Origin of the sequence: Arenibacter algicola, from assembly GCF_000733925.1 — a bacterium.
Classification (GTDB): domain Bacteria; phylum Bacteroidota; class Bacteroidia; order Flavobacteriales; family Flavobacteriaceae; genus Arenibacter; species Arenibacter algicola.
In genome coordinates, this window is the sequence record NZ_JPOO01000003.1 from 1,268,770 (window position 1) to 1,326,440 (window position 57,671).

General features: G+C 41.4%; 40 protein-coding genes and 1 pseudogene (1 of these 41 running past the window's edge). 14 read left to right on the plus strand and 27 right to left on the minus strand.

The window, feature by feature from the left end; translation table 11 throughout:
- The 4 genes from U735_RS0115920 to U735_RS0115935 form a co-directional block, all read right to left on the minus strand.
- Positions 1-899, minus strand: partial view of an aconitate hydratase gene (locus U735_RS0115920; RefSeq protein ID WP_031444779.1) — the 5' portion only. It extends 1,369 nt beyond the left edge of the window; the window shows 899 of its 2,268 coding nt (coding positions 1-899); it begins with the start codon at positions 897-899; the stop codon falls past the left edge of the window.
- Positions 900-1,101: 202 nt separating this feature from the next.
- A complete protein-coding gene (locus U735_RS0115925) occupies positions 1,102-2,055 on the minus strand; it encodes an AAA family ATPase (RefSeq protein ID WP_031444780.1) in 954 nt (317 codons plus the stop codon).
- A 4-nt stretch (positions 2,056-2,059) separates the two neighbouring features.
- Positions 2,060-3,511: a peptidylprolyl isomerase gene (locus tag U735_RS0115930; protein ID WP_031444781.1), complete on the minus strand. Its 1,452-nt coding sequence runs from the start codon at positions 3,509-3,511 to the stop codon at positions 2,060-2,062.
- A complete protein-coding gene (locus U735_RS0115935) occupies positions 3,495-4,388 on the minus strand; it encodes a hypothetical protein (RefSeq protein ID WP_031444782.1) in 894 nt (297 codons plus the stop codon). The genes U735_RS0115930 and U735_RS0115935 overlap by 17 nt, the downstream gene beginning before the upstream one ends.
- 117 nt (positions 4,389-4,505) lie before the next feature.
- On the opposite strand from U735_RS0115935, the gene U735_RS0115940 reads away from it, so the two are divergent.
- From U735_RS0115940 to U735_RS24655, 4 genes and pseudogenes are all read left to right on the plus strand, one after another.
- Positions 4,506-4,754: a hypothetical protein gene (locus U735_RS0115940; protein ID WP_031444783.1), complete on the plus strand. Its 249-nt coding sequence runs from the start codon at positions 4,506-4,508 to the stop codon at positions 4,752-4,754.
- 22 nt (positions 4,755-4,776) lie between these two features.
- Complete coding sequence (locus U735_RS0115945; RefSeq protein ID WP_031444784.1) at positions 4,777-5,925, plus strand: serine hydrolase; 1,149 nt, start codon at positions 4,777-4,779, stop codon at positions 5,923-5,925.
- Complete coding sequence (locus tag U735_RS0115950; protein WP_051892183.1) at positions 5,922-6,437, plus strand: SRPBCC family protein; 516 nt, start codon at positions 5,922-5,924, stop codon at positions 6,435-6,437. The genes U735_RS0115945 and U735_RS0115950 overlap by 4 nt, the downstream gene beginning before the upstream one ends.
- An 84-nt stretch (positions 6,438-6,521) precedes the next feature.
- Positions 6,522-7,418, plus strand: a pseudogene (locus tag U735_RS24655) (DMT family transporter).
- On the opposite strand, the gene U735_RS0115960 reads toward U735_RS24655, so the two are convergent.
- Together U735_RS0115960 and rimO are read right to left on the minus strand one after the other, a co-directional pair.
- Entirely contained in the window at positions 7,399-8,343 is a 945-nt protein-coding gene (locus tag U735_RS0115960; RefSeq protein WP_031444786.1) for a sugar phosphate isomerase/epimerase family protein, read from the minus strand. The pseudogene U735_RS24655 and the gene U735_RS0115960 overlap by 20 nt on opposite strands.
- A gap of 168 nt (positions 8,344-8,511) precedes the next feature.
- Complete coding sequence (gene rimO, locus U735_RS0115965) at positions 8,512-9,819, minus strand: 30S ribosomal protein S12 methylthiotransferase RimO (RefSeq protein WP_031444787.1); 1,308 nt, start codon at positions 9,817-9,819, stop codon at positions 8,512-8,514.
- A 118-nt stretch (positions 9,820-9,937) separates the two neighbouring features.
- On the opposite strand from rimO, the gene U735_RS0115970 reads away from it, so the two are divergent.
- Positions 9,938-11,026, plus strand: a complete 1,089-nt coding sequence (locus U735_RS0115970; protein WP_031444788.1) for a serine hydrolase domain-containing protein — start codon at positions 9,938-9,940, stop codon at positions 11,024-11,026.
- Positions 11,027-11,048: 22 nt separating this feature from the next.
- Here U735_RS0115970 and U735_RS0115975 read toward each other — a convergent pair whose 3' ends face one another.
- The 12 genes from U735_RS0115975 to U735_RS0116035 form a co-directional block, all read right to left on the minus strand.
- Positions 11,049-12,056, minus strand: coding sequence for an alpha/beta hydrolase (locus tag U735_RS0115975; protein ID WP_031444789.1), 1,008 nt, complete (start codon positions 12,054-12,056; stop codon positions 11,049-11,051).
- Positions 12,053-13,015, minus strand: a complete 963-nt coding sequence (gene ftsY / locus U735_RS0115980) for a signal recognition particle-docking protein FtsY (RefSeq protein ID WP_031444790.1) — start codon at positions 13,013-13,015, stop codon at positions 12,053-12,055. The genes U735_RS0115975 and ftsY overlap by 4 nt, the downstream gene beginning before the upstream one ends.
- Positions 13,016-13,105: 90 nt before the next feature.
- Positions 13,106-13,258, minus strand: a complete 153-nt coding sequence (locus tag U735_RS25350; protein ID WP_069859169.1) for a DUF4295 domain-containing protein — start codon at positions 13,256-13,258, stop codon at positions 13,106-13,108.
- Between the two features lie 6 nt (positions 13,259-13,264).
- A complete protein-coding gene (rpmG, locus tag U735_RS0115990) occupies positions 13,265-13,447 on the minus strand; it encodes a 50S ribosomal protein L33 (RefSeq protein ID WP_031444791.1) in 183 nt (60 codons plus the stop codon).
- A gap of 21 nt (positions 13,448-13,468) precedes the next feature.
- Complete coding sequence (rpmB, locus tag U735_RS0115995) at positions 13,469-13,705, minus strand: 50S ribosomal protein L28 (protein WP_031444792.1); 237 nt, start codon at positions 13,703-13,705, stop codon at positions 13,469-13,471.
- 72 nt (positions 13,706-13,777) lie between these two features.
- Positions 13,778-15,025 (minus strand): competence/damage-inducible protein A, encoded by a 1,248-nt coding sequence (locus tag U735_RS0116000; protein WP_031444793.1) that lies wholly within the window; start codon positions 15,023-15,025, stop codon positions 13,778-13,780.
- Complete coding sequence (locus U735_RS0116005) at positions 15,025-15,363, minus strand: Hpt domain-containing protein (protein WP_031444794.1); 339 nt, start codon at positions 15,361-15,363, stop codon at positions 15,025-15,027. Before U735_RS0116005 ends, U735_RS0116000 begins: the two co-directional genes overlap by 1 nt.
- Positions 15,364-15,975 (minus strand): fumarylacetoacetate hydrolase family protein, encoded by a 612-nt coding sequence (locus U735_RS0116010; RefSeq protein WP_031444795.1) that lies wholly within the window; start codon positions 15,973-15,975, stop codon positions 15,364-15,366.
- A gap of 104 nt (positions 15,976-16,079) precedes the next feature.
- Positions 16,080-16,856 (minus strand): 3'-5' exonuclease, encoded by a 777-nt coding sequence (locus U735_RS0116015; protein WP_031444796.1) that lies wholly within the window; start codon positions 16,854-16,856, stop codon positions 16,080-16,082.
- Between the two features lie 171 nt (positions 16,857-17,027).
- Positions 17,028-18,422: a dihydrolipoamide acetyltransferase family protein gene (locus tag U735_RS0116020; RefSeq protein WP_031444797.1), complete on the minus strand. Its 1,395-nt coding sequence runs from the start codon at positions 18,420-18,422 to the stop codon at positions 17,028-17,030.
- Positions 18,423-18,520: 98 nt separating this feature from the next.
- Entirely contained in the window at positions 18,521-19,138 is a 618-nt protein-coding gene (gene recR / locus U735_RS0116025; RefSeq protein ID WP_031444798.1) for a recombination mediator RecR, read from the minus strand.
- Between the two features lie 833 nt (positions 19,139-19,971).
- A complete protein-coding gene (locus U735_RS0116035) occupies positions 19,972-20,982 on the minus strand; it encodes a 3-oxoacyl-ACP synthase III family protein (RefSeq protein ID WP_031444799.1) in 1,011 nt (336 codons plus the stop codon).
- Between the two features lie 272 nt (positions 20,983-21,254).
- Here U735_RS0116035 and htpG point away from each other — a divergent pair, with 272 nt between their 5' ends.
- The 3 genes from htpG (at position 21,255) to U735_RS0116050 (ending at position 24,394) form a co-directional block, all read left to right on the plus strand.
- The gene (htpG, locus tag U735_RS0116040; protein ID WP_031444800.1) at positions 21,255-23,141 is read left to right on the plus strand and encodes a molecular chaperone HtpG; all 1,887 of its coding nucleotides are present in this window, start codon (positions 21,255-21,257) and stop codon (positions 23,139-23,141) included.
- Positions 23,142-23,215: 74 nt separating this feature from the next.
- A complete protein-coding gene (locus U735_RS0116045; RefSeq protein ID WP_031444801.1) occupies positions 23,216-23,575 on the plus strand; it encodes a DoxX family protein in 360 nt (119 codons plus the stop codon).
- A gap of 171 nt (positions 23,576-23,746) precedes the next feature.
- On the plus strand, positions 23,747-24,394 hold the full coding sequence (locus U735_RS0116050; RefSeq protein WP_031444802.1) for an MOSC domain-containing protein: 648 nt from the start codon (positions 23,747-23,749) through the stop codon (positions 24,392-24,394).
- 52 nt (positions 24,395-24,446) lie between these two features.
- Here the strand turns inward: U735_RS0116050 and U735_RS0116055 are convergent, their stop codons facing one another.
- Entirely contained in the window at positions 24,447-25,034 is a 588-nt protein-coding gene (locus tag U735_RS0116055; protein WP_031444803.1) for a hypothetical protein, read from the minus strand.
- 219 nt (positions 25,035-25,253) lie between these two features.
- On the opposite strand from U735_RS0116055, the gene U735_RS0116060 reads away from it, so the two are divergent.
- Both U735_RS0116060 and U735_RS0116065 read left to right on the plus strand, forming a co-directional pair.
- A complete protein-coding gene (locus tag U735_RS0116060; protein ID WP_031444804.1) occupies positions 25,254-26,126 on the plus strand; it encodes an AraC family transcriptional regulator in 873 nt (290 codons plus the stop codon).
- Entirely contained in the window at positions 26,123-26,722 is a 600-nt protein-coding gene (locus tag U735_RS0116065) for an alpha-ketoglutarate-dependent dioxygenase AlkB family protein (protein ID WP_031444805.1), read from the plus strand. Before U735_RS0116060 ends, U735_RS0116065 begins: the two co-directional genes overlap by 4 nt.
- Before the next feature lie 307 nt (positions 26,723-27,029).
- Here U735_RS0116065 and U735_RS0116075 read toward each other — a convergent pair whose 3' ends face one another.
- On the minus strand, positions 27,030-27,803 hold the full coding sequence (locus U735_RS0116075) for a S1/P1 nuclease (protein ID WP_031444806.1): 774 nt from the start codon (positions 27,801-27,803) through the stop codon (positions 27,030-27,032).
- 219 nt (positions 27,804-28,022) lie between these two features.
- Here U735_RS0116075 and U735_RS0116080 point away from each other — a divergent pair, with 219 nt between their 5' ends.
- From U735_RS0116080 to U735_RS0116095, 4 genes are all read left to right on the plus strand, one after another.
- Entirely contained in the window at positions 28,023-30,278 is a 2,256-nt protein-coding gene (locus U735_RS0116080; protein ID WP_051892186.1) for a penicillin-binding protein 1A, read from the plus strand.
- A 144-nt stretch (positions 30,279-30,422) separates the two neighbouring features.
- Complete coding sequence (locus tag U735_RS0116085; protein ID WP_031444808.1) at positions 30,423-31,226, plus strand: Cof-type HAD-IIB family hydrolase; 804 nt, start codon at positions 30,423-30,425, stop codon at positions 31,224-31,226.
- Between the two features lie 44 nt (positions 31,227-31,270).
- Positions 31,271-32,533, plus strand: a complete 1,263-nt coding sequence (locus tag U735_RS0116090; RefSeq protein ID WP_031444809.1) for a DUF819 family protein — start codon at positions 31,271-31,273, stop codon at positions 32,531-32,533.
- A gap of 44 nt (positions 32,534-32,577) precedes the next feature.
- Positions 32,578-33,294, plus strand: coding sequence for a DUF4369 domain-containing protein (locus U735_RS0116095; RefSeq protein ID WP_031444810.1), 717 nt, complete (start codon positions 32,578-32,580; stop codon positions 33,292-33,294).
- A 142-nt stretch (positions 33,295-33,436) separates the two neighbouring features.
- On the opposite strand, the gene U735_RS0116100 is transcribed toward U735_RS0116095, so the two are convergent.
- The 7 genes from U735_RS0116100 to U735_RS0116130 all read right to left on the minus strand — a co-directional run bounded on the left by U735_RS0116100 (position 33,437) and on the right by U735_RS0116130 (position 56,918).
- Positions 33,437-33,706, minus strand: a complete 270-nt coding sequence (locus U735_RS0116100; RefSeq protein ID WP_031444811.1) for a hypothetical protein — start codon at positions 33,704-33,706, stop codon at positions 33,437-33,439.
- A 31-nt stretch (positions 33,707-33,737) separates the two neighbouring features.
- Complete coding sequence (locus tag U735_RS0116105; protein ID WP_031444812.1) at positions 33,738-34,706, minus strand: type I phosphomannose isomerase catalytic subunit; 969 nt, start codon at positions 34,704-34,706, stop codon at positions 33,738-33,740.
- 106 nt (positions 34,707-34,812) lie between these two features.
- Positions 34,813-35,220, minus strand: coding sequence for a 6-pyruvoyl trahydropterin synthase family protein (locus U735_RS0116110; protein WP_031444813.1), 408 nt, complete (start codon positions 35,218-35,220; stop codon positions 34,813-34,815).
- Positions 35,217-35,750 (minus strand): isopentenyl-diphosphate Delta-isomerase, encoded by a 534-nt coding sequence (gene idi, locus U735_RS0116115; protein WP_031444814.1) that lies wholly within the window; start codon positions 35,748-35,750, stop codon positions 35,217-35,219. The genes U735_RS0116110 and idi overlap by 4 nt, the downstream gene beginning before the upstream one ends.
- 266 nt (positions 35,751-36,016) lie before the next feature.
- A complete protein-coding gene (locus U735_RS0116120) occupies positions 36,017-36,985 on the minus strand; it encodes a PorP/SprF family type IX secretion system membrane protein (protein WP_093980720.1) in 969 nt (322 codons plus the stop codon).
- A gap of 3 nt (positions 36,986-36,988) precedes the next feature.
- Positions 36,989-39,013 carry a T9SS type B sorting domain-containing protein gene (locus U735_RS0116125; RefSeq protein ID WP_031444816.1) on the minus strand — a complete coding sequence of 675 codons (2,025 nt, stop codon included), beginning with the start codon at positions 39,011-39,013 and terminating at the stop codon, positions 36,989-36,991.
- 31 nt (positions 39,014-39,044) lie between these two features.
- Entirely contained in the window at positions 39,045-56,918 is a 17,874-nt protein-coding gene (locus tag U735_RS0116130) for a beta strand repeat-containing protein (RefSeq protein WP_157365028.1), read from the minus strand.
- Positions 56,919-57,671 lie beyond the last annotated feature (753 nt).

Below are 57,671 nucleotides of genomic sequence, written 5' to 3' on the forward strand. Positions count from 1 at the left end.
ACCTCAGGATCTGCCGTTAGGTAATCCTTAACCGCATTTGCTGCATCTGCAACATCATTCCTGTCCGTAGCCCTTAAATATCTTTCCATAGACGCATCATAACCGAAGGTAGAAGTGGTAGCCCCAACTTCAGCACCCATGTTACATATGGTTCCTTTACCCGTACAGGAAAGATTTTTAGCCCCTTCACCAAAATATTCTATTATGGCTCCAGTACCACCTTTTACGGTCAAAATACCAGCCACTTTAAGAATAACATCCTTGGCAGATGTCCAGCCAGAGATATTACCCGTTAATTTTACTCCTATCAATTTTGGAAACTTAAGTTCCCAGGCCATTCCGGCCATAACATCCACAGCATCGGCACCACCAACACCAATGGCAACCATTCCAAGACCCCCGGCATTTACCGTATGGGAATCGGTTCCTATCATCATTCCTCCAGGAAAGGCATAGTTTTCAAGAACTACTTGGTGAATAATACCAGCACCTGGCTTCCAAAAACCAATTCCGTACTTATTGGAAACAGATTCCAAAAAATTAAAGACTTCGGCACTGGAAGTGTTGGCCACTTTCAAATCTGCAACAGCTCCGCTTTTTGCCTGTATCAGGTGATCACAATGAACTGTAGTTGGTACGGCTACTTTGGGTTTTCCAGCCTGCATAAATTGCAGCAATGCCATTTGCGCAGTAGCATCTTGACAAGCGATTCGATCGGGTGCAAAATCAACATAGTCCTTACCTCTTTTAAATGCTTGGGTAGGCGTACCGTCCCACAAGTGGGAATACAAAATTTTCTCTGAAAGGGTTAAAGGTTTTCCAACAATTTCACGTGCCTTATCAACACGTTCGGACATGTTGGCATACACCTTTTTAATCATATCAATATCGAATGCCATTATCTATAAAATTTTAGTTTAAGTTATTCTCCAAAATTAAGAAAATACCTTACGTTTATAAAACTTTTAAACTAAGAATACGGCAAGAATACGCCAATTTTACGTAATTATAAAAAAGATTGCCAATATAGGAATGTAAATGCAATAAATTTCAGCTTTTTGGGCCTATCAAAATCAAACGTTTCCAAGCTGATTTCCCCAACTACAAAAGCTTTCGAATAATATCCTCAACGGAAATTCCTTCGGCTTCCGCCTTATAATTTTTAATAATCCGATGTCTCAGTATTCCCAAGGAAACCGCTTTGACATCTTCAATATCCGGAGAAAATTTGCCGTTCACAGCGGCATGGGCTTTGGCACCCAATATTAAATTCTGGGAAGCTCGTGGTCCCGCCCCCCAATCTATGAACTGCTTTACAAATTCTGAGGCATTGTCTTGATTAGGTCTTGTGCTATTCACTAATTTCACAGCATATTCCACCACATTGTCTGGAACCGGAATTCTACGGACCAAATGTTGAATATCCATTATTTCCCCAGGGGTAAACAAGGGAACAATTTCATGCTTAAAATCGGAGGTGGTTTCCTTTACTACCTTAATCTCTTCTGCGACAGTAGGATACTTCAATTCAATAGCAAACATAAAGCGGTCCAACTGTGCTTCGGGCAACGGGTAAGTACCTTCCTGTTCTATTGGGTTCTGGGTTGCCAAAACATAATAGGGAAGATCCAATTTATACTGATTACCAGCTATGGTCACCGCCCGTTCCTGCATGGCCTCCAACAGCGCCGCTTGGGTTTTGGGAGGAGTACGGTTTATTTCGTCGGCCAGTATTATATTGGAAAAAATGGGCCCTTTTATAAACTTGAAGTTCCTATTTTGATCCAACACTTCACTACCTAATATATCACTGGGCATTAGATCTGGTGTAAATTGAATCCTTTTGAAGCCCAATCCCAAGGCAGAGGCAATTGTATTTACCATGAGGGTCTTGGCCAAACCGGGAACTCCTATAAGCAAGGAGTGTCCACCAGTATAAATAGAGAGTAGTATTTGGTCTACCACTTCCTCCTGCCCAATAATAATTTTGGCTATTTCCTGTTTAAGAACTTTATTTTTTTCTACTAGAGCCTTAATTGCAGCTACGTCCGACATGCATTTATTCCTTTACCCAATTATTTGCAAAATCACAATCTTTATTCGCGGAATTAACGCTCACATAGGTATCTTCAATATGCTCGTCCATCCATTTTTTTATGGCATTATATTGCTTTTCCCTGAGTGCCAATTCCTGAATCTTTATGTAATCTTTTGCAAAATCGGCAACATGTTCATCATACCGATTGGTGATTTTCATGATTTTGTATTTGGGAGCACCTCCCCTGGGATCATTCTCTAGAATAGGCATGGAAATTTCATTGTCCTTTATGTCCCTCACTTGATTATAAAGCGATGGTTCCATTTTGGTAAGCTCAAATCGGGAGCTATAATCCTGTGGATTTCTTAACAAACCTCCATCAAATTTGGTTTCCTTTTCATCGGAAAAATTTAAAGCTGCAGCAGCAAAGGTAAATTTACCATCCAATACCCCTTTTCTAATGCTATCCAATTCCTTCTTTGCATCATCCAATTCCTTTTGGGATATCTCCGGAGATATAAGAATATGTCTTAGATCCAGCTCACGGCCCCTAATTTTTTCGACATATATAATGTGGTAACCAAAATCGGTTTCGAAGGGGTCAGAAATCTCACCTTCCCTTAAACTAAAAGCCACATCCTTAAATTCCTTAACAAATGGGGTCTCTCGGGTCATACTGTAAAATCCACCCTTGGATTTGGATCCAGGATCTTGGGAATACAAAATAGCCTTCACACTAAAGCTAGCATCATTTTCCTCAATATCTGCCTTGATTTCATTTAGTTTATCTATTACCTTTTGCTTTTCTTCATCGGAAGCCTTGGGTTGCTTTACTATTTGGGCAATTTCCAACTCCGCACCAAAAACAGGTCTTTCATCTTCCGGAATCTTATTAAAGAACTGCCTAACTTCCTCTGGGGTAATCTCTATTTCCGAAACAATTTTGTTCTGCATTTTTTCGGAAAGCATTCTTAGCTTGTTGATCTTGTACAGTTCTTCACGAAAACTGGCCTCATCATCCTTTTTATAATAATTCAAGACCTTTTCCATAGAACCTATCTGGGAGACCAGTTGTTGTAACTGCCGATCCCCTTGGGCATTTACCTCATCATCAGAAACCAAAATACTGTCTTGAACAGCCTGATGCGCATACAAACGATCTTCCATTAACTTACCCAAAAGACCGCATCTTGTAACGTCGGCAGTGGAGGCCCCTTGGCTTTTAAGATCTATCAAAGTTTTTTCTATATCTGATTCCAAGATTACATAGTCGCCCACTACGGCAGCTATCCCGTCCAGTTTTATCCTTTTAAAATTGTTTACGGAATCGTTCTTGGAGATCATAGATTCCTCTACAATTACCTCTTGCGGTTCTACCTGGGTATCTGGAAGATTTTCGGATTCCTGTGCACTCATTATCCCTGTCAACAATAAAATAGAAAGGGAAAAACCTGTTTTAATTACCTTGTTCATAAACTTCAAATTCTTTTTCTTTAATAGCTTCATCCATTACCTCTACTTCCAGTTTTTTCATATAATCCAACTTTCTTCTATTTAAAAGCAGCTGTTTAATGGTAGGTTCAATATAGGTTAGGGGAGCAATATCGTTGATTTCCAACATATCGTTTACCCTTGCCAAATATACCCCTAAAGAGTCCTGTAATTCAAAAAATTGTGATTTTTTTAAGTACTTGTCCTGATTTTCAGTAGTTAACGGAGTAATTTCTTCCATGACCCGGTAAACATTTACCCAAATGGAATCGTTAAAATTGACCTTTCTAAATTGCACACTTATAGAATCTAAATAGCGCTTATCAGCCTCCTTAAAATCCCTTAATTTCTTGGCAACCAAATCCTTGTCCAAATACTGTATGGGCAACTCCACAAACCTCAACTGTATTATCCGCTCCTTAAGCTTAAAATTTTCTTTTTCGCGCTCGTAGAACTCAGTTAACTGGGAATGGGTTATAGTAGTATCATGTGATTGTAGGACCAATGCCTCCTTATAGGCCCCTGTGTACAAATCTGTTCTGTAATCGGAAACCAATTGCTCGAAATGCTCCAGCTTCTCCTGGGGTAGATTTATTTTGGACTTGGAAAGCAACAGTTGTTTATAAGCCCAATTATTAATATAATTATTAACCAAAGAGGTACTGTCCTCCTTGGACATATTGTTCAAAAGTAGCTCCTTCAGGTCCTCTTTGTACAAATATGTTTCCCCAACTCTAGCCACCGGGATTTTGTCTTCCTTCTTCTTAAAAAGTGAATCACAGGATATAAAAGTGCACAACAATACTACACTCACCAAAAATAATGAGATTTTTTCCAGCTTTATTTCACAAAAATCCATTCAGCAAATTTAGCAATTAAGCAGCATTATGCAAGTCCTCATTTCCCAATAAAATTCCAGAGCATTAAACGGAAGGTTTACTGCCTATGTTATTCCTTTTATTATTAATTTTATTCCATGGCGGACAGACAAATAAAATTAATTTGGGATTTTAGGGGTGAATCGGCCCAGAATACGGCAAAGCACCATAAAATACATCTGGATGAATATGTATTGGCCCAAAATTTAACCTTTAACATTACAGGAAATAAGGACCTAAATAATATGCACTCCATAGCATATCTAGTTGTAAGCGAATCCGAGATGATTGCCGTTAGGGACGCATTAAAACCGCATAGAGGTGAAGTCTACACCCCAATAGACTAACCAAAATATAAGAAACAAACCCATGGGCAGAAGAATCTTTTTTTTCATTATCGCCATAACCACCCTATTTTTTTCATGCGCCAAACATATTGAAGAGCCTGATTTATTGAAAATGGCCCTAAGCTCCGACAACTCCAAAATACGGAAAGTCATGGATAGCTTGGCCCAACATGAGCTACAAATAAGGTATACCCAAATCGACAGGATAAAAGACAGCATAATTTTTACGGACTACAACTTTCAGGTCAACGATAGCAACTACTTCTACCCAGCCAGCACGGTTAAAATACTAACTGCCGTTCTTGCCATAGAAAAATTGAACGAAATGGATTCCTTGGACCTATACACCCAATTTTATGTAGAAGGTGATTCTTTGGAAACAACATTTGCCAACGAAATCTCCAAGGTTTTCGCGGTAAGTGACAATGATGCCAATAATCGACTTCTGGAATTTTTAGGGCAAGACCGAATAAACCAAAGTTTGAAGGACAAGGACATAGCACCCGTACGAATCTCCCATCGACTTTCAACGGAAAATGCTTTTGAGGTCACTACAAGGCCACTTATTATTTACTTAAACGACACTACTACGGCCTGGCTAAAACCAAGTGTGAACAAACCCCCAGCACCCTTGGCTCTGAAAAGGGTAAAAAAAGGAACGGCCTATTATGAGGACAACACTCTAATTAATGAACCATTCGATTTTAGCTTAAAAAATTATTTTCCCATCAGCGCCCAGAACGAGGTCCTAAAAAGAATAGTTTTCCCGGAACAGTTTCCAAAAAATGAACGATTCCGTCTTAGTCCGGACCAACAAAGTTTTCTTTTGAAGGCCATGAGTGACCTTCCCAAAAACATAGGGTTCGATGAAATGGAGTATTACGATGGTTATTGTAAGTTTTTTATGTACGGAGATACCAGGGATACCATTCCAGAATATATCAAAATATACAATAAGGTGGGCAATGCCTATGGCACAATTACGGATTGTGCCTACATTATAGACCATAAAAATGATGTGGAATTTATGCTTACCGCAACGCTTATAGCCAATAATAATGGGGTTTTCAACGATGACAGCTATGAGTACAAAGAAACTGGACTTCCCTTTTTAGCGCAATTGGGAAGAGAGATCTACAATCTGGAAATAGTAAAAAAACAAAGGAAATGACAGCATTAAGTTTTGATAGCTTTACCAAAAAAATATACATCAAAACCAATATGGAAAAAATTTATTGGGCCTGGTGTACGACTGAAGGAATTACTTCTTGGTTTTTAAGTAAAGCCACTTATATAACACCTGACGGGCAATCCAAGGCATCAAAGGAAATGATTGCCGAAGGGGATACCTACATATGGGAATGGCACAATTGGGACGGTCAGGAAAAAGGAACCATAACCAAGGCGAACGGGAAGAATTCTTTTGAAATCACCTTTGCCAATGTTTGTAAGGTTGCAGTTTCATTTAAGGAATGTGGCGATGACGTGCTATTAATTTTAAAACAATACGATATACCTACGGACGACAGCAGCAAATTAAACATACATTATGGTTGCAGTAATGGATGGACCTTCTGGTTGGCAAATCTCAAGGCCTTTTTGGAACATGGGATTTTATTGAACGAAACAAAAAATGACCTGCGAAACCTACCTCTAGCAGGATTTGAGTTTGTTAATATTTAAAAGGATAACAATATTTAAGACATTAACTTGTAACATTAAAAACGACAAGTCTACTAATTCTTTATTTTTGTCCATTTTTAAAAAATGATAACAAAACCTCGAATCGCCCTAATTATTGGAATAACCTGTATTTCCATATTTCCGATATTGGTGAAACTAAATTATACTCCCGGGCTAATTTCGGCCTTCTATCGAATGACCATTGCCTTGGGCATTATTTTGCCCTATGCCCTATTTACAAAGCAATTAAAAACTCCGGAGCTTAAAACATTTCTTCTTGCCGTTCTTTGTGGAATATGTTTTGGATCTGATGTGGCGGTATGGAATATTGCAATTCAAGAATCCACGGCAACGCAAGCATCATTCTTGACGAACCTGTCCCCTGTTTGGGTAGGAATAGGTACCTTTTTCTTTTTAAAACCCAAACCCTCAATTAATTTTTGGATAGGTACCGTTATTGCCCTCCTAGGAATGATCACCTTGGTAGGATTTAAATTCTTTGCACAACTTTCTTTTGATATTGGTTTTAGTTTTGGACTTCTGTCCGGGGTATTCTATGCCATCTATATTCTAATAAGCAAAGAAGTACTCGCCAAGATATCCATAGTAAACTTTATGACCATAAGCCTAATCTCTTCTTCGATCTTTCTAGGGATCCTATCCTATGCATTGGAAGAACCTTTTAACGGCTTTTCGAATATTGGATGGTTTGTACTTTTTATCCAAGGATTGGTGTGCCAATTACTGGCCTGATTGTCCATCAGCTATTCCACCCAACATATGCGGGCCACAAGAGTTTCCTTAAGCCTTTTGGCACAGGCCATCTTGGCCACAATATTGGCTTGGGTATTTCTCAACGAGATAATTACCCCACAAATGATAATTGGTGGTATTGTCCTGCTCTTGGGAATACGACTTACCTTTTACGACAAGCCCCTTGCCATACCGGTTAGGACAAAGGCTAAACTCCCGCCTCTTTAATTACCTTCAGGGTCTTTTGCAATCCGGTCTTGGCTACCTCCAGCAAATCCCTACTGTGGTACTCCGGATTGTACAATTCCAAGGAAATACAGCCGTTGAAACCTGTGCCTTTAAGGTCTTTTAGAATCTGTGGCAGCGGCAAAATTCCGTCACCGGGAAAAACCCTATGCTTGTCCTCCATATCCCCTATTTCCATGCCTTTGGGCGCATCGTTGAATTGAAAAATAGCAAAGATATCGCCGTTCAAAAGTCTTAAACCCTCAAAACCTCCTTCCGAAATATACATATGATATACATCCGGTATTATCTTGGCTTTAGGGTGATTGGCATCCAAGGCCACAGCTGTTGCCTGGCCCATAGTCTTGAGCGGGAACATCTTGACAAACACCAGTGCAGGAATTACATTATACTCTTTAATACCAATTTCCAATAATCTTCGGTAGCATGAAGCAACAAAGGCCACATCGTAATTTTCCCCAACTTGATTGGGTATGGCCTGTACATAGGTACAACCTATTTCCGATGCCATCCTCATTCTATTTTTGGTGGCTGGCAAGGAATTTTGAAATTCTTCCTCATTTCTGGGAATGCAACCCCATAGCCCTATCATACTTGGCACAAACAATCCGGCTTCCTTTATTTTAGCACCTAATTTCTTCAGATCGCCACCGCTTTTCTCGTATTCTGCCAAATCGCTGTCCCAAGGCTCAATGGCATCATAACCTGCCTCTATGGCAATCTCTACCTTTTTTTCCAAGCCCTTTGCAGGCCTTATGGTCGCCGTATCCAAACAGATTGGCCAAGGACTTTGTCCGTCTTGATATCTTTTTTCTTTCTTTGGATTTTCCATCGGCAAGGTGTTGGCCAATGAGATTGTTGCAACACTAGCTGTGGCTGCACCTGCAATAAAGGATCTGCGATTCATATTTTGGTCTGTTATTCGACTAAAATATAAAAAAAAGTGAAGTATATCCCACTTCCCGGTAAGAACCGACAATTCTAATTTCAATAATATACCCCACTAGTTTCCATATGGGCCAAAGATCTATTACCCACTGGCCTTTGACATGAATTGAAACTAAAATTTAATAGATTAACCTTGAATAGGCTCCCCATAAAGATCAAAATCCGCAGCTTCAAAAATATGAAGATCAACAAATTCCCCTACTTTTAGATAATGCTTTGCTGCATCCACCAAGACTTCATTATCCACATCGGGAGAATCGAACTCTGATCGACCTACAAAATACTTACCTTCCTTACGATCTATAATACAGCGCAAAGTTTTACCCACTTTTTCTTGGTTCAATTCCCAGGAAATCTGTGACTGAAGTTCCATGATCTCCGAAGCCCTTTGCTGCTTTACCTCCTCGGGAACATCGTCTACCAAATTATAGGCGTGCGTATTTTCTTCATGACTATAGGTAAAACATCCCAATCTTTCAAAACGCATATCCTCCACCCAACTTTTCAATGTTTGAAAATCTTCCTCCGTCTCCCCGGGATATCCAACAATCAATGTGGTCCTAATGGTCATTTCGGGGACCGCAGCCCTAAAGTCCTGCAACAGTTTTGTTGTTTTGGCCTGGGTTGTTCCCCTCCGCATGCTTTTTAGAATGGCATCCGAAATGTGCTGCAAGGGAATATCCAAGTAATTACACACTTTAGGCTCACGTTTCATCACTTCCAGGACATCCATCGGAAATCCGGTGGGGAAAGCATAATGCAATCGTATCCATTCAATGCCGTCTACCTTCACCAATTCGTTCAGCAACTCTGCCAAATTCCTTTTCTTATAAAGATCCAATCCATAATAGGTAAGATCTTGGGCTATAAGGATCAATTCTTTGACGCCTTTGGCTGCCAATTTATTGGCTTCGGTCACCAAATCCTCTATAGGAGTACTCTTATGTTTACCGCGCATGATAGGTATGGCACAAAAAGAACAAGGTCTATCACAACCCTCAGCAATTTTTAGATACGCGTAATTTTTTGGAGTGGTTGTTAACCGCTCCCCAATAAGTTCGTGCTTATAATCGGCACCTAGGGCCTTTAATAAATTAGGCAATTCACTGGTACCGAAATACTCATCCACATTGGGGATCTCTTTCTGTAGGTCTGGCTTATATCTCTCACTTAAGCAACCTGTAACAAATACCTTGTCCACATCCCCTGCCTCCTTTTTCTGAACGTATTCCAAAATGGTATTGACACTCTCTTCCTTGGCATTGGCGATAAAACCGCAAGTATTTATCACTACAACATTCCCTTCCTCCTCATGCACGACTTCCTTGTTGTTGGCCCTTAACTGACCCATCAAAACCTCCGAATCGTAAACATTCTTGGAACAACCCAAGGTTACTACATTGATCCTATTCTTCTTAAGTGATTTAGTTCGCATATTTTCAAATAAAGTGCAAAAGTACAACTTGAAAAAAGATTGTAGTCCCAATATATCTTTTTTTATTTTTTTAACGTTAAACCTTTATAACCAATTGAACTCTAATTCATAAAGCCCTATGAAAACCCAATTTCTTATTTCTGGTTTATTCCTTTTTTGTTGTATAATGGGATGCTCCAAAGGGAATGATGATCAAGTACCAATTCCACCTGAGGAAACCCTGTATTTTCCACCATTGAATTCAGAAGAATGGAAAACTATGTCTATTGAGGAGCTAGAGTGGAACTCAAGTGCCGAGCAACCACTTTATGACTTTCTGGAAACAAATAAAACGGAGGCTTTTATCCTTTTAAAGAATGGAAAAATTGTTTTGGAAAAATATTTTGGCAGTTTCAACGCCACAAAAAATCATTCTTGGAACTCGGCTGCCAAAACTTTGACCGCCTTTACCGTAGGAATTGCCCAAAAGGAAGGATTTCTATCCATAGACAATTCCTCGTCCGACTATATGGGAACAGCTTGGTCCTCCCTTAGCCCGGAACAAGAAGCTCAGATTACCGTAAGAAATCATCTTACCATGACAACGGGCCTGGATTTCACTGGTGAAAATAGTTTTTGCACCGATGTGGAATGTTTGATATATAAAGACGAGCCCAATAGCTTTTGGTACTATCATAATGCGGCCTATACCTTATTGGACAATATTATAAGCGGTGCCGTTGGTAAAGAATATAAAGAATACTTTAATGAAAAGATACGTGACAAAATTGGGATGCAGGGATCTTGGATAAAAACAGGGTATCTTAATCTTTATTTTAGCAATGCCCGAAGTATGGCCCGGTTTGGACTGTTGAACCTCAACAAAGGCATATGGGACGAGACCCCTATTCTGAACGACCCCAGCTATTTTACCGACATGACGACGACTTCCCAAGAACTAAACAAGTCCTACGGTTATCTCTGGTGGCTAAATGGAAAAAGTAGTTTTAGAATACCTGGTTCCGAAGAACTGTTCCCCGGCAAACTAATACCCAATGCCCCGGACGACCTAATAGCCGGACTCGGTGCATTTGACCAAAAACTATATGTGGTACCAAGTAAAGGATTGGTAATTATACGCATGGGCGATTCCGCAAATGAAGATGAATTGGGACCAACTAGCTTTGACAACGATTTGTGGGAAAAAATAAATGACTTAATCAACTAAAATCCCAAGGTATCAAAAATCACTAATTCACAGGTCGAAGATGAACCACTTCTTCCAAGAACCCTATGGTTTCCTTTTTAACAGATTCCAAATCCTTTGAAGTAATATAGGAGGTCATTACATGGTTGCCTACTTCAGGAAATGCAACTTTACGTTTTAAGTTGCTCTTTACACCCAGTTGATCGAACATTTCCAACAGGGCAGGAACCGAGACCACCTTATCCTGTTCTTCCTTATTTTTATAGTAATATCCTAAAAAGGTGGGTTGCTCTATTTGCTGAAAGACTTCCGGTTTCATTGTTACATCCAACAAGGCCTGCAGCTGCGTCAATGCCTCTACCCTATATTTTGTAGTCCAATAACTTTGTTTTAAGGAATCCGCTTCAGATTCGTAAAAATCGCTATCCATAATGGTCTTGGCAATCTCCAATCCCCATGGACCCGACAATATTACTGCAGTGGGGTCGTAGATTTTTACATTAGGGGAATACAAAAGTAGGCCTGCAATATCCTCATCGCCTTGGGCCAAATAAAGAGCTAAGGTACCTCCTGTGGAAGTACCCATTACAATAACCTTTTTTCCAATCTGTTTTGCTATTGCCAAAGCTTCTTTGGCCGATTCAAAATAGTCGGTTGCGGTTAATTGGAGCATTGGCTGTTCTTCCTGTAAACCGTGACCTTTCAGACGGGGCAAGTACACATTGGCACCATATCTTTGCCCCAGTTCCCTGTGCAGTGGTGCACCTTCCTCATGACTGGCGGACCAACCGTGAAGATAAAGAATAGAATATTCGGTTATGCGAGGGATAGAATCGTACCAAAGAATTTGAGATTCGTTATTGGCCTTGATTTTGATATTTGACCTTTCCTTTTCGGAAATACTATTTTGAAGTTTATTCAAATCGGTTTCCATAGCCGGAAGCTCCATGGTCAAAAGGGGCTTATCTACTTTGGGGCCCAAAAAATAAACAATAAGCAATAGGAGCAGTAAAAAAAATACAGCTTTAAATAATCGACGGATTATCTTCATTCTTTTCCACTAAAAAATGAATCCACAAATTCAATCTTATTAAAGACTTGCAAATCGTCCATTCCTTCCCCTACACCTATATACTTTACAGGAATCTGGAATTGATCTGAAATACCAATAACAACACCACCTTTAGCAGTGCCATCCAATTTTGTAACTGCCAAGGAGGTTACTTCTGTAGCTTTGGTAAACTGTTTTGCCTGCTCAAAGGCATTCTGGCCTGTAGAACCATCCAAAACCAGGAGAACTTCATCCGGAGTACCCTCTACCACCTTTTGCATAACCCGCTTAACCTTGGTCAATTCGTTCATCAAATTAACCTTATTGTGCAGTCTTCCGGCAGTGTCGATAATTACCACATCAGCATTCTGCTTCAGGGCCGAACTGAGGGTATCAAAGGCCACTGAGGCCGGATCACTCCCCATACTTTGTTTTACTATAGGCACGTCTACCCGATCTGCCCATACTTGAAGCTGGTCTATTGCAGCTGCCCTAAAGGTATCGGCCGCTCCGAGCACTACCTTTAAACCTTGTTTTTTAAATTGATATGCCAATTTACCAATTGTGGTTGTCTTACCTACACCGTTCACCCCGACCACCATGATAACGTAAGGTTTTCTCACCAATGGTACCGTAAATTCGGTTTCACTGCCAAAATTGGTTTCGGAAAGCAATCCTGCAATTTCCTCCCTCAATATTGCATTAAGTTCGTCTACCCCCAAGTACTTATCCTTGGATACACGGGCCTCTATCCGGTCTATAATCTTTAAGGTGGTATTTACACCCACATCCGAGGAAACCAATATTTCCTCCAAATTATCCAAAACATCATCATCTACCTTAGATTTTCCAACTACCGCCTTACTAAGTTTGGATAAAAAATTGGTCTTGGTCTTTTCCAGACCCTTGTCCAAAGATTCCTTTTTTTGCGTGGAAAATATTTTCTTAAATAAACTCATATTTTTGGCATGTTCCTTTTCATCAAAGATATAAAAATAAAAAAGCTACTTTCATCAGAAAGTAGCTTTATAACCAATAAATTTAGGTTATTAATTTTTTTTCAACCAGTCGTTTACCATTTCTGGGCTCATTACAGACTCCATAAAAGTGTAAGCCCCTGTTTTAGGAGACTTTACCATTTTAATGGCCTTGGTCAATCTTTTTGAACTTGTTTGTAAACTCGCTACCGTTTTCTTTGCCATGACGTATTATTTAATTTCTTTATGAACTGTCATTCTCTTTAGAATAGGATTGAATTTTTTAATTTCCATCCTATCTGGAGTGTTCTTTTTGTTCTTAGTGGTTATGTACCTTGAAGTACCTGGCATGCCAGATTCCTTATGCTCTGTACATTCCAAAATAACCTGAATTCTGTTACCTTTCTTTGCCATTATTATCTTAGTATTTCAGGATTATTTAATTAACCCTTTTTCCTTTGCTTCCTTTAAAACAACGGAAATTCCTTTTTTATTAATACTCTTTAGAGCCTTAGCGGAAACCTTTAAGGTTACCCAACGATCTTCTTCTGGAATATAGAAACGCTTTTTAGAAAGATTTACATCAAATCTTCTTCTGGTTTTATTAATCGAGAAGGACACATTGTTCCCAAACATGGCTCTCTTTCCAGTAACATCACAAACTTTTGACATCTCTCTACTTTTATTTTGTTATAAACAGGGTGCAAATTTAAATTAATTTTATGGGACGGACAAAATTCTTTGTCAGAATTTTAAAATTTCTTTTTGAAGCATTTCAAAAGCCTTATTTACAGACTTTTGCACAATTCTTTCGCGCTGACTTCCCATACGATATTTTTCTACCACCGTAGCTTTAGGGGAAACGATGGCTATAAACACGGTCCCCACCTCTGCATCCGAGTCACCTTTTGTAGGACCTGCGTTACCTGTGGTGGCTATGGCAAAATCCGTCTTTAATATTTTTCGCAAATTGGTGGCCATTTCAACGGCAACCTCCGCACTAACTACAGAAAACTCATCAATTATCGTCTTCGACACTTTAAGCACCTCTATTTTGGTTTCGGTAGCATAACTCACTATACTCCCCTTAAAATAAGCCGATGCACCCGGTATACTAGTTATCTGTTCGGCTATCTTACCACCTGTACAACTCTCGGCCGTACCCAAGGTCATTCCCTTTTTGGTCAATAATTGGGCAATTACAGATTCTACAGGCTCATCCCCTGCCTCACCAAGGACAAGGTCGCCCAAGAGATTTCTAATTTTTTCAGCTTCTATATCGACCAAGGCATTTAACTGCTCACTGTCGTTTCCTTTTGCCGAAAGCCTTAGCCTAACGGAGCCAAGACTAGGCAGATAGGCCAATTTCACCATACCGGGAAGGTTGTCCTCTACAGAGGATATCCTATCCGCCAGTGAACTTTCGCCTATACCATAGGTAATGATGGTCTTATGTACAATATATGGACGCTTAAACTCTTGTATAATTCTTGGAAGTACCTTGGTATTTATTAGATTCTTCATCTCGAAAGGCACACCAGGTAATGAAACAAATACCTTTCCTTCTCTTTTTATCCACATCCCAGGTGCAGTACCATATTCATTATGGAGCACATCTGCTTTGGACGGTACCAAAGCCTGATTTTTATTGACCTCTAACAAAGGTATTCCAAGATGTTTTTTAAAGATAGCCTCTACATGGGCCAAGACTTCCTTGTTTTCCACCAAAGTATCATTGAAATACTCGCATAGCGTATGTTTGGTGATATCATCTTTGGTTGGTCCCAGTCCACCCGTCATTATAATAACGTCCGCCCTGGCCTCCGCTTCCTGCAGAGCTTCCAGAATATGCAGCCTTTCATCCTGTACCGAAGATATCTGGTACACGGAAACCCCAATCTTATTTAGTTCTTGGGCAATGAAGGCAGAATTTGTATCTATAATTTGACCAATGAGAATCTCATCGCCAATAGTTATGATTTCGGCAAACATTAAATCTTAAAATCATTTTTCAATTCTGAAACCACTTGATCGACGTCCTTTTTAAGTAATGGCACCAATCGCTCGATTTCTTCCGTGTTTTCTTCCTTTTTTCCCAAAGTTTCTATCTGAAGTGCTATTGCGCGGGTTTGCTCCATGCCCAGCAAGTCTACATTAGGTTTAATTTTATGCGCCAATTTATATACACTATCATAATTTTTAACCCCTAAGGCTTTCTCAAGTTCATCCAAATCCTGGGGAACTTCTTCCAAAAAAACGGCAACGACAGATTTAATGAATTCATCATCACCATCTGCCATTTCATTTATCTTGTCCAGACTGTAAATCATCTATTTTATATTTAATGAGAACATTTGTTCATTCTCCAAAGTACCCGAAAGATAATCATTTGCACTTATTCTACCAACACCGGCTGGGGTACCTGTAAAAATAATGTCTCCTTTTTTCAACGTAAAAAAACGGGATACATAGGAAATTATTTCATCTATCTTCCAAAGCATTAAACTCGTATTCCCTTGCTGAACAACCTCATTGTTCTTTTTAAGTTGAAAGTTTAAATCATTTACATCATTAAAACGGGATTTTGGCAACCATTTGCCTATTACCGCGGACCCATCAAAACCCTTGGCCTTTTCCCAAGGCAGTCCTTTTTCCTTCAATTGGGATTGAAGATCCCTGGCCGTAAAGTCGATTCCCAAACCAATTTCATCATAATAGGTATGGGAAAACTGGGGATCTATATGCTTACCTACTTTTTTTATTTTCACCAACACTTCCACTTCATAGTGTAGGTCCTTGGAAAACTCAGGTATATAGAAATCCTGTTCTTTTGGCAAAACTGCGGAGTCCGGCTTAATAAACAAAACCGGATCTGTAGGCCTCTCGTTATTCAATTCCTTTATGTGATCCACATAGTTGCGACCAATACAAATAATCTTCATTTTATATAGAAATGTTTAGCAAGTAGCTTTGGAATTTAAATCTAGCAAGTATCTTAAATAAAATAACTCTTTCAACAAGAAATAATCACATTCTTCAAGAGCCCTTAGCCCAGTTTATTGTTCAACTTGCTCAATTTTATTTGGGTCAAAACCTTTTTTGTATACAACGGAAAATCGGCGTTCAATATCCAGCCAAAATAACCAGGTTCATTTTCCAAAACTGCATGTACTTTTTTGCCCTTATGCTTTCCAAAGGAGAAAATCTCCTCCCCTTCTTCATCCAAAACAATAAAACCAGCAAAATCAACCGATTGCTTTCTGGTTGTGAATTCCGAAAGCTTCTTAATATTGTTTTCCAATTCGGGATAACGGTCCAATTGTGATAATAGCACTTCATAGGTAGCCAAGGTATCCGCCTCTGCACTATGGGCATCAATGAGATTTTTATCGCAATAAAATTTATAGGCCGCCTCCAAAGTTCTTTTCTCCATTTTATGAAAAATGGTCTGCACGTCCACAGAAACGGTATTTTTCATATCAAAATCTATTTCGGCCCTAAGCATCTCTTCCGCCAAAAGTGGAATATCAAATCTATCCGAATTGTAGCCTCCCAAATCACTATCCTTGATCATTTTGTAAATTTCCTTGGAAAGCTGTTTAAATGTAGGTTCGTTGGCCACTTTCTCATTAGAAATGCCATGAATAGCGACAACTTGTGCAGGGATTTCCATTTCTGGATTAACCAACCATGTCCTGCTCTCCTTATTTCCATTTGGAAACACTTTTAAAATAGCTATTTCCACTATTCTATCTTTGGCAACATTAGTTCCTGTGGTCTCCAAATCGAAAAAACAAATTGGCCTTGTAAGCTTTAATTGCATGTTGTAGGTTCTTTATGCAAATATAGTTTTTACAGAGGTATTGACTAAAAATAGACCCATAAATTGCAAAAAATCCTTAAAGTCGCTAGGAAATCCACAAATACTGCCCGAATTAAAAATGCAGACTCCAGACCATCCCAACAAACCCTGAATCAAAACAGGAAAGATTTACTAAACCTCCCTATTCACATCCCAAGCCTCCAGGTAATCGGCAACGGCCTTTACAAACATTCCGCCCAAGGCCCCGTTCACTACCCTATGATCATAACTATGGGACAAGTACATCTTACTCCTGATAGCAATAAAGTCGCCTTCCTTGGTTTCTACTACGGCCGGCATTTTACGTATCGCCCCCAAGGCCAAGATGCCCACTTGGGGCTGATTGATAATTGGCGTGCCAAAAACGCTGCCAAAGGTACCAACATTGGTTACGGTATAGGTGCCGTCCTTTACCTCATCTGGTTTTAACGCATTGTTCCTGGCCCTTTTGGCTAAATCGTTTACTGCCTTTGCCATGCCCACCAGGTTTAACTGATCGGCATTTTTAATCACCGGAACAATCAAATTTCCATCGGCCAAGGCCGCAGCCATTCCAATATTAATATTTTTTTTCTTTATGATGGTATCTCCGTCCAGGGATATATTGACCATAGGATACTTTTTCAATGCTTTGGCCACAGCCTCCATAAAGATGGGGGTAAAAGTAAGCTTCTCGCCTTCCCTTTTCTCAAAGGTATCCTTGACTTTATTTCTCCAATTGACTACGTTGGTCACATCTACCTCTACAAAACTTTGCACATGGGCAGAGGTATTGACACTTGCGGTCATATGCTGAACTATCAATTTGCCCATACGGGTCAAAGGGATATGCTCGTCCCCATTGCTGGGCTGCTCCTTCTCCACAGTCGGTTTAACCTCCTCCCGCTTAGCTTCCTCTTTATTACTAGGAACTGGTTTGGCTACCTGCTCTACTTTTTCGACCACAGGCATTACATCCTCCTCCTTTTTTTCCTCAAAAGGTTGTCCTCCACCTGATTTTACCGAGGCAACATAATCCAAAATATCATTTTTGGTCACCCTGCCTTCACTTCCAGTACCACTTATGGTATCCAACTCTGCCAAGGTAATTCCTTCCTGCTTCGCTATATTTTTCACCAATGGGGAATAAAACCTATCAGCTCCACTATAGTCTATTACGGGAGCGGCAGTACTTTCCTTGGCACTCAAAACCGCGATCTCCAATTCCTCGGACGCTTTGTTGGGAGCATCATCTTTTACAGTGGCAACATGGCTGTCATGATCATGATCGGACTCATAACTACTTCCGTTTATTTCTATAATTGCGACGGTCTGGCCCACCTTTACAACATCATCTATATTGAATAATTTCTCAATCAAAATGCCATCTACCTCGCTGGGAACTTCGGAATCTACCTTATCCGTGGCAATTTCAAAAACAGCTTCATCCATTTCTATGGTATCGCCAACTTCCTTCAGCCATGAGGTAAGTGTAGCCTCCGCAACACTTTCTCCCATTTGTGGTAATTTTAGCTCAAACTTTGACATATCCTTATTTAATACACTTATAATGATTAATAATTTGCAAAAATAACAAATAAAAGAGCATTTTTTTGACTTTTATTCATGATTTTTACTGATGACAATTACACTTTTAACGAATTTTCAAACGGAATTCTATTGAGAATACTCCTACCCAAAGTCACCTCATCCGCATATTCCAGTTCATCCCCTACTGCGATACCCCTGGCAATGGTCGATGTTTTTACGCCCAACCCCTCTAATTGCCTGTATATGTAAAAATTGGTGGTATCTCCCTCCATAGTGGAACTTAAGGCGAATATCAATTCTTTTATCTTCCCTTGCTTTACTTTGTCCACCAAAGAGTAAATGGTTAAATCTTGGGGCCCAACACCTTCCATAGGAGAAATTTTCCCGCCCAGGACATGGTACAACCCTAAAAACTGACCTGTATTTTCAATGGCCATCACATCCCTAATATCCTCCACCACACACACAAGACTTTCATCCCTCCGCGGGTTTGAACAAATTTCACAAACCTCTACATCGGAAATATTATGGCAATTTTTACAGAATTTGATATTATCCTTTAAATTCAACAACGAATTGGCCAGTCTGGTAGTTTGCTCCTTGGGCTGTTTTAAGAGATGCAGCACCAATCTGAGCGCCGTACGTTTACCAATACCCGGTAATTGGGACATCTCATAGACCGCATTTTCCAATAATTTAGATGAAAATTCCATATCCACAAAATTACAATTTTATACCATTATATTAAGGTATTCCCCCAAAAGTAAATTCCAAGCGCTTAGCAAACCATATTGTAAAGGTTCAACAATAAAACAATATACAGGATTACATTTATGAATTTTCCCTGCCAATTAGACGTTGGCAAATTCCATTCCCTACCAATTAATAATGTAATACTATTCCCTTCCCATTGACCGCTTACCATTTACCGAAGCAAATAACCTTTTATCGAGATACCCGCTTTGTCCATAACAATTAATTTTCAATCCTAAAATCCACATATAAAAACGCCTTACTTTTAAAGATGTGATGCACTTATTTAAAAAGTATTAAAGAAAAAAACATATTATTTATTGATTTACAGTAGGTTAAATATCCACAGCAAAACACATTTTTAATGTTATGCCCTCTCGCAAATATTATCCAAAGCATTGGATCCATTATATTCAAAGTGACTTTTAAGAAAATTAAGATAAAGTTATGAGTGGTATATTTTGATAATAAAATATTTAACCCTTATTTTGTCCTAGGCATAGTTCCCCCAGTCCTATCGCCGCAATGCAATTAGAATTTATTGGCTTATTATCCAAAAGGAACGACACCCTACTATTTGTTGTTAACGCTCTACTATTTTGTAGTTAAAGTGTGTTAATACTTGTAAGCAGGTAATAGATTATTCGTACTTTAAGGTGAACATAAAATTTTGGTCATTGATAACGCTATATATTTATAGTTAATGGTTAGTGTTTAGTATAGTCTATCAATGAAAGAAACCCGGAACATTTGTTCCGGGTTTTGTTTTTATTACACTATAAATCTTTTTTCCTTACCATCTTATTATGGCGCTGCCCCAAGTAAATCCGCTTCCAAAGGCGGCGAGCACTACCAAATCTCCAGACTTAATTTTTCCCTGCTCCCAGGCTTCGGTCAAAGCAATGGGTATAGAGGCTGCCGTGGTATTCCCATATTTCATAATATTATTGAACACCTGATCATCCCCTAAACCAAACTTATTTTGAATATACTGGGATATCCGTAGATTAGCTTGATGGGGCACCAACATGTTTATATCCTTAGCTTCCAATTTATTAGCTTTTAAGCCTTCTATTATTACTTCACTGAAACGGACCACGGCGTTCTTAAAAACAAAGGGGCCGTTCATATATGGCAAATAAGACTCATCGTTGGGATCATTATCCTCCAAAATGTCATTCACCCAGCGTTTTCCCATTCCTGGTGCTATAAGTGACAATTCCTCTGCGTGTTGTCCTTCGGAATGCAGGTGGGTGGAAAGAATACCTTTTTTGCTATCTTCCTCCCTGCTGACTATTGCAGCTCCGGCACCATCACCAAAAATAACTGAAACTCCCCTACCCCTGGTAGTCATATCAAGTCCGTGGGAATGTAGTTCCGATCCGATTACCAAAACATTTTTATACATCCCTGTTTTTATAAATTGATCTGCAACAGACAAGGCATATATAAAGCCCGAACATTGGTTACGTACATCCAAGGCACCTACCGTCTTTATATCCAAATCCCTTTGTACCAAGACCCCTGGACCAGGAAAATAATAATCGGGACTCAAGGTGGCAAAAACGATAAAGTCTATATCATCTTTATCTAATCCAGAGCGCTCTATAGCAATTTTTGCAGCCTTCACCCCCATAGTAGTAGTGGTATCCCCATCACCTTTTATCACATGCCTTCTTTCCTGAATACCTGTCCGCTCCTGAATCCAAGCATCATTGGTGTCCATCATTTTCGACAAATCATCGTTGGTAACCACATTTTTAGGTACATAGTAACCTAGACCAGTAATTTTTGAATTGAACATCTGTAAGAAAATTAAGTTTTTGGGAAGCCTCTGCCCCCTTCTTTTTCTATTATAAAATCTAAAATATGAGAAATAAATTTAGTTACATCCAATTTAAATAAAAATATATACGCATATGATGATATTGGTCATACGGCCATTGGAGGAATTTCAATACACACAATGACATTAGGAGCATTTTAAACCCCTAAAAAATGTCAGTTTGTCACATCCTCCAAAAATGGTATTTTTTTTGACAGTGTTAAGTCGTTAAACTAAAAAAAACTAGAAGTATGGCCACAGGCAAGATCAATGTTTCCGTAGAGAACATATTTCCGCTCATAAAAAAATTCTTATACAGCGACCATGAAATATTTTTACGGGAGCTTATTTCAAACGCAACAGATGCGACTTTAAAACTAAAGCACCTTACTACTATTGGGGAAGCCAAGGTAGAATATGGAAATCCACTTATTGAGGTAAAGATAGATAAGGAAGGAAAGAAAATACATATCATTGACCAAGGTGTAGGAATGACCGAGGAGGAAGTACAGAAATACATCAATGAAATTGCATTTTCAGGGGCCGAAGAATTCTTGGACAAATACAAGGATTCTGCCAAAGACTCAGGTATTATTGGACATTTTGGACTAGGGTTCTATTCCGCCTTCATGGTTGCTGCTAAAGTAGAAATTATCACCAAGAGCTATAAAGATGAGCCGGCAGCACATTGGACCTGTGATGGATCGCCTAATTTCACCCTAAAAAAAGCGAAGAAAACTACCCGCGGTACAGAAATAATTCTCCACATCGCGGAGGATTCCACAGAATTTTTGGAAGAGGGTAAAATTGGCACCTTGCTTAGAAAGTACAACAAGTTTATGCCTATCCCTATTAAGTTTGGGACTACAACGGAGACACTTCCAAAACCGGAAGGCGCCAAAGAGGAAGATCCTGCCCCTACAAAGGAGGTAGACAACATAATTAACAATCCCAATCCTGCTTGGACCAAACAGCCAACAGAATTAAAGGATGAAGATTATAAAGGATTCTATAGGGAACTCTACCCTATGCAATTTGAGGAGCCTTTGTTCCACATACACTTAAACGTAGATTATCCTTTTAATCTGACCGGGATTTTGTATTTCCCAAAATTGACCAATGATTTAAACACCCAAAAGGATAGGATTCAATTATACCAAAACCAGGTTTTTGTCACTGACAATGTGGAAGGAATCGTACCTGAGTTTTTGACCATGCTGAGAGGGGTTATAGATTCTCCGGATATTCCATTGAACGTGAGTAGATCTTATTTACAGGCCGATGGAGCGGTCAAGAAAATTTCGACCTATATCACCCGTAAAGTGGCCGATAAATTAAGCTCCTTGTTTAAAAATAGCAGGGAAGACTTTGAAGCAAAATGGAACGATATCAAAATCGTCATTGAATACGGAATGCTTTCTGAAGACAAGTTCTTTGAAAAAGCGGACAAATTTGCTCTATATCCAACTGTAGACGGCGCCTATTATACTTTTGAAGAATTACAGGAAAAATTAAAGCCGAATCAAACGGACAAGGACGATAAATTAGTAATACTTTATGCCTCTAACAAGGAAGAACAGCACAGTTATATAGAGGCTGCCAAGGCCAAAGGCTTTGAGGTATTATTGTTGGATTCGCCTATAGTATCGCACTTAATGCAAAAACTGGAAACCTCCAAGGAGAAAATTTCCTTTGCACGAGTGGATGCAGATCATTTGGACAATCTCATCAAAAAAGAAGACACCCAAATATCCAAGTTGTCCGATGAAGAAAAAGAGTCCCTAAAAAAAGATATCGAAACTACTATCAATAATAAAAGCTATACCATTCAATTGGAAGCCATGGATAGCAACTCCTCTCCGTTCATCATTACAGAGCCAGAGTTTATGCGACGTATGAAAGAAATGCAGCAAACAGGCGGTGGTGGAATGTTCGGCATGGGAAATATGCCGGAAATGTATAATTTGGTAGTGAACACCAACCATGAATTGGTTTCTGAAATTTTAAATACCAAAACTGCCAAAAAGAAGGAGCGACTTATTAACCAATCCTTGGATCTGGCACGTTTGTCCAAAGGACTATTGAAAGGTGAAGAACTCACCAAGTTCATTAAGAGAAGTTATGAAATGGTGAAGTAATCATTTTTAACATTAATTGTAAGAAGCTGAATTGCCTAGTGTAATTCAGCTTTTTTTATTTATATCTTTACCAAATGGACTACCCCTGGCACCTTTACCTTTTAGGATCAATTTATGTCATTGCCGGTATTATGCATTTTATTGTTCCAAAAATATATTTGAGAATAATGCCTAGGTATTTGCCAAATCATAAACTCCTGGTTTACCTCAGTGGCCTGGCGGAAATTGTTTTAGGTCTGGGACTGTGCTTGCCTGCTACTAAAAACATTGCTGTCATTGGCATCATTTTAATGCTTGCCGTATTCCTATTGGTCCACTTTTATATGCTAAAGGGCGAAAAAGAGTCGGCAGGAATCCCAAAATGGATCCTAATTCTAAGAATCCCACTTCAATTTGCCCTTATGTACTGGGCTTATTTATATTTGGAGCTGTAAATTTACTATATATCAGAGTAGCCATTCCATGAATGCGATGCCTTATGCATGGCCCTAGTACGATAATATATTGTAATTTAACCAATTGGCTTGCCAAGGATTTAGATAAAATTTTGATATCAATACATTCAAACATCATTATTATATTTGGGGTATTTCTATCTTTATACTATGAAAATCATCTCCACAAATATCGGAAAAGCCACCACCTTTCTTTGGAATGGAAGGGAGGAGCAAACAGGGATATTTAAATATCCTACGGACGAACCTCTTTTTCTAGGCAAAATTGATGTTCATAAGGACACGGTTATAGACAGGGAGCATCATGCAGGAATCAATAAAGCCTGTTATCTATTTGCTTCAGATCACTACCCGTATTGGAAAGGAATATATCCTGAATTAAATTGGGATTGGGGAATGTTCGGAGAAAATCTTACCGTTGAAGGTTTGGATGAATCTATTATGAGAATAGGCGATATCTATAAAATTGGCAACGCTGTGGTTCAGGTCTCACAACCCAGGGAACCCTGTTACAAACTTGGTGTTCGCTTTGGCAATGCCAAAATATTAAAGGAATTCATAGATTATGGGTATTCCGGGACCTACGTTCGTATTTTGGAGGAAGGCGAGGTAAAAAATGGAGATGAACTTATACTGCAGGAAAAATCCGAAAACACCCTAACCGTAAAGGAATGCTTTCAAATAATTCTTGCAAAGCAAAAAGACCCTGTGCTGCTTCAAAAAGCGATAAACAACCCTTCGCTACCCGAATACAAAAGAGATCGACTTAAAAAATACGTTGAGCAGGAAATAAAATAGGGGCCGATCGGCCCCTATTTTTTACTTTTAATAATATTTACTTTTTAAGACATTAATTCACCGAAATAGTTTCGTAGTAAGTATTGGCACCTTCGCTTACAGATACTGTATACTCATCTTTTACAGCATTGGTAAAGTTGAAAACCTTTCCTACAACCAATTCTTTATCAAATTTTTGAGTAAAGACAACCCTGTTGGAACTGTCTACCACATTAATAACTACAGGGCTTAGCTTTTGGTTCAAGTAATTTAAATAAATTACATTACCATTTTTTCTGAAGAATGGTTTTGTTATCTCGTCACGAGCTATAACATTTACCTCGGAATCCTCAACACTAATAGTAAACTCCACAGTCCTGATAAGGCTTTCCATCTTTAAATAGTAAAGACCTTCTTCCAATTTTGACAAGTCGAACTTTTTAGTGTAATCCTCGTCTTCCTTAATATTCTCCATGAATATTTGATGCTTCTCCGTATCGGTCAAAGTCAAAATAGAAGATTCAGTTTGCTTATTTAATTTAAGAACCAATCTTTTTGCTTCTTTAACTGTTGTCAAATACATTCCTGGGTCGTTGGCCATTGCTATAGTACTACTAAGTAATAAGGCTGCCATTGCTGTTAATTTTAAAACTGCTTTCATAACATTTAGGATTTAATATTAATAAATCATTTATATGACAAATGTAGAGCAGGAATTCCCTTCCCACTACTCCAGAATTCTCCAGTTTCTATTCTATTTTACCATCATGCAATATTAAATAAATGTTAAGGGGTTAATTTTAGACACATTTAGGTTAAATTTGCACAGAATTGTCCAAAATAGCTATAGTATCTTTACTATACCTAATGAAATTATCATATGATACCTAAACCTGCATTTGAGGTAATAGAACCCGATTTCGGTCATTCTTATACCTATCAACAATTTGATGAACACAACCCTAATAAAGTAGGGGTTTGGCATTATCACCCTGAAATTGAACTGGTTTATGTTAATGGGGGTTCCGGAAAGCGACAAATCGGAAGCCACGTTTCCTATTATACCGATGGCGATCTGATTTTGATCGGATCTAATCTTCCACACTGCGGATTCACGGATGTGCTTACAGGCAATAAAAGTGAAAGCGTGGTGCAAATGAAACAGGATTTTTTGGGCAACGACTTTTTCAACATTCCGGAGATGAGAAAAATACAAAGCCTTTTCCAAATTGCAAGTGGTGGTGTGGCCTTCACAGGCAGTACCAAGAAAAAAATTGGTGAAAAAATCGAAATCATGGAATATCAGACAGATTTTCAACGTCTGCTTTCCATTCTAAACATCCTAAATGAACTGGGCAACTCCAAGGAATATCAAGTACTGAACGCCCAAGGCTTTTCACTTCAAACAGAAGTAAAAGATAATGACAGGATAAATATTGTCTTCAATTATGTAAAGACAAACTTTAAGGAGGAAATAACCTTGGAAGAGATTTCTGATTTGGTGAGTATGACAGTACCGTCGTTCTGCAGATACTTTAAAAAAATAACAAATAAGACTTTTGTTCAGTTTGTTAATGAATGTAGATTGGTACATGCCTCAAAATTATTGGCAGAAAAGCCCATTAGTATAACAGAGGTATGTTTTGAAAGTGGGTTCAACAATTTCTCACATTTCAACAAGTCCTTTAAAGCTTTTACAGGTCAGAATCCGTCCGAGTATAGAAACGAGCTGAAAAGTGTACTTCAGTCGTGAAACCTTTATTTACCAATAAATTAGAACTTCAACTTCCTGATAGTGATATTGTATATTATCCCGCCTTTTTAAGTACAGCTGAAGCGAATCATTATTTTAAGGCACTTAAGGAAACAACCCCTTGGCAGCAGGATGAGATTACAGTATTTGGCAAAACATACCCGCAGCCTAGGTTGACCGCCCTATTTGGGGACAACAGCAGACCCTATTCCTATTCCAATATTACAATGCAACCCCATACGTTTACAGCTGAATTACTGGAATTAAGGAATAAGCTACAAATGGAAATAGATGTACGCTTTACAAGTTGTTTGTTAAATCTCTATAGAAATGGCAGAGATAGCAATGGTTGGCATGCAGATGACGAGAAGACTTTGGGTAAAAATCCCATAATTGCATCGATAAGCCTTGGACAGGAACGATACTTTCACCTAAAGCATAAATTAAAAAAGGATTTAAAGCAAAAATTATTATTGGTACACGGAAGTTTACTACTTATGAAAGGTGAAACCCAGCATTGTTGGTACCACCAAGTTCCAAAAACCGCCAAAACTGTACAGGAAAGAATCAATATTACCTTTAGGGTCATTAAATAAAAAAATCGGTTGCGAAAACCGATTTTTTTATGCCTTTGTTATTTCCGTTGGATACTGCCCCTAACCTACCAGGCATTTACGTTAGTCTCCTCACACCCAACTTCAATAATAATAACTCAATTTCTTTGCCAAATAATATAAATATTGGTCAAAAGCTATGTTTTTTTCGATAATAGGCCCAAGAAAATCAACAACACTATAAACTACTGATCATAAGCAGACTATAGCTATAGATAATACCTAACTCCGAGGTTTACCAATTAGGATAACAGCTCTGTTACTTTATTATAGTATTTACACGAATTACTTAAGAAAATAACTCGTTCAATACCTTGGCCAAACGCAGCCCCCCCTTTTGTAGTTGTTTCTCTAAGGTAGCCCAGTACTTATAACCATAGGCATAACCCAATTTTTCACCTATTTCTACAGAATCATAAAGGTCGTTGGCTATTTCCTGGGATTCCTCCACCCAGTCATATATATTACCCTGTTGTATAAATTTAATTTGCCCCTTGGTCAGCTCCGGTAAATTATTTGCCAATTCCGAATAACTCATACCGTAGTCATCTATCATATTGGAGTCCCACAACCTATGGAGATTGGTACCTCTTCCAAACCATTGCAATTGGATATCATTGCCCCCTTTATCCTCCAACCTGCCCACATGCATAGGTTGGTGAAGGTCCCCTATTAAATGAACCAACATTTTTAAGTAAAATACCCTATCCTCTTCCTTGGTATTCCTATCCTTAATTATTTCTATACATTTTTCAATTCCAATGATTATATCCCCCTCTTCACTAGGTGTAACCTCAGTGTATTTTTTATCGGCCGGATAATTTACATAATGCCAAGGGCCAAACTTGGAAAAGCTTCGATCGGCCTTTATTTCATCTGCATAATTTGAAACCAAAGCCAGACTTTGCCCATTTAAAAGTTTCTTTAAGGCGTTTTTTGTCTTTCGGGACAAATGCTTCTGCGCAACCTCCCCAATAGTACGGTGTCCGGTCTTGGACCATTCCATGTCCATACCGTAACCAAGTTGAACCAATAGAAAACAAAGTGCAATTAATATTTTCATCTGAATTTTACTGTTTTATTAGTATACCTTTCAAGTCAGTTATTTATCTTCTGAGTTAAAATGTAAAGAGATAGCCCTTACCATTTAAACAACTAAATATTATATTTATCCGCTTGAAAAAGGCCTCCAAAAATAAGACATTGCAATTTAAGGTATTGTTAAGATGAGTCCTTATTTGATTTATTAATTTGATCTTGCAGCACCTAATTATAAAAATTGATGTTCAATAAAATAAAAAATCCATATTTAAGATTTGGCATAATCACCTGTACGGCAACAGGGGGTATTATATTATTATTGATATTAAGTATATATATGGGAGCCTGGGGAAAACTTCCCGGCAAGCAGGAACTTTCGGATTTCAATTACCAAAGAGCTTCCGAAGTCTATTCGGCAGACAGTGTTCTTATAGGTAAATATTTTCTGTTTGACAGGCAGCCCATAACATATGAGTCGGTACCCAAAAATTTAATAGAGGCTTTGATAGCCATTGAAGATGAACGTTTTTATGATCATTCAGGAATAGATTACAAGAGTCTAGTCCGGGTGGCTTTTAAAACCATACTGATGCAGGATCAATCGGCTGGGGGTGGCAGCACCATTAGCCAACAACTTGCCAAGAATTTATATCCCAGGGAAAAATCTGGAAAATTAAATCTGGCCATATCGAAATTTAAGGAAATGATAATCGCGTCCCGGCTGGAATCCATGTACTCCAAGGAGGAGATTCTGATGCTTTATTTGAATACCGTTTCATTTGGCGATAACACTTTCGGAATAGAAAGTGCTTCCTTAAAGTTCTTCAATAAATCGGCTAAGGAACTTGAGCTGCAAGAAAGTGCCACACTTGTAGGCATGTTAAAGGCTACCTATAGTTATAATCCCCGTGTTTTTCCAAAAAACAGTACAACCAGGCGTAATTTGGTATTGCAGTCCATGTATTCCAATAATTTTATATCACAAAAGGCGGCAGATAGCCTTAAACTTCTTCCATTACAACTTGATTATAGGGATTACGATTACAATGAGGGCTTAGCTCCCTATTTTAGGGAAGAGGTAAGAAAACAAATGCTTAGTTGGGCCAAAGCGCAAAGGGAGAAGGGACTGGATTACAATATTTATACTTCCGGACTTAAAATTTATACTACATTGGATTCCAAAATGCAGCTATTGGCTGAAGAAGCAATGGGGCAGCATATGAAAGCACTTCAAAACAGCTTTGAAAAAGGCTATGGCAAGCGAGCGCCTTGGATAAGGGACCAAAAGCTTATTAATAAAATTATACAAAGTTCAGAGCCTTACAAAAAATGGAAGAATGCAGGGCTCAACGAGAAAGCAATAATGGACTCGATGAACCTCAAAAAAGAAATGCATTTGATAGATTGGAATACGGATGAAATTCGCTCTGCCAGCACCATAGATAGTTTATTGCACTATCTTAAATTCTTAAATACCGGTTCCCTATCCATGGATCCCAAAACCGGGGCCGTTAAAACATGGTTGGGCGGAATTAATTTCAAACACTTTAAATACGATCATATTTCGCAGAGCAAACGTCAGGTAGGCTCTGCTTTTAAGCCTATTGTCTATACTGCTGCCCTTGAAAATGGCATATCTCCCTGCACCTACTTTTCGGCCCAGGAGGTAGCCTATGAGAATATGGAAGGTTGGTCTCCCAGCAATTCCGGAAAGAAAGATGAGGCCTACCTAAATTACTCCATGGAAGAGGCCTTGAGCAACTCAGTAAATACCGTAGCGGTTAAGGTATTGGAAAAAACAGGTATTCCCACTGTAATAGAACAAGCGCGGAAAATGGGTATTGAAACCCAATTGCCCTCGCTGCCATCATTGGCATTGGGCACAGCCGAGATCAAGATAAATGAACTAGCTGGTGCCTATGCCAGTTTTTTGAACAATGGCAGATCTGTCTCCCCATTTTTGATACAAAGAATTACCAACGAAAAGGACTCCATAATTGAGACCTTTAAACCAGTTGTAGCCGATAAAAGAGCCTTTTCGGAAGAAACGGGCCAAATCATGTTAGAGATGATGAAGGCAACAGTGAATAGCGGTACTGCCGCCCGAATTCGTTCTACATATGGCATTAAGAACGACATTGCCGGAAAAACCGGAACCACACAAAACAACAAGGATGCCTGGTTTGTAGCTTTGACCCCTAAGCTACTTAATATAACCTGGGTAGGATTGGACAACCATGAAATTGGCTTTAGCAGCACCAGCTTGGGCCAAGGGGCCAATGCGGCATTGCCAATTTTTGCACTATGGATGCAGAAATTGAACGCTGATAATTCTTTCAACTACTTGACTAAGGCCAAATTTCCCACCCCAAATTCGGCGGTGATGAACCAACTGGATTGCGACCCCGTAAAAAGGGATGGTTTTTTTAAAAGGCTTTTCAAGAACCCGAAAAAGAAGAAAACAAAGGATTTTAATACCGGCAACAAAAAGGCTTAACGGAATTACGCAAATCAATCGCGAGATTTTTAAGGATATCAATGTTTGTTATACTATTTCCAAAAATCCATGGCGTTTTTTATGGCTAAATTTTATCTTTGAACACCAAAAGTTTATTAAACTACAAATTCCCAATATCCCATTATGGATTTCAAAATTTTATGTTCCGATTTGGACGGCACTTTATTGACCTTTAAGGATAATGTCTCCGATTTTACAATTTCGGAAATTAAAAGAATAAAGGATCATTTAAGGATTATACTGGTATCGGCCAGAATGCCGCAGTCCATGACCTATATTCAAAAAAACCTGGGCATAGAAAACGAACCCATTATATGTTACAATGGGGCTTTGATACTACACGGTTCAAAAGAATTGTTCTCCACCTACATCCATATAGACGAAATAGCCTCCATATATGACATGGCCAACAAGGTCGGAATTCAGCTGGGCCTATATTCCAAAAGTGAATGGTATGTAGAAATGGACTCGGAGCGGGTACAAAAAGAAATAAAATATACCAAAACCCTTCCCACGTTTAGGGACACCCAAGCAACCATTGAGGACTGGAGGGATAGAAAAATGGGAGCCCACAAAATTATGCTGATGGGAAACAAAGAGAATACCGACGGGCTCTTCCCGATACTTCAGAAGAATTTCAGCCAGACCCTGAACCTGTATCGTTCCAACGACACCTTGATCGAAATTGCCCCAAAATCAGTTTCCAAATTAACCGCTATTAAACTGCTGCTGGAAGCGCATGAAAGTTTAAACGACGTTATTGCCTTTGGTGACAATTACAATGATATTGAAATGCTTCAAAATGTGGGTCGTGGAATAGCAGTGGCAAATGCCCGTGAAGAAGTAAAAAATATTGCCAGCGCCCTAGCACTTAAAAACTCCGAGGACGGGGTGGCCCATTATATAAAACAGCATATTTTAATTTGATTATATTTGGCGCAAATGTATAGCCCAATTGAACCGATTTTTATATGAACGAACCAATTATTACCAATGATACCGTTGTATTTGGACTACTCACCCTTTGTTTGGGATTTATATTTTACACCTCTTCCATAAAAACAGGTTTTTGGAGTAAATTCTACAATATAGTACCCGCCGTTCTAATGTGCTATGTACTGCCCTCCATATTGGCCAGTAGTGGTTTAATATCGGACGAGACCTCCAGTCTTTATTTTATGGCCAGTAGATATTTACTGCCGGCGGCCTTAATTTTAATGACCTTAAGTATTGATCTTAAAGCCATAGCCAATTTGGGATCTAAGGCGTTGATCATGTTCCTGACCGGTTCGTTTGGGATAATAATTGGCGGGCCATTGGCTATTTTAATAATTTCCATATTCTCTCCCGAAACCGTTGGTGGGAACGATTTTGATGCCATTTGGAGAGGTTTGGCCACTATTGCAGGTAGTTGGATAGGTGGGGGAGCCAACCAAGCTGCAATGCTCGAAATTTATCAGTACAATCCGGACAAATATGGGGGAATGGTTTTGGTTGATATAGTGGTTGCCAACGTTTGGATGGCTATTATTCTTTTGGGCGTGGGAAAAACCAAAAAAATAGACCGTTGGCTTAAGGCTGATACCTCAGCTATTGAAGAACTAAGAATAAAGGTTTCAAAATTCACGGAGAAAATAACCAGGGTCCCCACTTTAAAGGATTATATGATGATGCTGTTCTTTGCCTTTACAGGGGTTGGTATTTCACACTTCTTTGGGGATTTTATCAGTTCATTTTTGACCAGTACTTATGAAAGTGTAAGCGATAATAAAAGTTTTTTATCATTTTTAGGTTCCAGTTTCTTTTGGATGGTTGTTCTAGCGACCCTAGTGGGAATAGTGCTCTCCTTTACCAAAGCAAAGAATTACGAGGGTGCCGGAGCAAGTAAATTAGGTAGCGTATTTATCTATATCTTGGTGGCTACTATTGGAATGAAGATGGATTTAGGCAAGGTTTTTGAAAATCCGGGCCTAATTGCCATAGGTTTTGTATGGATCACGATTCACGCTGTATTGTTGATTGTTGTTGCCAAATTGATCAAGGCCCCCTATTTCTTTCTTGCAGTGGGTAGTCAGGCCAACGTAGGAGGCGCGGCCTCTGCCCCGGTAGTAGCTGCGGAATTTCACCCGTCATTGACCTCAGTGGGTGTTTTACTGGCAGTTTTTGGCTATGTGGTAGGCACCGGCGGTGCCATACTTTGTACAATTCTAATGGAAATTGCATCAAAAGTTTAAAATTCCATAAACTTTAATGATATTTGCGCTTCAAAAAAAGTAATATGAAGAAAATTATAATGGTCGCGTTACTGACAATAATTATCACCTCTTGCGGGGACAGTAGCACTGAAAATACGATGACCGTTACCGGAAATGTAAAGGGGTTGAAAAAGGGGACCCTATATCTGCAACACATTGCGGACACTACCTTGGTCACAGTTGATTCGCTTGTAGTGGATGGGGATGGTAATTTTTCCTTTACCACAGAATTGGAAAGCCCTGAGTTGTTCTACCTATACTTGGATAAAAAGGACAACAATAGCATAAATGACAGAATCACCTTCTTTGCAGAACCCGGAAATATTACCATTAACACTAATTGGAATACCTTTGACCTGAATGCAAAAATTGAGGGATCCAAAAGTAATGACAAACTAAAGGAATATCTGGAAGTAATGTCCAAGTTCAATACTAAGGATTTGGAATACGCAAGATTGAGTATGGATCCCAAAACCCTAGGTGATTCCTCAGCTTTTGATTCCCTTCAAAATTTGTCCGACAAAAATGTCAAGAGAGGATACCTGTATGCCATTAATTTTGCGTTGAACAATGCAGATTCCTATGTAGCGCCCTACATTGCTGTAAAGGAAGTTGCAGATGCCAACCTTAAATATTTGGATTCCATAAACAATACGCTCTCTGTTGATGTAGCCAATTCCAAATATGGCAAGGAATTGAAAGAACATATTGAAAACCTCAAGAAAGAAACTCAACAATAAAAAAAAGAGGGCGTCTAAAAAGTATTTCAACCCCTCCATAATTTGCGTATTTGAGAATAGTTCTCCGATACCTACCCGAATAAAAAAGAGGCTGTCTTGACTTTTTAGACAGCCTCTTTTTAAATACCTAATTAGGGAAATACTACCCTAATTTATTAAGTTGTTCAATTAAAGAACCTGCTTTGGTTTCCAATTCCGCTTTAACGGATTTTAAATGGGCCGGTCTGTTCTCCACTGACTTCTGGTTTACTTTCGCGATCAACTCGTCAAAGACTTCTATTGCATTATCTATTATTGCATTACCTTCTTTTGAATTTTGCTTATTTCCCGAAGCTTCCACTAAATACACCGCTTCAATAATATCCCCTAAAACGTAATTAATGTCTTTCTTTAAATCTTTTATACTTGCCATTGGTAAAATTTTTTTGCAAAAGTAATCATTTTCAGATAGTAACCTCCAAAAGTTTTGCACTCGTTGTTATTATATTTATTTTTTTGGACTGTGCCGGCACTAAAGTGGTCTCCCCTTTCTTTATGGATACGGAGCCAAATTCGTTTGAAATTGTCGCCTTGCCCCCTACGCACATGTAGATGGTAAAGGAATCCCTTTTTTCAACATCCAATTCCAAATCCTTGGTCAGCTCTAATATATTGGTATTAAAATATGGACAGGATACCATATTATTCACACTATCCTTTTTATCCGAATATTTTACCTTAAAATCATCTTTCTTAGTGTAATCTATGGCGTCCAGGGCCAATTCGGTGTGTAGTTCCCTTAGATTGCCATTCTTGTCCCTCCTATTAAAATCGAAGACACGATAGGTAATATCCGAAGTCTGCTGAATCTCTGCCAGCAAAACTCCAGCACCGATTGCATGCATCTTACCAGTGTTTATAAAAAAAGTATCCCCTTCCTTTACACTTTCGTAGTTCAAAAGGTCCAATAGTGTATCCTCCTCAATGCTCTTGGCATATTCATCCTTGGTTACATCTTTGTTAAAACCAACTATTAACTCCGCACCTTTATCCGCGTCCATAATATACCACATCTCCGTTTTTCCGAAAGAATTGTGGCGTTTTTTGGCCAATTCATCATTGGGATGCAGTTGGATGGACAAATCCTGTTTGGCATCTATAAACTTTATAAGAATAGGAAATTCCTTACCAAATCGGGCATAAACGCTTTTTCCCAATAATTCCTCAGGGTAGTTGTTGATCAAATCCTGCAAGGAATTACCAGAAAATTCACCGTTCGCTACTATGGACACATCTCCTTCCACTGTAGAAAGCTCCCAACTTTCACCTGTAATGTCATTTTCTATGGGTTTTCCCAAAACATCTTTTAACTTGGTACCGCCCCAAAGTCGCTCTTTAAGAATAGGGTTGAATTTTAAAGGATATAATTTCATGCTGTTTGGTATTAGGTATTTGTATTCTATTTGTTAATTTGATTAATCTGTTTGGAAGGAAGTTTCGTAATTTTTTCCAGTTGAGTTTGATAATTATAGTTCTATGCTATCCGGAAAAGGTTACATAATTTCTTGGCGTTTCGTATAATACAACCTCCAACTCGTTTGAAGCCTTAATAAAGGGCCTAAGCTGGTTCCAAATATAAACCACTATATTTTCTGCAGTGGGATTCACGGCCTTAAACCATTCCACCTCCACATTGAGGTTTTTATGGTCCAGTTGCTTTTCAATTTTTTCCCTTATAAGATCCTTTAGGACTTTCATATCTATGACAAAGCCAGTTTCCTCATCTATTTCTCCGGTAACACTTACTATCAGCTCATAATTATGGCCATGAAAATTTGGGTTATTGCATAACCCAAAAACATTATCATTTTTTTCAAAACTCCAGTCTGGTCTATACAACCTGTGAGCAGCATTAAAATGAGCTTTTCTACTTACCTTAACTTTCATATAGCTGTATTGTATTGTGAAATATGATTGTAAAACCTATCGAAAATAATTTTGAACCAAGCTGTATATTTCTCAGGGTAGGTAAGCATATCCTGCCTAATTTCTACAGGTTTCATCCATTTCCATGACGCCACCTCATCTGGGTTTATATTTGGTTCCCCATTGTAGTGCCCTATCATTACATGATCAAATTCATGTTCCGTAAGACCGTTATCAAAGGGAGCCTTATAAATAAAGGAAAACAACTCCTTCAGTTCGGTCTCAAATCCCATTTCTTCTTTCAATCTTCTTTTCCCTGCCTGAATATTGGATTCCCCCTCCCTCTGATGACTACAACAGGTATTTGTCCACAAAAGGGGGGAATGATACTTATGACCTGCTCTTTGCTGAATCATTGTTTCTCCCTTATCATTCATTATAAAAACAGAAAATGCCCTATGAAGCAAAGCCTTTTCATGGGCTTCCATTTTGGGCATCAGACCAATTTGAACATCAGATTCATTAACAAGAATAACGTTTTCCTCTTCCATTTTGTAAAAATAAAACCTTTCCCTAAAAATAAGGGTTAAGTGCGTCATAAAAATTAAATACTTTCGGAAGGTTTTCCTTCATTCCCATTAAAAAAAATTGACCAAATGGGCCAAGGAAAAAAATACTCATCACAACATTGAATAGCCTTCCAGGAAGCCAACCCAACGATAGGGGAGTAAAATGGATGGGCTATCTATGTTACCCAAGGCCATTTTCGAGTAAAATTGTAGAAAAAAATTCTTTTAATAGAATCCCCACTGGATTTTTAGAAAAATCTTGGCGATTTTAAATTGCCCAGCTCCTTGATGAAGTCGTAGCGCAAAATAATCTCAAAGGATCCATCATTAAAGGTTGCTTGTCCCAACTCTGTAGTTTCTTTGTCATAAGCCATTCCGATAAGGAATTTATTGGAGATATTGAAACCTACCATGGCACTTAATGCCGCATCCCAGCGATATGCTGCTCCAACTATAAATTTGTCATTGAGCATAAAATTGGCAGAAACGTCCACTTGCACAGGGGCACCTTGTACTATTTTCGTTAAAAGGGCAGGTTTAAATTTTAAATTGGTATTCAAATCGAACACATATCCTGTTATCAGATACAAATTCATCTGTTCCTTTGCTGTAGACAAAGCTTCGCCATCAAAATGTGTGGTCTGTAAAAATCGAGGCACCGACAAGCCCGCATAAAACTTCTCGGTATGATAGTATACACCAGCTCCGATATTGGGGGAGAATTTATTATCTACATCCTGTTGCAAAGTGGGGTCAGGTCCACCTGGGTTTGTATAATCCTGATTTAACTCGGAGAAACGTATATCCAGCATATGTGCACTGGCCTTTAAGCCAAAACTTAATCTACCTTCTTGGGAAGTATAGATGGTGTATGAAAAATCTCCGTCAAAATAAGTTTCGGAAGTGGGACCAATTTTATCGTTCACAATAGAAATACCCAAACCTACTCCCCTATACCCTATAGGGGAATGTAAATTTAAAGTCTGGGTAGTTGGGGCACCATCCAAACCTACCCATTGGGACCTATGTAATGCTGCAATACTGATATGGCCCCGGGAACCGGCATAGGCAGGGTTTACACTTACCGTATTGTACATATACTGGGTATATTGCGCATCCTGTTGGGACTGTACCGTGTTACTGACCAACATGGCTACAGCAAACAGGCACAACAACAACTGATTGGAATCTAGTATATTTTTTATAAGATTTGGCATCATCTATCTGTTTATGTATATGTATCCAGTAAGGGTCGTCATCTTTCCTCCGACGGATGGGGTATAATCCAATATATAGAAATAAGTTCCTACCGGCAATTGATTATCTTTTGCAACAGTTACCCTGCCTTCAGAAGTACCGTCGAAATAGTTGGAATCATTATTATAGGCTTTGGTGGCATAAACCAATACTCCCCAACGGTTATATATTTTGATGGTATTGTTTGGATAATTTTCAATTCCTCTTATGGTCAAGACATCATGGATACCATCATTATTTGGTGTTATCACATTAAACACTTCTACTCCTTGGTCCAGTACAATTAAATCTGAATCCAGATAATTCGGTATTCCATCCCCATCAAAATCGTCATTGGCGTAATTTCCATCCCCGTTTTCGTCTTCATCTATAGTAAGTATTCCATCATCGTCATCATCGTTATCCCTGAAATCTACTTCATCATCCCCATCGGTATTGGGTAGATCATTATAAGGATCATTAATTTCATCATTAACATCCGCGTCTATAGTTGTACTACCTTCATAACCGTCATCCAGACCATCATTATCCTTATCCGAACCAATATAAACTACATCCGGAATTCCGTCGTGGTCATGATCATGTCCTTCAATACTGTCCGGAACATTATCGTTATCACTATCCTCGTCCAAGTAATCTGGCAAACTATCCCCGTCCGTGTCTATTGGGAACAAGCCAAGATTTCCATTGTTTTCATAGGCATCGTCCAAACCATTATTGTTGGCGTCTACACCACTGGGCGGAATATAACCCAGGGTGGTTTGTGCTTCAACGTTATCCGGGATACCATCATTATCACTATCAATATCCAAGTAATCGGGTATGCCATCACCATCCGAATCCGTTGGATCTGTAGACGGATCATTATCACCATCCAAATTAAGATCTTCGAAACTGTCCAAAATTCCATCGTCATCACTGTCAATATCCACAATTCCAAGTGGATTAACCAATATATTGACGTTGGCCGAACTACAGTTTGACTGATCATCGCATATGGTGTATGTAAAAAGATCACTGCCCACATAACCATTGTTGGGAGTATATGTTACTGTATCATCCCTAAGATCATTAAGGGTACCATTATTATTAACTACTACGTTGCCATTGGATGGACTTGTGGTAGTTATGGTTCCCATGACAGGGATATCATTGTCGTTTACCAAAATATCAATATCCACGGGCATATTTTCCAAGGTAGCCACAGAATCATCAAAAGCATCAACAATTGGAAGTACGTCCACATCTACAGTAGCTGTACTACAATCTCCCAAAGAATTACAAATGGTATAGGTAAAGGTACTTGGACCATTGTAATTAGGATTTGGAACAAAAGTTATGATATCATCCGATGGATTATTCGGTGTGCTATTATCATTAATAAGAACGTTCCCGTTAAAGGGGTTTGACGTGGTCAAAATACCGGTAGTGGGTAAATTGCTATCATTATCAAAAATGGGTACTATCACAGATGAATCTTCATTAACGGTGATGTAATCACCCACTAAAACACTTGATTGCTGCAAACAAACCACAGTAAAATTCGGTAAGTCAAAGGAGTTTCCTGCTTTGGTAACGGTGGCGGTATAGCGCACTACACTCTGTGTGGCTATAACCGTAGGCCTAAGTTGATCCCCGCTAACGGCCGGAGACCAACTTATGGCGGCACTGGCACTTACATTATTGGATATATCCATTGTTACCTCATTATCCGGACTCGAGCAATCTGTTACTATAAAATAACCAGTAGCATTAGATCCACATAGAGTCCCGTCATAAGTTGCAAAATAAATCCCGGAAGAAGTTACCTCGTAAAAAAAATCGGTACCCAAAACTGTAGAAGTATCGGAAGCCTCATACCATTTGTAATTATGTTCATCGGTACTGTTGGGTGCCTGCAACAAAAACTGCGCATTGGCCCTATTAGCACCAAAGAATATGGTTACAAGGATGACAAAAAGAAATCTATATATGTGTTTTGGTTTCAAACTCCTGTTGTACCTAGTTGGTTTATATAAACTATTTTACTACAAATACTACGTTGATAAGCGAATTATAATCTGTTGGTGTTGCTATAACATCATAGGTCATTACCCCAAACTCATCTACGCTTACATTGGCAAACACTGTATTGTCATAAAAAGTGACATAGTAATAAAGATCAGTATTGGCATAGGTTGGTATGGCCCCTGGGGCTAAATTACTTGCTACCATTGGCGATCCAAACTGAGCCGTATATTGAGTATGCAGATTAATTGTCCTACCCGTGCCTGTTGAAGAGGCATCCACCGCAATGGAAGGAGGATAAAAGATATTAGGTCTTGTATTAGCAACCACATATGGAGTAGCAATACTACCATTCCCACTTACACTAATATCATTTCCTGCTGTTACAATAGTCTCTGTTCCATCCGCCGTAGGCACTGTAATGGTATTACCGCCAGTTATACTTAATTGATCGCCTGCAATACTCAATGTTTGATCATCTGTATTTAAAACAGATTTGTCTACCCACTCTACTGTACCCACGGCATCGGTAACCATTACCTTATCGTTACCTCCCGAGGCCATATCCTCTGTAAGGATGGTACCGTTCAAAATATTTTCTGTCTGAACGGCGTCATCGGCCAATTTAGCATTGGTAACCGCATCGGCGCCCAATTTGGCGGTTACTATGGAAAGATCCTCTACCTTGAAGGGATCCAAGGTTGTGCCCGCACCTGTAATCGTTACCTGGTCCGCAATAGCAGCAAAGCTCGATTTGTCGATCCACTCCACCGTTCCTACTGCATCCGTAACCAATACCTTATCGTTACCACCTGAGGAAATATCCTCTGTAAGGATGGTACCGTTCAAAATATTTTCTGTCTGGACCGCATTGTCCGCCAATTTAGCATTGGTAACCGCATCGGCACCAAGTTTCGCTGTTACTATGGAAAGGTCTTCAACCTTGAAAGGATCCAAAGTAGTACCTGCTCCGGTAATCGTTACCTGATCGGCAATAGCGGCAAAGCTCGACTTGTCGATCCACTCAACCGTTCCAACGGCATCCGTAACCAATACCTTGTCGTTGCCACCACTTAATATGTTTTCTGTCTGAACTGCATTGTCCGCCAATTTTGCATTGGTAACCGCGTCGGCCCCAAGTTTGGCAGTTACTATCGAAAGGTCCTCAACCTTGAAAGGATCCAAGGTTGTGCCAGCACCCGTAATGGTTACCTGATCGGCAATGGCCGCGAAGCTCGACTTATCGATCCACTCCACCGTTCCTACGGCATCCGTAACCAATACCTTGTCGTTGCCTCCTGAAGAAATATCCTCTGTTAAAATGGTCCCGTTCAATATATTCTCTGTCTGGACTGCATCGTCCGCCAATTTAGCATTGGTAACCGCATCGGCGCCCAATTTGGCGGTTACTATGGAAAGATCCTCTACCTTGAAGGGATCCAAAGTAGTGCCTGCTCCGGTAATCGTTACCTGATCGGCAATAGCGGCAAAGCTCGACTTGTCGATCCACTCAACCGTTCCAACGGCATCGGTAACCAATACCTTGTCGTTACCACCTGAAGAAATATCCTCTGTAAGGATAGTACCGTTTAATATATTCTCTGTCTGAACCGCATTGTCCGCCAATTTAGCATTGGTAACCGCATCGGCACCAAGTTTGGCGGTTACTATGGACAGGTCTTCCACCTTGAAAGGATCCAAAGAAGTACCTGCTCCGGTAATCGTTACCTGATCGGCAATGGCAGCAAAGCTGGATTTGTCGATCCACTCCACCGTTCCTACGGCATCCGTAACCAGAACCTTGTCGTTACCACCTGAGGAAATATCCTCTGTTAAAATGGTCCCGTTCAATATATTCTCTGTCTGGACCGCATTGTCCGCCAATTTAGCATTGGTCACCGCATCGGCACCAAGTTTCGCTGTTACTATAGAAAGGTCCTCTACCTTGAAGGGATCCAAAGTAGTACCTGCTCCTGTTATCGTTACCTGATCGGCAATAGCGGCAAAGCTCGACTTGTCGATCCACTCCACCGTTCCAACGGCATCCGTAACCAATACCTTGTCGTTGCCACCACTTAATATGTTTTCTGTCTGAACCGCGTTGTCTGCCAATTTTGCATTGGTCACTGCATCGGCACCCAATTTGGCGGTTACTATGGACAGGTCCTCCACCTTGAAAGGATCCAAAGTAGTACCTGCTCCGGTAATGGTTACCTGGTCCGCAATGGCAGCAAAGCTCGACTTGTCGATCCACTCCACCGTTCCAACGGCATCCGTAACCAATACCTTGTCGTTGCCACCACTTAATATGTTTTCTGTCTGAACTGCATTGTCCGCCAATTTTGCATTGGTAACCGCGTCGGCCCCAAGTTTGGCAGTTACTATCGAAAGGTCCTCAACCTTGAAAGGATCCAAGGTTGTGCCAGCACCCGTAATGGTTACCTGATCGGCAATGGCCGCGAAGCTCGACTTATCGATCCACTCCACCGTTCCTACGGCATCCGTAACCAATACCTTGTCGTTGCCTCCTGAAGAAATATCCTCTGTTAAAATGGTCCCGTTCAATATATTCTCTGTCTGGACTGCATCGTCCGCCAATTTAGCATTGGTAACCGCATCGGCGCCCAATTTGGCGGTTACTATGGAAAGATCCTCTACCTTGAAGGGATCCAAAGTAGTGCCTGCTCCGGTAATCGTTACCTGATCGGCAATAGCGGCAAAGCTCGACTTGTCGATCCACTCAACCGTTCCAACGGCATCGGTAACCAATACCTTGTCGTTACCACCTGAAGAAATATCCTCTGTAAGGATAGTACCGTTTAATATATTCTCTGTCTGAACCGCATTGTCCGCCAATTTAGCATTGGTAACCGCATCGGCACCAAGTTTGGCGGTTACTATGGACAGGTCTTCCACCTTGAAAGGATCCAAAGAAGTACCTGCTCCGGTAATCGTTACCTGATCGGCAATGGCAGCAAAGCTGGATTTGTCGATCCACTCCACCGTTCCTACGGCATCCGTAACCAGAACCTTGTCGTTACCACCTGAGGAAATATCCTCTGTTAAAATGGTCCCGTTCAATATATTCTCTGTCTGGACCGCATTGTCCGCCAATTTAGCATTGGTCACCGCATCGGCACCAAGTTTCGCTGTTACTATAGAAAGGTCCTCTACCTTGAAGGGATCCAAAGTAGTACCTGCTCCTGTTATCGTTACCTGATCGGCAATAGCGGCAAAGCTCGACTTGTCGATCCACTCCACCGTTCCAACGGCATCCGTAACCAATACCTTGTCGTTGCCACCACTTAATATGTTTTCTGTCTGAACCGCGTTGTCTGCCAATTTTGCATTGGTCACTGCATCGGCACCCAATTTGGCGGTTACTATGGACAGGTCCTCCACCTTGAAAGGATCCAAAGTAGTACCTGCTCCGGTAATGGTTACCTGGTCCGCAATGGCAGCAAAGCTCGACTTGTCGATCCACTCCACCGTTCCAACGGCATCCGTAACCAATACCTTGTCGTTGCCACCACTTAATATGTTTTCTGTCTGTACCGCATTGTCCGCCAACTTAGCATTGGTCACCGCATCGGCTCCCAATTTGGCCGTAACTATGGAAAGGTCCTCCACTTTGAAAGGATCCCCAGCAGTCCCGATTCCGGTAATCGTTACCTGATCCGCAATAGCGGCAAAGCTCGACTTGTCGAGCCACTCCACCGTTCCAACGGCATCCGTAACCAATACCTTGTCGTTGCCACCACTTAATATGTTTTCTGTCTGTACCGCATTGTCCGCCAACTTAGCATTGGTCACCGCATCGGCTCCCAATTTGGCGGTTACTATGGACAGGTCCTCCACCTTGAAAGGATCCAAAGTAGTACCTGCTCCGGTAATGGTTACCTGATCGGCAATGGCAGCAAAGCTCGACTTATCGATCCACTCCACCGTTCCTACGGCATCGGTAACCAGAACCTTGTCGTTGCCTCCACTTAATATGTTTTCTGTCTGAACCGCGTTGTCCGCCAATTTAGCATTGGTAACCGCATCGGCACCAAGTTTCGCCGTGACGATCGAAAGATCCTCAACCTTGAAAGGATCCAAGGTAGTACCTGCTCCGGTAATGGTTACCTGGTCCGCAATGGCAGCAAAGCTCGACTTATCGATCCACTCCACCGTTCCTACGGCATCGGTAACCAGAACCTTGTCGTTGCCTCCACTTAATATGTTTTCTGTCTGAACCGCGTTGTCCGCCAATTTAGCATTGGTAACCGCATCGGCACCAAGTTTGGCAGTTACTATCGAAAGGTCCTCAACCTTGAAAGGATCCAAGGTTGTGCCAGCACCCGTAATGGTTACCTGGTCTGCAATGGCAGCAAAGCTCGACTTGTCGATCCACTCCACCGTTCCAACCGCATCGGTAACCAAAACCTTGTCGTTGCCTCCACTTAATATGTTTTCTGTCTGAACCGCGTTATCGGCCAATTTAGCATTGGTAACCGCATCGGCCCCAAGTTTCGCAGTTACTATGGAAAGGTCTTCCACCTTGAAAGGATCCAAAGTAGTACCTGCTCCTGTAATCGTTACCTGATCCGCAATGGCTGCGAAGCTCGATTTGTCGATCCACTCCACCGTTCCAACTGCATCGGTAACCAATACCTTATCATTACCACCTGAAGAAATATCCTCTGTTAAAATGGTCCCGTTCAATATATTTTCTGTCTGAACCGCATTGTCCGCCAATTTAGCATTGGTAACCGCATCGGCACCAAGTTTGGCCGTAACTATCGAAAGGTCCTCTACCTTGAAGGGATCCAAAGTAGTACCTGCTCCGGTAATGGTTACCTGATCGGCAATGGCAGCAAAGCTCGACTTGTCGATCCACTCCACCGTTCCTACGGCATCCGTAACCAATACCTTGTCGTTGCCTCCACTTAATATGTTTTCTGTCTGTACCGCATTGTCCGCCAACTTAGCATTGGTCACCGCATCGGCTCCCAATTTGGCCGTAACTATGGAAAGGTCCTCTACCTTGAAGGGATCCAAAGTAGTACCTGCTCCTGTAATCGTTACCTGATCCGCAATGGCTGCGAAGCTCGACTTGTCGATCCACTCCACCGTTCCAACAGCATCCGTAACCAATACCTTGTCATTGCCACCAGAGGAAATATCCTCTGTTAAAATGGTCCCGTTCAATATATTTTCTGTCTGAACCGCATTGTCCGCCAATTTTGCATTGGTAACCGCATCGGCACCAAGTTTGGCGGTTACTATGGACAGGTCTTCCACCTTGAAAGGATCCAAAGAAGTACCTGCTCCGGTAATCGTTACCTGATCGGCAATGGCAGCAAAGCTCGACTTGTCGATCCACTCCACCGTTCCTACGGCATCCGTAACCAATACCTTGTCGTTGCCTCCACTTAATATGTTTTCTGTCTGAACTGCATCGTCCGCCAACTTAGCATTGGTCACCGCATCGGCACCAAGTTTGGCAGTTACTATCGAAAGGTCCTCAACCTTGAAAGGATCCAAGGTTGTGCCAGCACCCGTAATGGTTACCTGGTCTGCAATGGCAGCAAAGCTCGACTTGTCGATCCACTCCACTGTTCCAACGGCATCCGTAACCAATACCTTGTCGTTGCCACCACTTAATATGTTTTCTGTCTGTACCGCATTGTCCGCCAACTTAGCATTGGTCACCGCATCGGCTCCCAATTTGGCCGTAACTATGGAAAGGTCCTCTACCTTGAAGGGATCCAAAGTAGTACCTGCTCCTGTAATCGTTACCTGATCCGCAATGGCTGCGAAGCTCGACTTGTCGATCCACTCCACCGTTCCAACAGCATCCGTAACCAATACCTTGTCATTGCCACCAGAGGAAATATCCTCTGTTAAAATGGTCCCGTTCAATATATTTTCTGTCTGAACCGCATTGTCCGCCAATTTTGCATTGGTAACCGCATCGGCACCAAGTTTGGCGGTTACTATGGACAGGTCTTCCACCTTGAAAGGATCCAAAGTAGTACCTGCTCCGGTAATCGTTACCTGATCGGCAATAGCGGCAAAGCTCGACTTGTCGATCCACTCAACCGTTCCAACCGCATCCGTAACCAAAACCTTGTCGTTGCCTCCACTTAATATGTTTTCTGTCTGAACCGCATTGTCCGCCAATTTTGCATTGGTAACCGCATCGGCACCAAGTTTCGCTGTTACTATAGAAAGGTCCTCAACTTTGAAGGGATCCAAGGTTGTGCCAGCACCCGTAATGGTTACCTGATCGGCAATGGCCGCGAAGCTCGACTTGTCGATCCACTCAACCGTTCCAACCGCATCGGTAACCAATACCTTGTCGTTGCCTCCACTTAATATATTTTCTGTCTGAACCGCATTGTCCGCCAATTTTGCATTGGTAACCGCATCGGCACCAAGTTTGGCGGTTACTATGGACAGGTCTTCCACCTTGAAAGGATCCAAAGAAGTACCTGCTCCGGTAATCGTTACCTGATCGGCAATAGCGGCAAAGCTCGACTTGTCGATCCACTCCACCGTTCCAACGGCATCGGTAACCAGAACCTTATCATTTCCTCCACTTAATATGTTTTCTGTCTGAACCGCGTTATCGGCCAATTTTGCATTAGTAACCGCATCGGCAGCCAATTCGGTAGTTCCCACGGCTCCGGCAGCTATCTCCAAGGTAACATCTCCCAATAGAGCATTGGCATCACCCCCTACGGTTAGATCCGACGAAGTAATGTTACCATCCCCAGTGATTGCTGTTCCGTCAACTTCCAATGCTCCCGTGGCTACGTTCTGTACCAGTCCACTTCCTGCAACGTCGGAATTGATCTTGGCAGCCGTTACGGCATCATCGGCCAGTTCATTCGCCGTAATACCTCCAGTGGCCACGTCCAATGTATAAGGACTTACTGTTGTACCTGCGCCTGAACGGATTAAAGTTCCATCTGTTGCGTTTGTTACCTCGTTGCCAATTACACCGTCATTTTCGGTAACGGTCACAGAACCTAAATCTACTAGAATCCAGTCGGTCCCATCCCATTGCATTACCTGCCCAGAGACAGTACCATCAGCGATGTTTTCCAATTGCACCGCATCATCGGCCAATTTAGCATTGGTAACCGCATCGGCAGCAAGTTTCGCTGTTACTATGGAAAGGTCCTCTACCTTGAAAGGATCCAAAGTAGTACCTGCTCCGGTTATTGTTACCTGATCTGCCAAAACAGCAAAGCTGGACTTGTCCACCCAAACAACTGTTCCAACGGCATCCGTAACCAATACCTTATCGTTACCACCTGAGGAAATATCCTCTGTAAGGATGGTACCGTTCAAAATATTTTCTGTCTGAACCGCGTTGTCGGCCAATTTAGCATTGGTAACCGCATCGGCACCAAGTTTCGCTGTTACTATGGAAAGGTCTTCCACCTTGAAAGGGTCCAAAGTAGTACCTGCTCCGGTAATCGTTACCTGATCGGCAATAGCAGCAAAGCTCGATTTGTCGATCCACTCCACTGTTCCAACCGCATCGGTAACCAATACCTTGTCGTTGCCTCCACTTAATATGTTTTCTGTCTGAACTGCATTGTCTGCCAATTTTGCATTGGTAACCGCGTCGGCCCCAAGTTTGGCAGTTACTATCGAAAGGTCCTCAACCTTGAAAGGATCCAAGGTTGTGCCAGCACCCGTAATGGTTACCTGATCGGCAATGGCCGCGAAGCTCGACTTAGCGATCCACTCCACCGTTCCTACGGCATCCGTAACCAATACCTTGTCGTTGCCTCCTGAAGAAATATCCTCTGTTAAAATGGTCCCGTTCAATATATTCTCTGTCTGGACTGCATCGTCCGCCAATTTAGCATTGGTAACCGCATCGGCACCAAGTTTCGCTGTTACTATGGAAAGGTCCTCCACCTTGAAAGGATCCAAGGTTGTGCCCGCACCCGTAATGGTTACCTGATCGGCAATGGCAGCAAAGCTCGACTTGTCGATCCACTCAACCGTTCCAACCGCATCGGTAACCAATACCTGGTCGTTGCCTCCACTTAATATGTTTTCTGTCTGAACCGCGTTGTCCGCCAATTTAGCATTGGTAACCGCATCTGCGCCAAGTTTCGCTGTTACTATCGACAGGTCCTCTACTTTGAAGGGATCCAAAGTAGTACCTGCCCCGGTAATCGTTACCTGGTCCGCAATGGCCGCGAAGCTCGACTTGTCGATCCACTCCACCGTTCCAACCGCATCCGTAACCAAAACCTTGTCGTTGCCTCCACTTAATATGTTTTCTGTCTGAACTGCATTGTCCGCCAATTTTGCATTGGTCACCGCATCGGCACCAAGTTTCGCTGTTACTATAGAAAGGTCTTCCACCTTAAAGGGATCCAAAGTAGTACCTGCTCCGGTAATCGTTATCTGATCGGCAATAGCAGCAAAGCTCGACTTGTCGATCCACTCCACCGTTCCTACGGCATCCGTAACCAGAACCTTGTCGTTACCACCTGAGGAAATATCCTCTGTTAAAATGGTCCCGTTCAATATATTCTCTGTCTGGACCGCATTGTCCGCCAATTTAGCATTGGTCACCGCATCGGCCCCTAGTTTGGCTGTGACGATCGAAAGATCCTCAACCTTGAAGGGATCCAAGGTTGTGCCAGCACCCGTAATGGTTACCTGGTCTGCAATGGCAGCAAAGCTCGACTTGTCGATCCATTCCACTGTACCCACGGCATCGGTAACCAAAACCTTATCATTGCCACCACTTAATATATTTTCTGTCTGAACCGCGTTATCGGCCAATTTAGCATTGGTAACCGCATCGGCCCCAAGTTTCGCTGTTACTATGGAAAGGTCTTCCACCTTGAAAGGATCCAAAGTAGTACCTGCTCCTGTAATCGTTACCTGGTCGGCAATGGCAGCAAAGCTCGACTTGTCGATCCACTCCACCGTTCCAACAGCATCCGTAACCAATACCTTGTCATTGCCACCAGAGGAAATATCCTCTGTTAGGATGGTTCCGTTCAATATATTTTCTGTTTGAACTGCATTGTCTGCCAACTTAGCGTTGGTCACCGCATCAGCCCCAAGTTTCGCTGTAACGATGGAAAGGTCTTCCACCTTAAAAGGATCTAAAGTAGTACCAACTCCGGTAATCGTTACCTGATCGGCAATGGCATCGAAGCTCGACTTGTCCACCCAGGCTACTGTTCCTACTGCATCCGTAACCATAACCTTATCGTTACCACCTGAGGAAATATCCTCTGTTAAAATGGTACCGTTCAATATATTTTCTGTCTGAACCGCGTCATCGGCCAATTTTGCATTGGTCACGGCATCAGCTCCAAGTTTCGCTGTTACTATGGAAAGGTCCTCTACCTTAAAAGGATCCAAGGTAGTTCCAATACCTGTTATAGTAACTTGATCCGCGATGGCATCGAAGCTCGACTTGTCCACCCAGGCTACTGTTCCTACTGCATCCGTAACCATAACCTTATCGTTACCACCTGAGGAAATATCCTCTGTTAAAATGGTCCCGTTCAATATATTCTCTGTCTGAACCGCGTCATCGGCCAATTTTGCATTGGTAACAGCATCATCGCCCAATTTTATGGTAGTCACTGCTCCATCGGCTAGTTTTGCCGTAACGATGGAAAGATCCTCTACTTTAAATGGATCCAAAGCAGTGCCAACTCCTGTTATAGTAACTTGATCCGCGATGGCATCGAAGCTCGACTTGTCCACCCAGGCTACCGTTCCTACTGCATCGGTAACCAAAACCTTATCGTTACCTCCAGAGGAAATATCCTCTGTTAAAATGGTACCGTTCAATATGTTTTCTGTCTGAACCGCGTTGTCTGCCAATTTTGCATTGGTCACTGCATCGGCACCCAATTTGGCGGTTACTATGGACAGGTCCTCCACCTTGAAAGGATCCAAAGTAGTACCTGCTCCGGTAATGGTTACCTGGTCCGCAATGGCAGCAAAGCTCGACTTGTCGATCCACTCCACCGTTCCAACGGCATCCGTAACCAATACCTTGTCGTTGCCACCACTTAATATGTTTTCTGTCTGAACTGCATTGTCCGCCAATTTTGCATTGGTAACCGCGTCGGCCCCAAGTTTGGCAGTTACTATCGAAAGGTCCTCAACCTTGAAAGGATCCAAAGTAGTACCTGCTCCGGTAATCGTTACCTGGTCCGCAATGGCCGCGAAGCTCGACTTATCGATCCACTCCACTGTACCCACGGCATCCGTAACCAATACCTTGTCATTGCCACCAGAGGAAATATCCTCTGTTAAAATGGTACCGTTCAATATATTTTCTGTCTGGACCGCATTGTCCGCCAATTTAGCATTGGTAACCGCATCGGCACCAAGTTTCGCTGTTACTATGGAAAGATCCTCTACTTTGAAGGGATCCAAAGTAGTACCTGCTCCGGTAATCGTTACTTGATCGGCAATGGCCGCGAAGCTCGACTTGTCGATCCACTCAACCGTTCCAACGGCATCCGTAACCAATACTTTGTCGTTGCCTCCACTTAATATGTTTTCTGTCTGAACTGCATTGTCCGCCAATTTTGCATTGGTAACCGCATCGGCACCAAGTTTGGCCGTAACTATCGAAAGGTCCTCTACCTTGAAGGGATCCAAAGTAGTACCTGCTCCGGTAATCGTTACCTGGTCCGCAATGGCCGCGAAGCTCGACTTATCGATCCACTCCACTGTACCCACGGCATCCGTAACCAATACCTTGTCATTGCCACCAGAGGAAATATCCTCTGTTAAAATGGTACCGTTCAATATATTTTCTGTCTGGACCGCATTGTCCGCCAATTTAGCATTGGTAACCGCATCGGCACCAAGTTTCGCTGTTACTATGGAAAGATCCTCTACTTTGAAGGGATCCAAAGTAGTACCTGCTCCGGTAATCGTTACTTGATCGGCAATGGCCGCGAAGCTCGACTTGTCGATCCACTCAACCGTTCCAACGGCATCCGTAACCAATACTTTGTCGTTGCCTCCACTTAATATGTTTTCTGTCTGAACCGCGTTGTCCGCCAATTTAGCATTGGTAACCGCATCGGCACCAAGTTTCGCCGTGACGATCGAAAGATCCTCAACCTTGAAAGGATCCAAGGTAGTACCTGCTCCGGTAATGGTTACCTGGTCCGCAATGGCAGCAAAGCTCGACTTGTCGATCCACTCCACCGTTCCTACGGCATCGGTAACCAGAACCTTGTCGTTGCCTCCACTTAATATGTTTTCTGTCTGAACCGCGTTGTCCGCCAATTTAGCATTGGTAACCGCATCGGCACCAAGTTTGGCAGTTACTATCGAAAGGTCCTCAACCTTGAAAGGATCCAAGGTTGTGCCAGCACCCGTAATGGTTACCTGGTCTGCAATGGCAGCAAAGCTCGACTTGTCGATCCACTCCACTGTTCCAACGGCATCCGTAACCAATACCTTGTCGTTGCCACCACTTAATATGTTTTCTGTCTGAACTGCATTGTCCGCCAATTTTGCATTGGTAACCGCGTCGGCCCCAAGTTTGGCAGTTACTATCGAAAGGTCCTCAACCTTGAAAGGATCCAAGGTTGTGCCAGCACCCGTAATGGTTACCTGATCGGCAATGGCCGCGAAGCTCGACTTATCGATCCACTCCACCGTTCCTACGGCATCCGTAACCAATACCTTGTCGTTGCCTCCACTTAATATGTTTTCTGTCTGTACCGCGTTATCGGCCAATTTTGCATTGGTAACCGCATCGGCAGCCAATTCGGTAGTTCCCACGGCTCCGGCAGCTATCTCCAAGGTAACATCTCCCAATAGAGCATTAGCATCACCCCCTACGGTTAGATCCGAGGAAGTAATGTTACTATCACCAGTGATTGCTGTTCCGTCAACTTCCAATGCTCCCGTGGCTACGTTCTGTACCAGTCCGCTTCCTGCAACGTTGGAATTGATCTTGGCAGCCGTTACGGCATCATCGGCCAGTTCATTCGCCGTAATTCCGCTTGCAGCTACATCCAATGTATATGGATCAGCATTAGTTCCTGATCCGGAACGTACTAATGTAGCATCTGTCGCATTTAAGATTTCATTTCCAATCACACCATCCACTTCTGTTACCGTCACAGAACCTAAATCAATTAGAATCCAGTCGGTCCCATCCCATTGCATTACCTGCCCGGAGACAGTACCATCAGCTATATTTTCCAATTGCACCGCATCATCGGCCAATTTAGCATTGGTCACCGCATCAGGGCCAAGTTTCGTTGTTACTATGGAAAGGTCCTCAACTTTGAAAGGATCCAAAGTAGTACCTGCTCCGGTTATTGTTACCTGATCTGCCAAAACAGCAAAGCTGGACTTGTCCACCCAAACAACTGTTCCAACGGCATCCGTAACCAATACCTTATCGTTACCACCTGAGGAAATATCCTCTGTAAGGATGGTACCGTTCAAAATATTTTCTGTCTGAACCGCGTTGTCGGCCAATTTAGCATTGGTAACCGCATCGGCACCAAGTTTCGCTGTTACTATGGAAAGGTCTTCCACCTTGAAAGGATCCAAAGAAGTACCTGCTCCGGTAATCGTTACCTGATCGGCAATAGCGGCAAAGCTCGACTTGTCGATCCACTCCACTGTTCCAACCGCATCGGTAACCAGAACCTTGTCGTTGCCTCCACTTAATATGTTTTCTGTCTGTACCGCGTTATCGGCCAATTTTGCATTGGTAACCGCATCGGCAGCCAATTCGGTAGTTCCCACGGCTCCGGCAGCTATCTCCAAGGTAACATCTCCCAATAGAGCATTAGCATCACCCCCTACGGTTAGATCCGAGGAAGTAATGTTACCATCACCAGTGATTGCTGTTCCGTCAACTTCCAATGCTCCCGTGGCTACGTTCTGTACCAGTCCGCTTCCTGCAACGTTGGAATTGATCTTGGCAGCCGTTACGGCATCATCGGCCAGTTCATTCGCCGTAATTCCGCTTGCAGCTACATCCAATGTATATGGATCAGCATTAGTTCCTGATCCGGAACGTACTAATGTAGCATCTGTCGCATTTAAGATTTCATTTCCAATCACACCATCCACTTCTGTTACCGTCACAGAACCTAAATCAATTAGAATCCAGTCGGTCCCATCCCATTGCATTACCTGCCCGGAGACAGTACCATCAGCTATATTTTCCAATTGCACCGCATCATCGGCCAATTTAGCATTGGTCACCGCATCAGGGCCAAGTTTCGTTGTTACTATGGAAAGGTCCTCTACTTTGAAGGGATCCAAGGTTGTGCCAGCGCCCGTAATCGTAACCTGATCTGCCAAAACAGCGAAGCTGGACTTGTCCACCCAAACCACTGTTCCTACCGCATCGGTAACTAAAACTTTATCGTTACCTCCGCTCAATATGTTTTCCGTCTGAACCGCATTGTCCGCCAACTTAGCGTTGGTCACTGCATCGGCTCCAAGTTTAGCTGTAACGATGGAAAGATCCTCCACCTTGAAGGGATCCAAAGTAGTACCTGCTCCGGTAATCGTTACCTGATCGGCAATGGCAGCAAAGCTCGACTTATCAACCCAGACCACCGTTCCTACTGCATCCGTAACCATAACCTTATCGTTACCTCCTGAGGAAATATCCTCTGTTAGGATGGTTCCGTTCAATATATTTTCTGTTTGAACTGCATTGTCTGCCAACTTAGCGTTGGTCACCGCATCAGCCCCAAGTTTCGCTGTAACGATGGAAAGGTCTTCCACCTTAAAAGGATCTAAAGTAGTACCAACTCCGGTAATCGTTACCTGATCGGCAATGGCATCGAAGCTCGACTTGTCCACCCAGGCTACTGTTCCTACTGCATCCGTAACCATAACCTTATCGTTACCACCTGAGGAAATATCCTCTGTTAAAATGGTACCGTTCAATATATTTTCTGTCTGAACCGCGTCATCGGCCAATTTTGCATTGGTCACGGCATCAGCTCCAAGTTTCGCTGTTACTATGGAAAGGTCCTCTACCTTAAAAGGATCCAAGGTAGTTCCAATACCTGTTATAGTAACTTGATCCGCGATGGCATCGAAGCTCGACTTGTCCACCCAGGCTACTGTTCCTACTGCATCCGTAACCATAACCTTATCGTTACCACCTGAGGAAATATCCTCTGTTAAAATGGTCCCGTTCAATATATTCTCTGTCTGAACCGCGTCATCGGCCAATTTTGCATTGGTAACAGCATCATCGCCCAATTTTATGGTAGTCACTGCTCCATCGGCTAGTTTTGCCGTAACGATGGAAAGATCCTCTACTTTAAATGGATCCAAAGCAGTGCCAACTCCTGTTATAGTAACTTGATCCGCGATGGCATCGAAGCTCGACTTGTCCACCCAGGCTACCGTTCCTACTGCATCGGTAACCAAAACCTTATCGTTACCTCCAGAGGAAATATCCTCTGTTAAAATGGTACCGTTCAATATGTTTTCTGTCTGAACTGCATCGTCCGCCAATTTTGCATTGGTAACCGCATCATCACCCAATTTTATGGTAGTTACCGCACCATCGGCCAGTTTGGCGGTTACTATGGAAAGATCCTCTACTTTAAATGGATCCAAGGTAGTACCAACTCCGGTAATTGTTACCTGATCCGCAATGGCATCGAAGCTCGACTTGTCCACCCAAGCTACCGTTCCTACTGCATCTGTAACCAAAACCTTATCGTTACCCCCACTTAATATATTTTCTGTCTGAACCGCATCATCGGCCAATTTTGCATTGGTAACCGCATCATCACCCAATTTTAAGGTAGTCACCGCACCATCGGCCAGTTTGGCCGTTACTATCGAAAGATCCTCAACCTTGAAAGGATCCAAGGTAGTTCCAATACCTGTTATAGTAACTTGATCCGCGATGGCATCGAAGCTCGACTTGTCTACCCAGGCTACAGTTCCTACTGCATCAGTAATCATAACCTTATCGTTACCTCCAGAAGAAATATCCTCTGTAAGGATAGTTCCGTTCAAAATATTCTCTGTCTGAACTGCATCGTCTGCCAATTTAGCATTGGTCACGGCATCAGCTCCAAGTTTAGCTGTTACTATGGAAAGGTCTTCCACCTTAAAAGGATCCAAGGTAGTACCCACTCCGGTAATCGTTACCTGATCGGCAATGGCATCGAAGCTCGACTTGTCAACCCAGGCCACTGTACCCACTGCATCGGTTACTAAAACTTTATCGTTACCACCTGAAGAAATATCCTCTGTAAGGATAGTCCCGTTCAATATATTTTCTGTCTGAACTGCATCATCGGACAATTTAGAATTGGTCACGGCATCATCACCCAATTTTATAGTAGTCACCGCACCATCGGCCAGTTTGGCCGTTACTATGGAAAGGTCCTCAACCTTGAAAGGATCCAAGGTAGTTCCAACTCCTGTTATAGTAACTTGGTCAGCAATGGCATCGAAGCTCGACTTGTCCACCCAGGCTACTGTTCCTACTGCATCCGTAACCAGAACCTTATCATTACCACCACTTAATATGTTTTCTGTCTGAACAGCGTTATCGGCCAATTTTGCATTGGTAACAGCATCATCGCCCAATTTTATGGTAGTCACCGCTCCATCGGCCAGTTTGGCCGTTACTATGGAAAGGTCCTCCACCTTGAAAGGATCCAAAGTAGTACCAACTCCGGTAATCGTTACCTGGTCGGCAATGGCATCGAAGCTCGACTTGTCCACCCAGGCTACCGTTCCTACTGCATCTGTAACCAAAACTTTATCGTTACCTCCGCTTAATATATTTTCTGTTTGAACTGCATCATCGGCCAATTTTGCATTGGTAACCGCATCATCACCCAATTTTATGGTAGTCACCGCACCATCGGCCAGTTTGGCCGTTACTATGGAAAGGTCCTCTACCTTGAAAGGATCCAAGGTAGTGCCAACTCCTGTTATAGTAACTTGATCCGCGATGGCATCGAAGCTCGACTTGTCAACCCAGGCCACTGTACCCACTGCATCGGTTACTAAAACTTTATCGTTACCACCTGAAGAAATATCCTCTGTAAGGATAGTCCCGTTCAATATATTTTCTGTCTGAACTGCATCATCGGCCAACTTAGCATTGGTCACGGCATCATCGCCCAATTTTATGGTAGTCACCGCTCCATCGGCTAGTTTTGCCGTAACGATGGAAAGATCCTCTACTTTAAATGGATCCAAAGCAGTGCCAACTCCTGTTATAGTAACTTGATCCGCGATGGCATCGAAGCTCGACTTGTCCACCCAGGCTACCGTTCCTACTGCATCGGTAACCAAAACCTTATCGTTACCTCCAGAGGAAATATCCTCTGTTAAAATGGTACCGTTCAATATGTTTTCTGTCTGAACTGCATCGTCCGCCAATTTTGCATTGGTAACCGCATCATCACCCAATTTTATGGTAGTTACCGCACCATCGGCCAGTTTGGCGGTTACTATGGAAAGATCCTCTACTTTAAATGGATCCAAGGTAGTACCAACTCCGGTAATTGTTACCTGATCCGCAATGGCATCGAAGCTCGACTTGTCCACCCAAGCTACCGTTCCTACTGCATCTGTAACCAAAACCTTATCGTTACCCCCACTTAATATATTTTCTGTCTGAACCGCATCATCGGCCAATTTTGCATTGGTAACCGCATCATCACCCAATTTTAAGGTAGTCACCGCACCATCGGCCAGTTTGGCCGTTACTATCGAAAGATCCTCAACCTTGAAAGGATCCAAGGTAGTTCCAATACCTGTTATAGTAACTTGATCCGCGATGGCATCGAAGCTCGACTTGTCTACCCAGGCTACAGTTCCTACTGCATCAGTAATCATAACCTTATCGTTACCTCCAGAAGAAATATCCTCTGTAAGGATAGTTCCGTTCAAAATATTCTCTGTCTGAACTGCATCGTCTGCCAATTTAGCATTGGTCACGGCATCAGCTCCAAGTTTAGCTGTTACTATGGAAAGGTCTTCCACCTTAAAAGGATCCAAATTAGTACCCACTCCGGTAATCGTTACCTGATCGGCAATGGCATCGAAGCTAGACCTGTCAACCCAGGCCACTGTACCCACTGCATCGGTTACTAAAACTTTATCGTTACCACCTGAAGAAATATCCTCTGTAAGGATAGTCCCGTTCAATATATTTTCTGTCTGCACTGCATCATCGGCCAACTTAGCGTTGGTCACTGCGTCTGCTCCAAGTTTCGCTGTTACTATGGAAAGATCTTCTACCTTAAAGGGATCCAAGGTAGTACCAACTCCAGTAATCGTTATTTGGTCGGCAATGGCGGTAAAGCTGGATCTGTTTACCCATGCCACTGTTCCAATTGCATCCGTAACCAATACCTGATCCGTACCACCACTTAATATGTTTTCTGTCTGTACTGCATTATTCGCCAATTTTGCATTGGTAACCGCATCATCTCCAATTTCCAATACTACGTCACCTAACAAGGCATTTACGTCTCCACTCACATCAATGGTAGTGGATGTAATATTACCATCACCTGTAAGATTACTTAGATCGGCATTAAAAGTCCCTCCATTCTCAAGGGTAAGTGTCAACTGATTGTTAACGGGATTAAAGCTAAATACCTGAAGTTGCAGACTATCCGTAGATGTTAATTCCCAGGAGTCCCCGTCCCAAAAATATATAGTACCTGTATTTGTGTTTACATATATATCTCCAACATCGGCACCAGTAGGTGTTGTTGATCCAGGTGCAGTAACAAGTGTACCGCTAAGCACCTCACAATTACACTGGTCTTCCAAATTTACTGTAGTTTGCGCCATAGCAAATCCAGAAATTAGAAATATGATTAATAAAATCCCCTTCTTCATAATTAATACTTTACTTAGGTTGGTTGCTATTGGTTTAGTTTTTCCCCACATCTGTACAAAACTGATGTAACCGAATTAAACCGACCTATAACACCATACAAAATTAGCCGTATACATGGCAGAGAGAAATAAATGTTGTGTAACCCTATATTTGTATTGTCTATACCTCGATACTTGAGGTTTTGAATTATTCCAAGACCTGTTTCCAGGTGATTTCACTCGTCGATTATCCCAATAACAGCAACACTTTCCGAATATAGAGTGTAGGAAAAATCGGTGAATTGGTACATTTCAAAATGGTATAAATTCACTAATTCTTTTCAACCTTATGGGCTATTTTTTTATAGATTTTGAGGATATTTTATTTTTGAAAGACTGAAAAATGTAAACTCTTGAAAGATGGAAGAAACATATGGAAAGTAGTACTCAAAACAACACCAAAAAGCTAACAAAAATCTGTTTATCAGCTCTTTAATGTATTTTTTTTTCGAAATAAAAATGCACTCTGAATCCGTGTCTTTTGATTTCGAGAATTCCATTCAGCATAAAAATTCTAAGTGAATTCTTTCCGAAGCGACTCCCTTGGACCGAGTTTTGTTTTTTAGGGAGCTTATTGCTACATACCAACTAGTTTAAATAAATACCATTTGTCGACTGCCAAACTGTACAATGATTTTTGTCCAATTATTGTTTTATGAAAGTCCCTATTAGATTAACTGTTGTAAAAATTAAATTGGTTTAACCCTGTATGTA

Bases quoted from the DNA above. Each gene is read 5' to 3' on its own strand.
- htpG (WP_031444800.1), top strand. From the start codon at position 21,255: ATGGCCACAGGCAAGATCAATGTTTCCGTAGAGAACATATTTCCGCTC.
- U735_RS0116105 (WP_031444812.1), bottom strand. From the start codon at position 34,706: ATGAAATTATATCCTTTAAAATTCAACCCTATTCTTAAAGAGCGACTT.
- U735_RS0115950 (WP_051892183.1), top strand. From the start codon at position 5,922: ATGACAGCATTAAGTTTTGATAGCTTTACCAAAAAAATATACATCAAA.
- U735_RS0115960 (WP_031444786.1), bottom strand. From the start codon at position 8,343: ATGAATCGCAGATCCTTTATTGCAGGTGCAGCCACAGCTAGTGTTGCA.
- U735_RS0116075 (WP_031444806.1), bottom strand. From the start codon at position 27,803: ATGAAAATATTAATTGCACTTTGTTTTCTATTGGTTCAACTTGGTTAC.
- U735_RS0115975 (WP_031444789.1), bottom strand. From the start codon at position 12,056: ATGAAGATAATCCGTCGATTATTTAAAGCTGTATTTTTTTTACTGCTC.
- U735_RS0116045 (WP_031444801.1), top strand. From the start codon at position 23,216: ATGGACTACCCCTGGCACCTTTACCTTTTAGGATCAATTTATGTCATT.
- U735_RS0116095 (WP_031444810.1), top strand. From the start codon at position 32,578: ATGAAGAAAATTATAATGGTCGCGTTACTGACAATAATTATCACCTCT.
- U735_RS0116085 (WP_031444808.1), top strand. From the start codon at position 30,423: ATGGATTTCAAAATTTTATGTTCCGATTTGGACGGCACTTTATTGACC.
- U735_RS0116000 (WP_031444793.1), bottom strand. From the start codon at position 15,025: ATGTTTGCCGAAATCATAACTATTGGCGATGAGATTCTCATTGGTCAA.
- U735_RS0116005 (WP_031444794.1), bottom strand. From the start codon at position 15,363: ATGATTTACAGTCTGGACAAGATAAATGAAATGGCAGATGGTGATGAT.
- U735_RS25350 (WP_069859169.1), bottom strand. From the start codon at position 13,258: ATGGCAAAGAAAACGGTAGCGAGTTTACAAACAAGTTCAAAAAGATTG.
- U735_RS0115970 (WP_031444788.1), top strand. From the start codon at position 9,938: ATGAAAACCCAATTTCTTATTTCTGGTTTATTCCTTTTTTGTTGTATA.
- U735_RS0116110 (WP_031444813.1), bottom strand. From the start codon at position 35,220: ATGAAAGTTAAGGTAAGTAGAAAAGCTCATTTTAATGCTGCTCACAGG.
- U735_RS0116120 (WP_093980720.1), bottom strand. From the start codon at position 36,985: ATGCCAAATCTTATAAAAAATATACTAGATTCCAATCAGTTGTTGTTG.
- ftsY (WP_031444790.1), bottom strand. From the start codon at position 13,015: ATGAGTTTATTTAAGAAAATATTTTCCACGCAAAAAAAGGAATCTTTG.
- U735_RS0116020 (WP_031444797.1), bottom strand. From the start codon at position 18,422: ATGTCAAAGTTTGAGCTAAAATTACCACAAATGGGAGAAAGTGTTGCG.
- U735_RS0116060 (WP_031444804.1), top strand. From the start codon at position 25,254: ATGATACCTAAACCTGCATTTGAGGTAATAGAACCCGATTTCGGTCAT.
- U735_RS0116050 (WP_031444802.1), top strand. From the start codon at position 23,747: ATGAAAATCATCTCCACAAATATCGGAAAAGCCACCACCTTTCTTTGG.
- idi (WP_031444814.1), bottom strand. From the start codon at position 35,750: ATGGAAGAGGAAAACGTTATTCTTGTTAATGAATCTGATGTTCAAATT.
- U735_RS0116090 (WP_031444809.1), top strand. From the start codon at position 31,271: ATGAACGAACCAATTATTACCAATGATACCGTTGTATTTGGACTACTC.
- U735_RS0116130 (WP_157365028.1), bottom strand. From the start codon at position 56,918: ATGAAGAAGGGGATTTTATTAATCATATTTCTAATTTCTGGATTTGCT.
- U735_RS0115925 (WP_031444780.1), bottom strand. From the start codon at position 2,055: ATGTCGGACGTAGCTGCAATTAAGGCTCTAGTAGAAAAAAATAAAGTT.
- rpmG (WP_031444791.1), bottom strand. From the start codon at position 13,447: ATGGCAAAGAAAGGTAACAGAATTCAGGTTATTTTGGAATGTACAGAG.
- U735_RS0116035 (WP_031444799.1), bottom strand. From the start codon at position 20,982: ATGTTCAATTCAAAAATTACTGGTCTAGGTTACTATGTACCTAAAAAT.
- rpmB (WP_031444792.1), bottom strand. From the start codon at position 13,705: ATGTCAAAAGTTTGTGATGTTACTGGAAAGAGAGCCATGTTTGGGAAC.
- U735_RS0116015 (WP_031444796.1), bottom strand. From the start codon at position 16,856: ATGCAATTAAAGCTTACAAGGCCAATTTGTTTTTTCGATTTGGAGACC.
- U735_RS0116100 (WP_031444811.1), bottom strand. From the start codon at position 33,706: ATGGCAAGTATAAAAGATTTAAAGAAAGACATTAATTACGTTTTAGGG.
- U735_RS0115945 (WP_031444784.1), top strand. From the start codon at position 4,777: ATGGGCAGAAGAATCTTTTTTTTCATTATCGCCATAACCACCCTATTT.
- rimO (WP_031444787.1), bottom strand. From the start codon at position 9,819: ATGCGAACTAAATCACTTAAGAAGAATAGGATCAATGTAGTAACCTTG.
- recR (WP_031444798.1), bottom strand. From the start codon at position 19,138: ATGGAATTTTCATCTAAATTATTGGAAAATGCGGTCTATGAGATGTCC.
- U735_RS0115935 (WP_031444782.1), bottom strand. From the start codon at position 4,388: ATGGATTTTTGTGAAATAAAGCTGGAAAAAATCTCATTATTTTTGGTG.
- U735_RS0115930 (WP_031444781.1), bottom strand. From the start codon at position 3,511: ATGAACAAGGTAATTAAAACAGGTTTTTCCCTTTCTATTTTATTGTTG.
- U735_RS0116010 (WP_031444795.1), bottom strand. From the start codon at position 15,975: ATGAAGATTATTTGTATTGGTCGCAACTATGTGGATCACATAAAGGAA.
- U735_RS0116080 (WP_051892186.1), top strand. From the start codon at position 28,023: ATGTTCAATAAAATAAAAAATCCATATTTAAGATTTGGCATAATCACC.
- U735_RS0116055 (WP_031444803.1), bottom strand. From the start codon at position 25,034: ATGAAAGCAGTTTTAAAATTAACAGCAATGGCAGCCTTATTACTTAGT.
- U735_RS0115940 (WP_031444783.1), top strand. From the start codon at position 4,506: ATGGCGGACAGACAAATAAAATTAATTTGGGATTTTAGGGGTGAATCG.